Here is a 57,671-nt window from a genome sequence, read left to right as displayed (position 1 = left end):
TGGTGCGGTCATCGCCTCCTTGCCAGGCTTCCTGGTGCTGGCTGACTGGCTCAAAAGCATCCCCAATCCGCTGGTCAACGAAGCCGTGACCGTGACCTTGCTGGCCGGCATCACCGGTTCCGCATCGGGCGGCATGAGCATCGCGCTGGCGGCCATGGCCAATGACTTCATCGCCGCGGCCCACGCCGCCAACATCCCGCTGGAGGTGTTGCACCGGGTGGCCGCGATGGCCAGCGGCGGCATGGACACCTTGCCGCACAACGGCGCGGTGATCACCTTGCTGGCGGTCACCGGCCTGACCCACCGCGAGGCCTACAAAGACATTTTCTGTATTACGCTGATCAAGACCCTGGCGGTTTTTGTGGTGATCGGCACTTTCTACGCCACTGGCATTGTGTGAGGTATTCATGACGACTCTTTCGGGCAAGACCGCACTGGTTACCGGTTCCACCAGCGGCATCGGCTTGGGGATCGCCCTCAGCCTGGCCAAGGCTGGCGCCAACGTGGTCCTCAACGGTTTCGGCGATGCCTCTGCGGTTATCGCCGAAGTCCAGCAATACGGCGGCAAGGTCGGCCATCACCCGGCCGATGTCAGCGACCCGGCGCAGATTGCCGACATGGTCAGCTACGCCGAACGCGAGTTCGGCGGCATCGACATCCTGGTCAATAATGCCGGGATCCAGCACGTGGCCTCGGTGGAAGAATTTCCCGTGGAGCGCTGGGACTCGATCATCGCGATCAACCTGTCCTCGGTGTTTCACAGCACCCGCCTGTGCCTGCCGCGCATGCGAGCCAAGAACTGGGGGCGGATCATCAACATTGCCTCGGTGCATGGCCAGGTCGGCTCGGTCGGCAAGGCGGCGTACGTGGCCGCCAAGCATGGCGTGATCGGCTTGACCAAGGTGGTCGGGCTGGAAACGGCCACCACGCCTGTCACCTGCAATGCCATTTGCCCTGGCTGGGTGTTGACGCCATTGGTGCAGAAGCAGATTGATGATCGGATCGCCACGGGGATCGATCCGCAACAGGCGCAGCATGATTTACTGGCCGAGAAACAACCGTCACTGGAGTTCGTCACCCCGTCGCAACTGGGTGAACTGGTGCTGTTCCTGTGCAGCGAAGCGGGAAGCCAGGTGCGGGGCGCGGCGTGGAATATTGATGGTGGGTGGTTGGCGCAGTAAGCAACCGCTGGACCGCGTTATCGTTCATCGCGGGCAAGCCACGCTCCCACAGGTTTTGCGTCGAACCACACATTCGGCGACACCCACAAAACCTGTGGGAGCGTGGCTTGCCCGCGATCGAGTGCGAAGCACTCGTCAACAACAAGAGGCAAACCATGTCCGACATCCTCTGGCAACCCAGCGCCCAGCGCATCAGCAAGACCCGCATGGAAGCCTTTCGGCGCTTCGTCATCGCGCGCCACCACATTCACCTCGACGACTACGCCGCCCTGCACCAATGGTCCATCGACCAGCGCGAAGCGTTCTGGCAGGCGATCGTCGACTTCTTTGATATCCGCTTCCACGATCAGCCCGACGCAGTGCTGGTCGAGGGCGTGCAGATGCCCAGCGCCCAGTGGTTCCCCGGTGCGACCCTGAACTTCGCCGAGCACCTGTTGCGCCGTCGCGACGATGCCGTGGCCGTGATTGCCATTGGCGAGAACGGCCAGCGTGAACACCTGACCTGGGCCGAACTGGCTGAGCATGTCGCCGGTTTTCAACACAGTTTGATCGCCGCTGGCGTGGTCCTTGGCGACCGTGTCGCCGCGTGCATGCCCAACACCTGGCAAACCCTGGTGGCGATGCTTGCCACCACCAGCCTGGGGGCGATCTGGTCCTGCTCGTCACCGGACTTCGGCACTCAGGGCGTGATCGACCGCTTCGGCCAGATCGAGCCAAAGGTGCTGATCACCTGCGCCGGTTATCGCTACGCCGGAAAAGACATCGACCAGCGTGCCAAGGTCAATGAAATCCTCGAACGCCTGCCATCCTTGCAGCAGTTGATCGTGGTGCCTTACGCCCTCCCGCAAGCACGCATCGGACACTTCCACACCCGGGCGAATGTAACGTTGTGGGACGATTTCTACGACGTCGGCGGCGAGCCGGATTTCGTGCCCGTGCCCTTCTCGCACCCGCTGTACATCCTCTATTCCAGCGGCACCACCGGCGTGCCGAAATGCATCATCCACAGCACCGGCGGCGTGTTGCTGCAGCACGTCAAGGAGCATGGCCTGCATTGCGACCTCGGCCCCGGCGACCGCTTGTTCTACTACACCACCTGCGGCTGGATGATGTGGAACTGGCTGGTCTCGGCCCTGGCCGTGGGCAGCGCCGTGGTGCTGTACGACGGGTCGCCGTTTCATCCGAACCCGGAGCGTTTGATCGACCTGATCGACGATGAACGCATCAGCGTTTTTGGCACCAGCCCGAAATACCTGGCGACCCTGGAAAACAACGGCGTCAAGCCACGCGAAAGCCATGACCTGAGCAGCCTGAAAACCCTGCTCTGCACCGGTTCCGCGCTGTCACCGCAGAGCTACGATTACATCTACCGCGACTTCAAGACCGACCTGTGCCTGGCGTCGATGTCTGGCGGCACTGACATCGTTTCGTGCTTTGTGAACAGCAACCCGTTCGAGCCTGTGCGTCGCGGCGAAATTCAGGGCAAGAGCCTGGGCATGGCAGTCGAAGTCTGGAACGACGATGGTCGACCGGTCATTGGCAAAAAAGGTGAGCTGGTCTGCACCCGGCACTTCCCGGCCATGCCCATCGGCTTTTGGAATGATCCGCAGCAGGAAAAACTGCACGCGTCCTATTTCAGCCAGTTCCCCGGCGTCTGGGCTCAGGGCGACTACGCCGAGCAACTGCCCCACGGCGCAATGATGATCCACGGGCGTTCGGACGCCGTGCTCAACCCTGGTGGGGTGCGCATCGGCACCGCGGAAATCTACCGTCAGGTGGAGAAAGTCCCGCAGGTGCAAGACAGCGTGGCCATCGGTCAGCAATGGCAGGACGACGTGCGGGTGGTTCTGTTCGTGCGATTGCGCGACGGTGTCGAGCTCGACAACGCGCTGCAACAACAGATCCGCGACGTCATCCGCGCCAACACCACGCCACGGCATGTGCCGGCGAAGATTGTCGCGGTGACGGACATCCCGCGGACCATTAGCGGCAAGGTGGTCGAGTTGGCGGTGCGCAATGTCGTGCATGGGCAAAAGGTGAAGAATACCGACGCGCTGGCCAATCCCGAAGCGCTCGAACAATTCCGTAACCGCCCGGAACTCCAGGACTAGCTGTTCAGAAACAATGTAGGAGCTGTCGAGTGAAACGAGGCTGCGATCTTTTGACTTTGATTTTTTAAAACAAGATCAAAAGATCGCAGCCTCGTTTCACTCGACAGCTCCTACAGGGGATCCTGTCAGTCCATGAGGCCCCATTCCCCGGAGGCTGGCTGAGTGGATGGCGCCGCGTCGGCATGCAACTTCAGCCGCAGGCGCAGGTTGTTCACCGAATCCGCATGCTTGAGCGCTTCTTCCTCGCTGATTGCCCCTTCGACAACCAACCCGTATAGCGCTGCGTCAAATGTCTGCATGCCCAGTTCCACCGACTTCTCCATGATCCCCTTGAGATCGGCAAACTCGTTGCTGCGAATCAGGTCGGCAATGGTTGGTGTGCCCAGCATCACTTCCACCGCTGCCCGACGCTGACCGTCGCGGGTGCGCACCAGGCGTTGGGAGACAAACGCCTTGAGGTTGTTGCCCAGGTCATGCAGCAGTTGCGCGCGGCGTTCTTCGGGGAAAAAATTGATTATGCGGTCCAGCGCCTGATGGGCGTTGTGCGCATGCAAGGTAGAAATCACCAGATGGCCAGTGTCGGCGAATGCCAGTGCGTGCTCCATGGTTTCCCGGTCACGGATTTCGCCGATCAGCACCACATCCGGGGCCTGGCGCAGGGTGTTTTTCAAGGCAGCATGAAAACTGCGGGTATCGACCCCGACTTCACGCTGATTGATGATCGAACGCTTGTGGCGATGGATGTATTCGATCGGGTCTTCGATGGTAACGATATGGCCACTGCTGTGACGGTTGCGGTAATCGATCAGCGCCGCCAGAGACGTGGACTTGCCCGAAGCCGTAGCCCCGACGAACAGCATCAGTCCTTGCTTGAGCATCACGGTTTCGAGCAGCACCGCTGGCAGCTTGAGGTCTTCGAAGCGTGGAATGTCGAGCTTGATGTTGCGCGCAACAATTGACACATCGTTGCGCTGCTTGAAGATGTTGACCCGAAAGCGGCCGATGCCCGGCAGCGAAATGGCCAGGTTCATTTCCAGTTCACGATCGAACTCCAGACGCTGTTCGGCGTCCATGATGGACTCGGCAATGGCCGCGACTTCCCCCGGTTTGAACGGTTGATCGGCCAGCGGCTTGAGCACGCCGTCGAACCGTGCGCTGGGTGGCGCACCGGTGGACAGGTAAAGATCGGATCCGTCCTGATGGGCCAGTATCCGTAACAACACATCGATTTCCATGGCAAAAAGCACCCGCGAAGCATTCAATGAAAAAATAATGACCTGAAGCGGGTCATCCAGCGTCTATCGCCCTGCAAGGATAGTAGACGCCGCCACACCGACTTAAGTGCAGGACAATTTGATGAGCGCATCACCGAAGGGCAGCGATGCCCAGGCTTTGATTGCCAGACTGGACTGGGCAAGCACCCCGCTGGGGGCTGCCAGTACCTGGCCACAGAGCCTGCGCACCGCCGTGGACATCGTGATTCATTCGCCGATGCCGATGTTGTTGCTGTGGGGCCCGCAGCTCACGCAGATCTATAACGACGGCTTCGCCCTGCTCGCTGGCAGCAAGCATCCACACGCTTTCGGACAACCGACGCACCAGATCTGGCCAGAACTCAAAGACTTTACCGACCCTATTTACAGCGCGGTCCTACAAGGCCAGGTGCGAACCTACAGCGAACAACGCTTTACCCTGCAACGCAACGGACAGGATTCGGACTTCTGGCTCGACCTGACCTACAGCCCGATCCGCGATGAAAGCGCCGAGGTGGCCGGGATTCTGGTCACGGCCATCGAAACCAACGAACGCCGACGCATCGCCCTGGAGCTCGAACAACGCTCGGCCGCCAGCCTCAAGGCCCAGCAGGAAACCGAACAGCGTCTGCAACTGGCGTTGGCCGCGACCGACGCCGTGGGCACCTGGGATTGGGACATCGGTGAGGACCGCTTCATCGCCGACGCGCATTTTGCCCAGTTGCATGGCGTCGATCCGGCGCTGGCCGGTCAATTGCCGATCACTGAATACCTTCAGGGTGTGCACCCGGAGGACCGGGGGATGATTGCCCGCAGCATCAAGCACTGCATCGCCAATGGCAGCGAGTACGCCGAGGAGTATCGCTTGTTGCAGCCCGATGGGCAGCAACGCTGGGTGTTTGCCCGGGGTCGTTGCTACAAGGACCACCATGGTCGGCCGATCCGTTTCCTCGGCGCCGCACTGGACTTGACCGAGCGCAAACACACCGAACAGGCCTTGCGTCAGAGCCAGACCGAGCTGCAACTGATCATCAACGCCATGCCGATCCTGATCAGCTACGTGGACAGCGAGGAACGCTTTCGCCTGAACAACGCCGCCTACCTCGACTGGTACGGACTGACACCTCAGGAGCTGTATGGGAAAACCATCCGTGAAGTGCTGGGCGAAGAAGCCTATGCCTTGCGCGCCGACTACATTGCCCAGGCACTGTCCGGCATAACTTGCTGTTTCAGCATCAGTACGCCGCACCGCGACGGAAGTCTGCGCCACGCGCTGATGAATTACCTGCCGCGCCATGGTCCGGACGGCGCCGTGAACGGTTTCTACATTTTTGTGATCGATGAAACCGAGCGCAAACAAACCGAAGAAGCCCTGCGCAACCTCAACGAAACCCTTGAGGAGCGGGTCGCCGCGCGTACCCGACAACTGGCCGAGGCCAACCAGAAGCTGCAAAACGAAATGGTCGAACGCGAGCGCGCTGAAGAGGCGTTGCGCCACGCACAGAAGATGGAGGCGGTCGGCCAGCTCACGGGCGGCATCGCCCATGACTTCAACAACATGCTCACCGGGATCATCGGCAGCCTCGACCTGATGCAGCGCTACATCGCTGACGGGCGCGTCGCCGAAATCGGCCGTTTCACCGAAGCCGCGGTGTCTTCGGCCAATCGCGCGGCCGCATTGACCCATCGTCTGCTGGCGTTCTCCCGGCGCCAGTCGCTGGATCGCAAGCCGCTGAACGCCAACGAACTGGTGCACTCGCTGGAAGATCTGCTCAGCCGCACCAAAGGCGATCACATTGAACTCAAGCTGCAATTGGCCGACGAGGTGTGGCCGATCAGCACCGACGTCAGCCAACTGGAAAACGCCTTGCTCAACCTGGTGATCAACGCCCGGGACGCCATGCCCGATGGCGGTGAATTGCTGATTGAAACCGCCAACATTTACCTCGACGGCACTGACATCACCACCCTGGAACCGGTCAAGGCCGGGGATTACGTGATGATTGCCGTCAGCGATAACGGCACCGGCATGACGCCTTCGGTGCTGGCCAAGGCCTTCGACCCGTTCTTCACCACCAAACCCATCGGCCAGGGCACGGGCCTGGGGTTGTCGATGATCTATGGTTTCGTCCAGCAATCAGGCGGTCACGTCAGCCTGTTCAGCGTGCCGGGAGAGGGCACCAGCGTGCGGTTGTACTTGCCACGGTTGCACGTCCTGGAACCGCAAAACGTCCTGATGCCATCGCCTGGCGAGACGCCGCCAGCGATTGCCGGCGAAACCGTGTTGTTGGTGGAGGACGACCCGGCGGTGCGCATGCTGGTGCTCAATCTACTCAACGAGTTGGGTTATCACGCCCACGAAGCCGAAGATGCGAAGGCCGCCCTGCCCTTGCTTGAATCCGACCTGCGGGTCGATCTGCTGGTGACCGATGTCGGCCTGCCGGGAATGAACGGTCGACAACTGGCGGAAATCGCTCGCCAGCATCGGCCGGCCCTCAAAGTGCTGTTCATGACCGGTTATGCGCAGAAGGCGGCGGAACGCCAGGGGTTCCTGGAAGAAGGCATGGACATGGTCGCCAAGCCCTTTTCCATCGATCTGCTGGCCAACAAGATTCGCACGATGATCGGCCAACCGGAGTGAGTTGAGGCATAATCGCGCGCCCCACGCTGGCACCAACATAGCCATCACCGTTGCAAGGTACCGCCAATGAAAGCTCAAGCCCGCCATATTCTGGTGAAAACCTCGGAAGAAGCCGAGCAGCTCAAACAACGCATCGCCAAGGGCGAAGCCTTCGATGTGCTGGCCAAGAAGTACTCCACCTGCCCATCCGGCAAACGCGGCGGCGACCTGGGCGAAGTGCGCCCCGGGCAAATGGTCGGAGTGATCGATGCGGTGATCTTCAAGAAACCGCTGCGGGTGGTGCATGGGCCGATCAAGAGCAAGTTTGGGTATCACCTGGTGCAGGTGTTTTACCGGGATTGATCGATTGGCTATGGGTCCTCATCGCGGGCAAGCCCGCTCCCACACTGGTTCTGCGGTGTGCACAAATCACCTGTGGGAGCGGGCTTGCCCGCGATCCGATTGCGCAGCAATCGGCCATTCTCCATTTATCGGGGGATCAACGCCCCCGGCACCTGAATCACCCGGCTCGCCAAGCGATGCCCGGCCTCGGCCGCTTCCACCGGGCTCCCGCCCTTGAGCCGACTGGCCAGATACGCTGCACTGAACGAATCCCCCGCCGCCGTGGTGTCGACCACTCGCTCGACCTTCTGCGCCGGCACCTCGAACGACTCGCCATCACACCGAATCAAACAGGCCTCGGCGCCGCGTTTGAGCACCACTTCAGGCGTGCCGATCTGCTCGTAAGCGGCAAACACCGCCGCGCTATCGGAAAAGTGAAACAGCGCTTGCTCATCATCGACGGTCAACAATGCCAGGTCGATGTAAGGCAGGACGCTGCGATACGCCGCTCGCGCCTCTTCGACCGAGGCCCACAAACGTGGCCGGTAGTTGTTGTCGAACACAATCCGCGCATCGCGCTGTCGGGCTTCGATCAGGGTTTCCAGCAACCTCTCTCGGCCTTGCGCGCCGAGCACCGCCAGGGTGATGCCGCTGAAATACAGCACGTCGTAATCCGGCAATGCCGCCAGGATCGGTGCGGCGGCCGGGGTGGTGAAGCAATCGCGCACCGCCGCTTCATTGCGCCAATACAGGAAACGCCGTTCGCCAGCGGCATCGGTTTGAATGCAGTACAAACCGGGCAATCGCCCGGGCAGGCGCTGGACCATGCCCAGCCCGACGTTTTCGCTCGCCCAGCTCTGGCACATGGCATCGCTGAAACTGTCATCGCCCAGGGCGGTGACGTAATCGACGACACCGCTTGAGCCCAGTTCCCGGGACAAGTAGACCGCGGTGTTCAAGGTATCGCCGCCGAAGCTTTGTTGCAGGCTGCCGTCGGCGCGTTGTTGCAGTTCGATCATGCACTCGCCGATCAGGGCGATGCGCGGCGTGTGGGGGCCGAGGGTGCTGATGGTGGTCATTGTTATGGGGTCTCTGGTGTTGCGATGTTGTCTGGGCTGATGCCATCGCGAGCAAGCTCGCTCCCACAGGGATTGTGTGAGCACTGAAGATCCCATGTGGGAGCGAGCTTGCTCGCGATAGCCGCGCCTCGGTCTGAAGCCTTAGAAACAGGTTTCCATAGTTTCGATGACATTCAATTGCTCATCTACCAGACACCCGGTGCGCCATTTGTCGAACGTCAGGCACGGGTGGGAAGTGCCAAACGAAATAATGTCGCCCACGCGCAACTCAATTCCGGGAGTCACGGTCATGAACGCGTGCTGGTCCATTACCGCCGTCACCTTGCACGCGCTGACATCGTCGCCGCTCGCCGGCACGACACCCGCCTTGTAACGCAGCAGTGGCACCGGCAAACCCGCGTCGTAGGCGACGTCACGTTTGCCCAGGGCAATCACCGCAAACCCCGGCTCGGGCAACGACTGCACATGCGCCCAGACTTCCAGTGCCGGGCGCAGCCCCTCGTTCAGGTCACTGCGACGATCGAGCACGCAGCATTGTGCTTCTTTGTAGATGCCATGGTCGTGGGCGACATAGCTGCCAGGGCGCAACACGCTGAGGAAGCGTCCGCTGGCGTTTTGCGCTTCGAACTCTTCGGCAATCAAGTCATACCAGGCCGACCCCGAGGCCGTGATGATCGGTTTGGGAATCGCAAAAGCGCCGCTGTCCTGCAACTGCACCGCCAGGCGCACCAGCGACCCGGCGAAGGCGCGGATGCCCGAGACTGCATGATCACCGTGGATCACGCCTTCATAGCCTTCGATGCCGGTCAGTGCCAACGCTGGCTGGGCGCCGATGGCCTTGGCCAGCGCGACCACTTCCTCTTCGGTGCGGCAACCGCAACGCCCGCCGACCACGCCGTACTCGATCATCACGTTCAAGCGCACACCGCGAGACGCGAAATACGCCCCGAGGTCAGCGACGTTGTCCGGGTGATCGACCATGCAGTGGAACTCGAAGGTCGGGTCGGCCAGCAAGTCGGCGATCAGCGCCATGTTCGGCGTACCCACCAGTTGGTTGGCCATCAGCACCCGGCGCACGCCGTGGGCATACGCTGCACGGGTCTGCGTGGCGCTGGCCAGGGTGATGCCCCAGGCGCCGGCGTCCAGTTGGCGGCGGAACAATGCCGGCGTCATGCTGGTTTTGCCGTGAGGCGCGAGTTCGGCGCCGCTGTTGCTGACAAACGCCTGCATCCAGCGAATGTTGTGCTCCAGCGCATCGCGATGCAGCACCAAGGCAGGCAGGCTGACATCGCGTACCAGGTTGGCGCCGGTCTGGGCAAAGCCCTTTTCCACAGCGGCAGTATTTTGGGCAGTAGACATGGTCGAACTCCTCACATTCGCGGCCGCAGGCAGCCGCGGTTATTCGTTGATGCGCCGGGCGAGGCTATTGGCGCTGTCGATCAGCACCCGGCGATAGTCGTTGTAATTGTTTTTCGCATCGGCGCGCGGAGCGACAATGCACAGGGTCGCAATGGCCACGCCGCTCGGGTCTTTGACCGGGGCGGCGAAGCAATGGGTAAAGGTGTCGGCGACGCTATCGAAGGAGAAAAAGCCATCGATATGCGCCTGACGGATTTCACCGAGAAATTGCTCCAGTGGCAGGCGTTCGCCATTGGGCAGGATGAAGTCGTCGTGATCGATCAGGTCGATGATTTCCTGATCGCTCAAGTGCGCCAGTAACAGGCGCCCGGAAGCGGTCCAGGGAATCGGCGCGTTCTCGCCGATGTCAGAGGAAATGCGGAAATGCCGCTCGCCCTCCTTCATCAACGCCACCGTGTATTTACGCCCGTTGAGCAGGCACATCTGCGCGGTTTCATGGGTCTGGCTGACGATCTCCTGCAAGGCGTGATCGGCCTCGCGGGTCAAGTCGAAATGACGCAAGTGCGCCTGCCCGAGGAAGTACAGCTGGCGGCCGAGGTAAACATGACCGTCCTTGCCCACAGGTTCCAGAATTCGTCGTTCCAGCAGCGAAGCGACCAGTTCGTAGACCGTGGATTTCGGGCTGCCAATGCCGCTGGCGATTTCATTGGGGCGCAACGGCTTGCCGACTTCCTTGAGGAAATCGAGGATATCGAACGCCCGGTCCAGACCGCGTGCCCGGCGCTTGATGGTGTCTTCGGTCATTTCTGTGGTTCCCATACAAATTCGCCGGGGAGTTTACCTAGAGTGCTGTGTTAACCGTTAGGCCGCCATCGCGAGCAGGCTCACTCCCACATTTGGAATGCATTCCCCTGTAGGAGTGAGCCTGCTCGCGATGGCGTCACCGCAAATCTCAGGCCTTTTTCTTGTAAGCAATGCAGTCGATCTCGACCTTGCAATCAACCATCATGTTCGCCTGCACGCAGGCCCGGGCCGGGGCGTGTTCGGGTTTGAAATACTCGGAGAAGACCTTGTTGAAACTGGTGAAATCCCTTGGGTCTTCCAGCCACACGCCAGCACGCACCACGTCTTCCAGGCCATAACCGGCCTCTTCGAGAATCGCGATCAGGTTCTTCATGGTCTGGTGGGTCTGCTCGACGATGCCACCGATGATGATCTCGCCATCCAATGCCGGCACCTGCCCGGAAACGTGCAGCCAGCCATCGGCTTCAACGGCGCGGGCGAAAGGGCGAGGCTGACCGCCAGCGGCGGTGCTGCCGGTGCCGTAACGAGTAATGCTCATGAGTGTTTCTCCTGATTGAAACGTTAAAAAACTTTTGAAAAAAATCAGAACCGCGTGTTCTTGAGAAACTCAGCCAGACGCGGTGATTGCGGGCGCTCGAACAGTTCCTTGGGAGGCCCCTGCTCTTCGATTCGCCCCTGATTCATGAAAACGATCTTGTCCGAGACCTCGAAGGCAAAGCGCATTTCGTGGGTCACCAGCAGCATGGTCATGCCATCTTCGGCCAGTCCCTTGATCACGTTCAGCACTTCGCCGACCAGTTCCGGATCGAGGGCCGAGGTGACTTCGTCGAACAGCATCAGGCTGGGGTTCATCGCAATTGCCCGGGCAATCGCCACACGCTGTTGCTGGCCGCCGGACAACTGGCCCGGGTAGTGATCGCGCCGCTCCAGCAGGCCGACACGCTCCAGCCACTTTTCTGCCAGGGCAACGGCCTCGTCCTTGTGCAGTTTCTTGACCTTGAGCAAGCCCAGGGTGACGTTCTGCAGCGCCGTGAGGTGCGGGAACAGGTTGAATTGCTGAAACGCCATGCCGGTCATCGCGCGATGCCGGGCAATGACCTTTTCCGGGTGCCGCACGCGTTTGCCGTTGATCTCGTCATAGCCGATGGATTCGCCGTCGAGCATGATCTGCCCGCCTTGAAACTCTTCGAGCATGTTCACGCAGCGCAGCAGCGTGGTCTTGCCCGAGCCGCTGGAACCGATCAGCGTGACGACGTTGCCGCGCTGCATGGTCAGGTCGACGCCCTTGAGCACTTCGAGCTTGCCGTACTGTTTGTGCAGGCCGCGAATGTCCAGCAGGGCCTGGCCGTTTTGAGGATCTTTTGCGTTAGAGAGCGAAGATTGAGTCATGGCAAGGCCACCCGCTTTTCAATGTGCCGGCCGAGTAATTCGATGGCGTAGTTGATGACGAAAAACAGAAATCCGGCGAACAGGTAAAACTCCAGGGTCATGAAGGTCCGGGCAATGATCTGCTGTGTGCTGAGCAACAACTCGGCCACACCGATCACCGACAGCAAGGTCGAGGCCTTGACGATCTCGGTCGATGAGTTGACCCACGTCGGCAGGATCTGCCGCAGTGCCTGAGGCAACAGCACGTAACCGAGCGACTGATAAAACGTCAGGCCGATGGCCTTGCTCGCTTCCATCTGGCCGCTGGGCAAGGCCTGTAACGCGCCGCGCACGATTTCGGCGACGTGAGAGCCGCAAAACAATGTCAGTCCCAAGGCACCGGCCTGAAACGCACTGATCTGCCAGCCCAGCGCCGGCGCCATATAGAAGCAGGCCAGCACCAGCACAAACACCGGCGTGCCACGAATGATGTCGACGTAAAAGCGGAACGGTGCGCGCATCCAGACATTGCCGTAGGTCAGCACCAGACCGGCGACAATGCCGACCAGCGTGCCCAGCAAAATCGCCAGCGCCGAGACCTGCACACTGGTCAAGAAGCCTTGCCACAGCACTTCGCGGGCAACCCATAGTTCATGTAGCCAACTGGGTGATTCGTACATGAGGGCCTCCTATCGGCGGATCGCCAGACGCTGCTCGAGGTAACGCAGCATCATGGCAATGAGGTAACAGGCCGCAACATAGAGCGCTGTGGTCACCAGCCAGGTTTCAATCACCCGGTAGCTTTCGACATTGATCTTGCGCGCGTAATAGGTCAGCTCCGGCACGGCAATCGCCGCCGCCAGCGAGGTGTCCTTGAACAGTGAAATAAAGTTGTTCGACAAGGCTGGCAGCACGTTGCGCAGCATCACCGGGACGGTGACATACGCCTTGACCTGCCACTCGCCGAGCCCGATGGCGAGTCCGGCTTCACGCTGGCCCTTGGGAATACTCAACAAGCCACCCCGGAACACTTCGGTCAGGTACGCCCCGGCATACAGCGACAGGGTGATGATGAACGACGGGATCTTGTCCAGGCGGATGCCCAGGCTCGGCAAGGCAAAGTAGATCAACAGAATCAACACCAGAATCGGCGTATTACGGATCACCGTCACATACACCGACGCCAGCACCCGCAATGCGCGGTGCTTTGAAAGCAAAGCAAACGCCATCATCAGGCCGATCACGCAGCCGATGGCGATCGACACCAGTGCCAGTTCAAGGCCCAGACCGAGCCCCGCCAGCAAGGTGTCGAAATCGCGCCATACGGCGGCAAAGTTCAACTGATAGTTCATGGTCAGCAGTACCTTGAGCGGGGCGACTCGTCATCGCCCCGCTCTCACGGGATCATTTGAATTCGACAGGGAAACCAATAGCAGGGGTAGGCAGCTCTACGCCGAACCACTGCTTGAAGGACGCCGCGTAAGTCGGGAACTCAACGCCGGTCATGGCTTCATGCAGGGTGGTGTTGACGAAATTCAGCCAGTCCTGGTCGCCGCGTTTAACCGCGCAGGCGTAGGTTTGCGGGCTCCAGGCGTAGGCCGGGCTGCGATAGCGGCCAGGGTTCTGCACCATCAGGTATTTGACCGACGACTGATCGGTGGCTGCTGCGTCGGCACGGCCGGAGTTCACGGCCTGGTACATCAAATCGACGCTGTCGTACTGATCGACCTTGGCCTTGGGCAGCGCCTGATGCACCAGCTCCTCGGCGTACACGTTCTGCAACACCGCCACCGTCACGCTGTCGTTGGCGGCCTTGAGGTCTTCGATTTCCTTGTACTTGCTGTTGGCCGGCAGCAACAGGCCGACGCCTTCGCGGTAATACGGCAGCGTGAACGCCACTTGCTGCGCGCGACTGGCAGTCACGGTGATGAACTGGCAACTGATGTCGACCTTGTCGGTCAGCAGGTTGGGGATCCGCGCATCGGAAGACTGCACCACGAACTCGACCTTGGTCGGATCGTTGAACAACCCCTTGGCGATCATGCGCCCGATGTCGATATCAAACCCCTGCAACTTGCCATCCGCTCCCTGGAAATGCCACGGCGCATTGGTACTGCCCGTGCCCACAATCAATTTGCCGCGGGCCAGCACGCTATCGAGCTTGCTGTCCGCCGCCTGGGCCATACCCATGGCAGCGGCAGAAGCCGCGAGAACAAAAACACACGCTTTTAACAAGGAAGGTCGGCGATGCATGGCAAGCACTCCAGGGTGATGTGTATTCCGTTATACCGGACGTAGGTGTGTAACAACGGAATAGACAGCAGAAAGTGTGCCACAGGTTGCGGGGGGAATGTAGGGGGGATTGAAAAGTGTTTTGAATCAAAAGGATGGATTCGAGGATCGAATCGACGTTACCAATCGCAACCTACAAAAATCGCTACCGTTGGCCACAACGCACGGGTACTTGCACCCCAATCAGGGCATAGCGATTCAAAATGAAGCAGATCGCTACCTGTAATTTCTGACAGTAGACCCACCCCTGCGCGCTCCTTTACCGTCTACGAACGCTCGATGTCGTTGTCAAAAGGAGATTTTCAATGAGCTCGAATCCCAGCCAAACCACTCTCGCCCCGGTCTATCGCAAGGCCCTGAGCACCTGGCGCCCAGTGATTCTTTATTTCGGCAGTCAACACTGTCCCGCCTGCGAAATGGCCGGGCCGATTTTTCGCAGGATCGCTGAGGCTTATCGGCATTTCGCGCACATTTATATGCTGGTCATGGAGCAGTCGCCTCGGCACCCGAACGTCACCGGCTCACCGACCGTGCTGTTTTATAAGGACGGGAAGCTGCTGAAGAAGCTCAAAGGGATCGGCACCGAGGACACCTTGGCGCAAGATTTCGCCCGGCACATCGGCAAGGTGAGGCCGCCAGCGGTGAAGCACAAACCGCGGCATGACCTGGTGTGGTTGCGCCAGACATTACGCAGGTTGTGCACTGTGCCTCGCGCCACGTCGCGATTGAGCCGTGAGACCTGGCGGTAATCTGTGGCATTTTTTGTGATTGGAAAGATCGCTATCGCGAGCAGGCTCGCTCCCACACGTTCGCTATAGCTCTTGCTCTCAAGGCTTCCTGGACTGTTCGATGTACCTGAGCACCGCTGCCGACTTCTCGAACCGCCGATAAATCAACGACAACCACGACGTCGCCGCGCAGCCTTTGATGGTCCGGTACACCACGCCAGGCAATCCGACATGCCCGACCACCGACTCTGGCACCACCGCCACGCCCTGCCCCAACGAGACCAGGGCAATCACCGCCACCAGCCCGCCCGGCTGCGCCCCCAGTTTCGGCGCAAACCCGCCCTCGGCGGCGACTTGCAAGGTGCCGCTGATTTGTTCCGGCAGGATGAACGTCTCGCTCTGCAAATGCTCGGGAGCGATCTCCGGCAATCGACACAGCCAGGACTCGGTAGACAGCGCCAGCACAAAGCCTTCTGCGTCCAGGCGAATGGCTTCCAGGCCATCAGGCAGGGTCATGGGTGAGCGGACATACCCAATATCGAATCGTCCCTCCGCCACCATTGCTGGCAACGAGACCATGGGACTTTCCCGAACGTTCAGGCTTACGTCGGGACACTCGCGACTGAAGGCCTGCACCTGTTTTTGCAGCAACCCGGAGTACACCGCCGACGCCACGTAACCCAGTTCGATATGGCCAATATCCCCGCGTCCGGCCCGTTGGGCATTGTGCTGGGCGTATTCGAATTGCCGCACCGTCGCCTCGGCTTCGATCACCAAAGCCGCGCCGGCTTCGGTCAGGCTGACTTCACGGGTCTGGCGCACGAACAGCCGCGTGCCGAGCTCGCTCTCCATGTCCTGGATTTGCCGAGTCAAGGTGGGCGGCGCAATGCCCAGTTGTTCGGCAGCACGGGTGAAGTTGCCATGCCGGGCAACGGCCAAAAAATAGCGGAAATGCCGTATGTCCATGGGTGCATTAGCTCAAAGGTAATGAAGTCCCGATGCCAGGCTAATAATGCCGGCAATCGAGCGCGATAAGCTCGTTGGCAATCACAGTAGAGAGCCAACGCCATGCACGTCAAACCCCTTGCCGCGGTGACAGCCGACAGTCTTGCCCAACAGGCAATCTCACCATGAGCCGGGTCAATCCACGCCTGACGCTGCTGACGGCTTCCGGCGTCTGCTCATTGATCGTCCTCGACACCAACATCGTCGCCGTCACCCTGCCGACCATCGCGCGCGACCTGGGCGCCAACTTTGCCGACATTGAATGGGTGGTCAGCGCCTACATGCTGGCTTTCGCGGCGCTGCTGCTGCCGGCGGGCAGCCTGGCCGATCGTTTTGGTCGGCAGAAAACCCTGCTCTGTGGCCTGGGCATTTTCATCCTCGCCTCCATCGGCTGCGGTGCTGCGCCCACTGCGTTGTTCCTCGACATCGCGCGGGCGATCAAGGGCGTCGGCGCGGCATTGTTGCTGACCTCGGCCCTCGCTTCGATCGGCCACACCTTTCACGATGAAGTGGAACGGGCCAAGGCCTGGGCGTTCTGGGGCGCATGCATGGGCGTGGCGATGACCGCCGCGCCGACAATCGGCGGGCTGATCACCGAATACGTCGGTTGGCGCTGGATTTTCTACCTCAACCTGCCGGTGGGCGTGTTGTTGATGGTCATGGTCTGGCGCGCGGTGCCGGAGTCTCGTGATCCGCAGTCAGCGCGCCTCGATCCCTGGGGCAGCCTGGCGTTCAGCGCGAGCTTGTTGTGCCTGATCTGGGGCTTGATCGAGGCCAACCGGATCGGCTGGAGCAACCCGGTCACTTACGCCCGGCTCGCGGGCGGCGCTATGCTGATGGGGTTGTTTGTGCTGATCGAACGGATGCAGCGGCGGCCGATGGTCGACCTGCAATTGTTCAGGCATCCGCGCTTCATCGGCGCCCTGCTCGGCATGTTCGCCTATGCCGGTTGTGCCCAGGTGATGATGACGTTGCTACCGTTCTACCTGCAAAACGGACTGGGTTTCTCGGCCATCGCGTCGGGGTTGGGAATGTTGCCGTTTGCCGCGACGATGCTGTTGTGCCCGCGAATTGGCGCTCGACTCGCCCATCACTTTGCCCCCGCCACATTGATGGCGGCCGGTTTGACCCTGGTGGGCAGCGGCAACCTGCTCAGCGCCTGGGCCGTCAGCAGCGGCGGCTACGCGCCCTTCGCAATGGCGATTGCCGTGACAGGGGCCGGCGCCGGCCTTTTAAACGGCGACACGCAAAAAAACATCATGGCGTGCGTGCCCCGCGAACGCACAGGGATGGCGTCGGGCATGAGCACCACCATGCGATTCAGCGCAATCGTATTGGCCATCGGCGTGTTCGGCGCGTTGCTGTCCAGCCATACCGAAATGTTGCTGCGCACCAGCCTGTCGACGCAGGGCGCGCAATGGCTCAGTCAAACACAAGGCATTGCCTCACGGGTGGTCGCCGGGGACATGAGCGCCGCCATGAGCGTGCTGCCGCAAGCGGCACGCCCACTGGTCGAGCCATTGGCGCGCCAGGCGTTCGTCGGCGGTTTCAGCCTGCTGCTTCTGGTCGCCGGTTTGCTGGCATTACTGGGGGCGGTGGTGGTGGGCACGTTGATGCGCAACCCGATTCCGGCACAGAAAAATACTGCCCTGAGCCTGGAATAAACCAATACGGGACTCGTCGTACTGCCACTGAAATCGTTCAGTAGCCACCACGAGAGCCCCATCATGAAAAGCCTTCTGCCCGCCCTGCTCCTGATGACCCTGAGTGGCGTTGCGGCCGCTGCTTCCGTCGACAACGCCAGCACGCCAAACGTCGAGGACTACACGTATTCGACCCCTCTTAAGATTGCCAAAGTCGTCAACATGACCAACGGCGATTATTGCGGCATCGGCTCCCGGGAGATGACCTACATCGACACCAGTAACGTCACCCACACCTTGCGTTACCAAGCCTATGGCGACAGCTGCATCGACCAGAACTAATGCTTGAGCGACGCCAACACCCGCTCGGCATTCGCATCGCAGGCCATCCCTTCGGGTCGCGCCTGGATGTTTTCGATCAACCCCAGCAACTGCGCCTTGCTTTGGGCCAGGTGCAGTTGCATCGCTTCAATCTGTTCGACTTTGCGTCCCAGGCTCGCCACCAGTTCATCGTGATTGAACGCGCCCGTCACCGTGTCCGGCAACAGCAGTTTCAGCTCGTCAAGGCTGAACCCGGCCTGCTGCGCGCACTGAATGATCTTCAGGGTTTGCAACACTTGCGGCGGGTAACGCCGATAACCATTGGGCAGGCGCTCCACTTGTGGAATCAGGCCCTGAACCTCGTAGAACCGAATGCGCGATGCGTTCAACCCGCTCAACCGCGCCAATTCACCAATCTTCATCACGGCCTCATTTGACTGCTTGACATTAAAGTTAACTTTAAGCTTAGCCTCTACGCTTTACTGATGAGGAGTCAAGCATGTCGCCCTTCCAAGCGTTGAATCTGCCCAACGGCCAGACCCTCGGCAATCGCATCGCCAAAGCCGCGATGGAAGAAAATCTCGCGGATGCCAATCAAGCGCCGTCCAAGGCGCTTTTTCAGCTGTATCAGGCCTGGGCAGAGGGCGAAGCGGGTCTGCTGCTGACCGGCAACGTGATGATCGACCGTCGCGCCATGACCGGCCCTGGCGGTGTGGTGCTGGAGGACGAACGCGATTTGGGACGGTTCCGTGAGTGGGCAACCATTGGCCGCTCCGGTGGCGCGCAGTTCTGGATGCAGCTCAATCACCCCGGACGCCAGACCATGGCCAACCTTGGGCAACAAGCGTTGGCGCCATCGGCGGTGGCGCTCGACCTGGGTTCGTTTTCCAAGATGTTCGCCGAGCCCAGACCGATGTCTGAAAGTGACATTGCCGAGGTCATCCAACGCTTCGCCACCAGCGCGGCCCTGGCAGAAAAGGCAGGGTTTACCGGGGTGCAGATCCATGCGGCGCACGGTTACCTGATCAGCCAGTTCCTCTCACCCTTGACCAACCGCCGCAATGACCGCTGGGGTGGCACCCTGGAAAATCGTGCGCGCCTGTTGCTAGAGGTGGTCAGCGCCGTGCGCCAAGCCGTGTCGCCGTCGTTTTGTGTGGCGGTCAAACTCAACTCCGCGGACTTCCAGCGTGGCGGTTTCGATGCCGACGACGCCCGCCAAGTGATCCAGTGGCTCAACGATCAGCCCATCGACTTGCTGGAGCTTTCAGGCGGCAGCTACGAAGCCCCGGCCATGCAGGGCGAAGCCCGTGACGGCAGGACGTTGGCGCGGGAGGCGTACTTTCTGGAAATGGCCGGCGAACTGGCCAGCGTGGCGCGGATGCCGGTCATGGTCACCGGCGGCATCCGGCGCCTGGCTATCGTCGAACAAGTGCTCGACAGTGGCATCGCCATGGCCGGGATCGGCACCGCGCTGGCCCTCGAACCGCAGTTAGTCAAACACTGGCGCACAGGTCAAAACAGCCATCCGCAATTGCCGCCGATCCGCTGGAAACGCAAACCGCTGGCCGCACTGGCGAGCATGGCCGTGGTGAAGTTCCAGCTTCAACGCCTGAGCCGCGGACGCAAGCCTCGACCCGACGTTTCGGCAGTCTGGGCGCTGATCCTTGATCGCGTGTACATCGCCCGGCGTACGCGCCAGTACCGGCAGGCGATGAGTAAGTAAAAGCAAATCGGGGTTCGCGGAGGAATGCGTCGACCCCATCGCGAGCAGGCAAGCTCCCACACAGGATCTCTGGTGGTCACAAAATCCTGTGGGAGCGACGATACGACTTGCTCGCGAAGAGGGCCTTGCAAACCACCCGATCTCAGACTGAAACCAGCTCATCAATGTGCCGATAATCCGCTTCCAGCGCCGCCGCCAGCTGTTTCGCCCTACCAAGCCGAATCGGCCCTCGCTCAATATCAATCAGCAGCCCCGGACACTCCAGCACCGACAGCACGGGCCATTCTTTCACCCGTCCATCGGTCACCAGCACCAGCCTTTGCTGCTCTGCCGGGAAGCGCTTCTGGCGTGTCGCCAACCAACGCCCCGCCTCCCCCAGCGCCGCCAGCAACGGAGTACCGCCGCCTGCGCCCAAGCCATCCAGCCAGACGCGCAGCCCCGTCGATGCTTTCAAACCTTGCACCTGCCATGTTGGTACGTTGCCGCTGGCCGTCAGCAACGCCAGACGCACGCGCTGTCGGTAAGCGTCGTCGAACAATTGCGCGAGCAGCCCCTTGGCATCGCTCAACGCTTGATGGCGCCGGGTCGAGGCCGAGGCATCGACAATCACCAGCCACAGTTCGTGGGGGAACCGCGTGCGCTGGTGGAACAGCAGATCCTCATGCTGACGCGGACGGCCCTTGAGCAAGGTGCCAGGCCAATCGATCGTGCCGCTGCGCGCGGCGTGACGCTTGCCCTGTTTACCATTGGCCAGCCGTCCTGCGCGGGGTCTGGCATTCGCCCCCGCGTCAGATCGAGGGCGAATGCCTAGGGCTTTTTTGGCCAGCTCGGCACTTCACGTCGCGCGCCGACCGGCAACGCCTGGGCGGGCATTTCGCCCCATTGGCCCTGGCCTTCGCTGGGGCTGGGGTTGGACGGTTGTGTAGAGGGTGGCTGATTGTTTTGCGGTGCCGGAGCTGAATGCTCACGACGGCGATGCCGCAAGGCAAACTCGGCGACGGCGTCGATGTCTTCCTCGGCGATGGAGTTTGCCCCGCGCCATGCGGCATGGGCCCGGGCGGCGCGCAACCAGACCAGATCGGCGCGCAAACCATCTACACCGGCCGCAAAGCAGCGCTCGGTAATCTGCGCCAGCGCTTCATCGTCCAGCGGAATGCTCATCAGCGTGTCACGCGCCGTCTGGCAACGTTCGCGCAGCAATTGCTGCTGGCTTTCCCATTGAGCGCAGAACGTTTGCGGATCGCTGTCGAAATCCAGCCGTCGACGGATGATCTGGCCACGTTCCGCCGGTGCGGTGTGGCCGCTAAGGGCGACGTTCAAGCCGAAACGGTCGAGCAATTGCGGACGCAGTTCACCCTCTTCCGGGTTCATGGTGCCGATCAGGACGAACTTCGCCGAATGCCGATGGGAAATGCCATCGCGCTCGATCAGGTTAGTGCCGCTGGCGGCCACGTCGAGCAACAGGTCCACGAGGTGATCGGGCAGAAGGTTGACTTCATCGACGTACAACACGCCGCCATCGGCCTTGGCCAATACGCCGGGGGAAAATTGCGCCCGCCCTTCACTCAAGGCGGCGTCGAGGTCGAGGGTGCCGACCAGCCGTTCTTCGGTGGCGCCCAGGGGCAAGGTGACAAATTGACCGCTGGCGAGCAGGTCCGCGAGGCCGCGAGCCAGGGTCGATTTGGCCATGCCGCGCGGGCCCTCGATCAGCACGCCGCCGATTTTCGGGTCGATGGCGGTCAGGCACAAGGCGAGCTTCAAGTCATCGGCGCCGACCACGGCACAGAGCGGGAAATGCGGGGTGTCGGTCATCATCAATACTCGTTCATGGTCGATAAGCAAACTCAACCCTGTGGGAGTGAGCCTGCTCGCGATAGCGGCCTCTCAGACAACGTCTTTGTCGACTGAATGAATGCTATCGCGAGCAGGCTCACTCCCACAGGGCGATGGCATCAGCTGTCTTCTTCTATATCCAGCAATAAATTCTCCAGCGCCTCGCGGTACTCGCCCGGCGCCTTCCACATTCCCCGTTGCTGCGCCTCGAGCATGCGTTCGGTCATGTCGCGCAATGCAGACGGATTATGCTCACGCACAAAGTCCCGGGTCGCTGGATCGAGCAAATAGGCATCCGCCAGCAACGCATATTGATGATCGTCGATCAATTGTGTCGTCGCATCGAAGGCGAACAGGTTATCGACCGTCGCCGCCAGTTCAAAGGCACCTTTGTAGCCGTGACGCTTCACGCCGTCGATCCACTTGGGGTTCGCCGCACGGGAACGGATCACCCGGTTCAGCTCTTCTTTGAGCGTGCGAATCTTCGGCAAGTCCGGCTGGCTGTGATCGCCGTGGTAACTGGCTGCCGTTGCGCCGCTGAGGCTTTCCACGGCAGCGAGCATGCCGCCCTGGAACTGGTAATAGTCGTTGGAATCGAGCAAGTCGTGCTCTCGATTGTCCTGGTTCTGCAGCACGGCCTGAACCTGACTCAGGCGCTGGGCGAATTGCGCGCGAGCGGCGGTGCCTTCATCGGCGCCGCCGTAAGCGTAGCCGCCCCAATTGAGGTAAACCTCGGCCAGATCCTCGCGGCTTTGCCACAACCGACCGTCGATGGCACCCTGCACGCCGGCGCCATAAGCACCGGGCTTGGCGCCGAAGATGCGCCAACCGGCCTGCCGTTTGGCCGCCTCTTCATCCAGACCCGAGTGCATCAACGCTTCACGCTCGGCACGCACTTTGGCGGCCAGCGGGTTGAGGTCGTCCGGCTCGTCGAGGGCGGCGACCGCTTGCACCGCTGCGTCGAACAGACGAATCAGGTTGGCAAAGGCATCGCGAAAGAATCCCGAGACGCGCAACGTCACGTCCACGCGCGGGCGATCGAGCAAGCTCAATGGCAGGATTTCGAAATCATCGACCCGCTGACTGCCCGTGGCCCAGACTGGACGCACGCCCATCAGCGCCATCGCCTGCGCAATATCATCACCGCCGGTACGCATGGTCGCGGTGCCCCAAACCGACAGGCCGAGCTGGCGCAAGTGATCGCCGTGGTCTTGCAAATGCCGCTCGAGAATCAGGTTGGCGGACTGGAAACCGATGCGCCACGCCGTGGTGGTCGGCAGGTTGCGCACGTCCACCGAATAGAAATTGCGCCCGGTTGGCAGCACGTCCAGACGACCGCGACTCGGTGCACCACTGGGGCCGGCCGGGACGAAACGACCGCTCAGGGCATCGAGCAAGCCGCGCATTTCCGCCGGGCCGCAAGCGTCCAGGCGCGGGGCAACGACGTCGCGCAGGCTGTCGATGATGGCGCTGACGTCGGACCGGCCTGCCTCCTGTGGGAGCGAGCTTGCTCGCGATGGCATTGGGTCAGGCAACATTGATGTGACCGGCATACCGCTATCGCGAGCAAGCTCGCTCCCACAGGGTATGGGGTAGGCTTGAGGCTCGTTTAGTGTCTGCGAGATCAGTTGAGCGGCGAACAATTCCAGGCGTTCGCGGGTATCACCCGCTGTGCGCCAGGCTTCATCGCTGAGGGTTTGCAGTTCCGGTGGACGCGGCCCAGTCCAGGGCTCGGCCAGCGCACAATCCAGCGGATCGAAGCCCAGCGCGAAGTCCTTGGCCAGCGCCCGCAACAAACTCGATTGCGCGCCACGGCCATCGCCACGGGGAATGCGCAGCAACGCCAGCAACGTATCGATGCGCAACCGTCCGGTCGGCGATTCGCCAAAGATGTGCAGGCCATCGCGGATCTGCGACTCTTTCAAGTCACACAAGTACGTGTCCAGTCGCGGCAGCCAGATCGCCGCATCGGCATCGCTGTCGAGCTTCTCGTCCAGCTGCAGCTCGCGATCGATGTGGGTGTCGCGCACCAGTTGCAGGATGTCGCGCTGCAATTCCCGGGCACGGCGCGGATCGAGCAATTGTGCTTCGTAATACTCGTCGGCCAGCAGTTCGAGGTTGCGCAGCGGGCCGTAGGTTTCAGCGCGGGTCAGCGGCGGCATCAAGTGATCGATGATCACCGCTTGTGTTCGACGCTTGGCCTGGGCGCCCTCGCCCGGGTCGTTGACGATAAACGGATAGATATTCGGCAGTGGCCCGAGCAATGCGTCCGGCCAGCAGTTTTCCGACAGCCCGACGCCTTTGCCCGGCAGCCATTCGAGGTTGCCGTGCTTGCCGACGTGAATCACGCCATGGGCGCCGTAGGTATTGCGCAACCAGAAATAGAACGCCAGGTAGCCGTGGGGCGGCACCAGGTCCGGGTCGTGGTACACCGCGCTCGGATCAACCTGATAACCGCGCGCCGGCTGGATGCCGACGAAGGTCAGGCCCAAACGCAGCCCGGCGATCATCATCCGCCCGCCACGGAACATCGGGTCGCTGTCGGGCGAGCCCCAGCGTTCCAGCACCGCTTGCCGATTGGTCTCGGGCAAAGCGTTGAACATCCGGTTGTAATCGTCCAGCCCCAGGCTTTGATGACACGGACGCTGGTCGAGCGTATCGAGGTCGTTGCTGACGCCGCCGAGCAATTGCTGGATCAGCGCAGTGCCGCTGTCCGGCAACTCGGACGGCAGCGGGTAACCTTCTTGATGCAGCGCGCGCAGAATGTTCAGCGCGGCGGCCGGGGTGTCGAGACCGACGCCATTGCCGATGCGCCCATCGCGGGTCGGGTAGTTGGCGAGGATCAGCGCGACACGTTTTTCGCTGTTCGGCAGCCGTGCCAGATCAATCCAGCGCCGCGCCAGTTCAGCGACAAAATCCATGCGTTCTGGTTGCGCCCGATAGCAGACCACATCCGACTGACTGCGCTCACTGCGCCACGCCAGGTCCTTGAAGCTGATCGGCCGGCTGATGATCCGACCGTCCAGCTCCGGCAGTGCGATGTGCATGGCCAAGTCACGCGGGCCGAGGCCTTGTTCACTGGCACGCCAGCCCGGCTCGTTGTCCTGAGCGCAGATCGCCTGAATCACCGGGATGTTGCGGCGAAACGGTCGCAGGTGCGGAGCTTCGGGGCTGGACTGGGCGAAACCGGTGGTGTTGAGAATCACCGAGGCCGAGACGTGGTCCAGCAGGTCCTCGACCACTGCCAGGCAGCCGGGCTCTTTCAAACTGGCGACGGCGATGGGCAACGGGTTCAGCCCCGCTGCTTGCAAACGCTGGCAGAACACATCGATAAACGCGGTGTTCGCTGCCTGTAAATGCGAGCGGTAAAACAGCACCGCCGCCACCGGCTGATCGGCTCGCCAGTCGGCTTGCCAGTCTTCAAGGTCGGCGGGGCTTTTTTGCGGATGGTAAATCGCCGTGCGCGGCAGGGTTTGCGGCTCGGCCCAAAGGTAATCGCGGGCCAGCCAGCGATTGGCCAGGCAACAGAAAAAATCCAGGGCATTGTTCATGCCGCCCTGACGCAAAAACTGCCACAGACGATCGCGGTCTTCAGCGGGGACGGTGCTCAGGTCACTGAGTTCCGGGTCCGGGCGATCATCGCCGGGCACCAGAATCAGCTGCACACCTTGCTCCCCGAGTTGCACCAGCCGTTCGACGCCGTAGCGCCAATAGGCTATGCCACCGTGCAGCGAAATCAGAATCACCTTGGCGTGGCGCAGCACTTCGTCGACGTACAGATCGACCGACGCATGATTCTGCACTTGCATCGGGTTAGCCAGGCGCACGCTGGGGTAATCGTCCGGCAGTTGCTGCGCCGCTTCGGCGAGCAGCGCGAGGCTGGAGTCGCCGCTGCACAGGATCACCAGCTCGGCGGGGGTTTGTCCAAGGTCGGCGATGTTGTCATCCGACACGAAACCGCCGGGCTGGGTCCTGAGCAGATGCATGGCTTACACGCTGAGCGCGGCGCGCAATTGCGCTTCAAGCAGGACGGCGTCCAGTTCCTGGCCGATCAGCACCAGACGCGTGGTGCGCGCTTCAGCGGCGCCCCACTGACGGTCGAAATGCTTGTCGAAACGCGTGCCCACGCCCTGGATCAGCAGGCGCATCGGTTTGTTCGGAATAGCAGCGAAACCTTTAACCCGCAGAATGCCGTGCTGGACCACCAGTTGAGTCAGCGCGTCCAGCAGCAGGCTTTCGTCGGCTTGCGGCAGTTCAATGGAGATCGAATCGAACGCATCGTGGTCGTGATCGTCTTCGCCTTCATGGTGGTGATCGTGATGGCTGTGACGGCTGTCGATGTTTTCTTCGGAGCCGGCGCCAAGGCCGATCAGCACGTCCAGTGGTACGCGGCCGCTGCTGGCTTCGATGACTTTGACGGCCGGCGGCAGTTCTTCGGCGACTTCCAGGCGCACCCGGGCCAGGTCTTCAGGGCTGATCAGGTCGGCCTTGTTGAGGATCACCAGGTCGGCGCTGGCCAGTTGGTCGGCGAACAGCTCGTGCAATGGCGATTCGTGATCCAGGTTCGGGTCGAGTTTGCGTTGGGCGTCGACCTGGTCCGGGAAGGCGGCGAAAGTACCGGCAGCGACGGCCGGGCTATCGACCACGGTAATCACCGCATCAACGGTGCAGGCGCTGCGGATTTCCGGCCACTGGAAAGCTTGAACCAGAGGCTTTGGCAGGGCCAGGCCCGAGGTTTCGATGAGGATGTGGTCGAGGTCGCCGCGACGCGCCACCAGTTCGCGCATCACCGGGAAGAACTCTTCCTGGACGGTGCAGCACAGGCAGCCATTGGCCAGTTCGTAGACGCGGCCGTTGGCTTCTTCTTCAGTGCAGCCGATGGAGCACTGCTTGAGGATTTCGCCGTCGATGCCCAGCTCGCCGAATTCGTTGACGATCACCGCGATGCGGCGGCCCTGAGCGTTGTCGAGCATGTGCCGCAGCAAGGTGGTTTTGCCCGAGCCGAGGAAGCCGGTGACGATGGTGACGGGAAGTTTGGCCAGTGTTTTCATCGGATGCCCTTTGGCAAGGTGGCGGGCATACGGGACGACAATCGCTGCGACGGATGCGCGCGCGGAAGAGTTCGCCACCGGATCACCCCGCCCGGTTGTAGTGAGAATCTGTGTCGAGGCAGGTCTCCTGGCTGACGGTGTGCCAATGGCTGACTGGCGTTCGCTGCGCCTTCCCGCGAACCCGTTGTGCAGGGTTTGCAGTGGCGTGGCAGCGAACATCACCGTTCACAGTTGCGGGGGCAGCCGCGGCATCGACCGCGTTCCCTTCTTAGCTTCGGCAACCGCCGAAGAACCTCGAAAGCGCAAGGCTACGCATCGGGTGGGGGCGGGTCAATGTTCACTTGAGTTCGGCGGCGCGCCCATCGCGAGCAAGCTCGCTCCCACAGTTGACCGCATTCCCATGTGGGAGCGAGCTTGCTCGCGATAGTGGCACCTCGGTGTCGAGTTGAGAAACCATGCCAATTGACTACCCCGCCCCGCCCATGCTCTCCTACACGCCTTGTTACGGGTGCCCTTCACAGGGTGAAACGGGAAACCGGTGAATCATGTGCTTTACTCAAAGCCATGTCAGTCCGGTGCTGCCCCCGCAACGGTAAGCGAGCGAAGCGTCAGATCCACTGTGCCAGCAGTTTGGCATGGGAAGGTGATGCTTGCAGGTTCAGGCGCAAGCCTTGCCCCTCGTGAGCCCGGAGACCGGCCCGCAACACAAAGTGACCATTACGATCACTGAATAACAAACCCGCGGTGGGCGGGCGCTGTTTGAACCTTTGCGTGCCCGTTCGCAGGGGTCTTCCATGCGCTCTATTCACCCACTGACAGACCAGAGGGATGCGCCATGTCGATCATCAGCACCACCGGCAGCAACGCCGACAAGAGCACCGCCAGCACCACCACGACCCTGACTCAACGCCTGACCGCCGCCGTGTGTGCGTCGATCCTGGGTGCGAGCCTGGTGTATTTCGCCGGTTTCTCGCACATCGAAGCGGTGCACAACGCCGCGCACGATACCCGACACAGCTCCGCGTTCCCGTGCCATTGAGGCCAGCCGAAATGATCAAGCGTATTGCGCAAACCGCGGGGTTCACCGGACTGCTGGCCGCCTTGCTGCTGACCTTGCTGCAAAGCTTCTGGGTGGCTCCGCTGATTCTGCAGGCTGAAACTTACGAAAAATCCGAACCGGCTGTGGTTGAAGTCCACGAACATGCTGCCGGTGTCGCCGCTCACACCCACGATGCCGAAGCCTGGGAGCCGCAAGACGGCTGGCAGCGCGTACTGTCGACCACGGGCGGCAACCTGGTGGTGGCCGTCGGTTTCGCCCTGATGCTGGCGGGTCTCTACACCTTGCGTGCACCGACCAAAACTGCTCAGGGCCTGCTCTGGGGCCTGGCCGGTTACGCCACATTCGTGCTGGCGCCGACCCTCGGCCTGCCGCCTGAACTGCCGGGCACCGCTGCGGCCGATCTGGCGCAACGGCAAATCTGGTGGATCGGCACGGCCGCCTCTACCGCTGTCGGTATCGCATTGATCGTGTTCAGCCGCCACTGGCTGATGAAGATCCTCGGCGTGGCCATTCTGGTGGTTCCACACGTGATCGGCGCGCCCCAACCGGAAGTGCATTCGATGCTCGCCCCGGAAGCCCTGGAAGCCCAGTTCAAAATCGCTTCGCAGCTGACCAATCTTGGGTTCTGGCTGGCCTTGGGCCTCGTCAGCGCCTGGTTGTTCCGCCGTAAAAGCGATGGCCAATACCACGCATGACTGATACCAGCACAGCGCCGACGTTAGTGGTCGGCCTGGGCTGCCAACGCGGCTGCCCTGTCGGCACGCTGCGGGCGTTGCTCGATCAGGCATTACAGGCGCACAACATCGCACTTCACCAGATCAAGGCCCTGGCCAGCATCGACTTGAAGCGCGACGAACCTGGCCTGCTCGAACTCGCCGAACAACTCGCGTTGCCACTGATGTATTTCAGCAGTGAACAACTGGACGCTTATAAAGCGCAACTCAGCCATCATTCGGACATCGCGTTCGAACGCACCGGCTGTTATGGCGTAGCGGAAAGTGCCGCCCTTGCGTTGGCCGAACAACTGGCCCAGGCCCCGGCAACGTTGCTGATTTCGCGACAAAAATACGCCCAGGCAACCCTGGCATTAGCTTACGCTGCGTAAAATCCCCGATAATCCCCGCCCTCGATCATGAGCAATCTTCATCTGAAGCCTTGCCCAGCCCTTTTTTTGACAGGAACCGACGATGACCGTCTATTTCATTGGCGCAGGTCCCGGCGACCCGGAACTGATCACCGTCAAAGGCCAACGACTGATTCGCAGTTGCCCGGTGATCATCTACGCCGGCTCTCTGGTGCCCGCCGCCGTCCTCGAAGGCCATTGCGCCGAACAGGTGGTCAACAGCGCCGAACTGCACCTGGAACAGATCATCGAACTGATCAAGACCGCCCATGCCAACGGCCAGGACGTGGCGCGCGTGCATTCGGGTGATCCGAGTCTGTATGGCGCGATTGGCGAGCAGATCCGTTACCTGCGCGAACTCGGCATTGCCTTTGAAATCATTCCAGGCGTCACGGCGACGGCTGCCTGCGCGGCGCTGCTGGGGGCGGAGCTGACGTTACCGGATATCTCGCAAAGCGTGATCCTGACCCGCTACGCCGACAAGACGGCGATGCCGGCCGGTGAGGAACTGGGTAGCCTGGCGCAGCACGGGGCCACGATGGCGATTCACTTGGGGGTCAATCATCTGGAGAAAATCCTCGTCGAACTGCTGCCGCACTATGGCGCAGACTGCCCGATCGCGGTGATTCACCGGGCGACCTGGCCGGATCAGGATTGGGTGGTGGGAACGCTGGCGGACATTGCTGAGAAGGTCCACGCCAAGGGATTTCGCCGCACGGCATTGATTCTGGTGGGTCGGGTGTTGGGCAGTGATCAGTTCAGTGAGTCATCGCTGTACCGCGCCGGGCATGCGCATTTGTATCGCCCCTGAGATGATCGTTCCCACGCTCTGCGTGGGAATGCAGCCCGGGACGCTCCGCGTCCCAACTGCCGACGCAGAGCGTCAGTTGAGGCATTCCCACGCAGAGCGTGGGAACGATCAATTGAATTTCATCCATAAAAAAACGGCGCTCACGGGGCGCCGTTTTTCTTGTCTGCAGTGAACACCTTACTCAGTAGTAGGCGTTTTCTTTCTGCGTGTGGTCGGTCACGTCGCGAACACCCTTGAGCTCGGGAATGCGCTCGAGCAAGGTGCGCTCGATGCCTTCGCGAAGGGTGACGTCGGCCTGGCCGCAGCCTTGGCAACCGCCGCCGAACTTCAGAACGGCGATGCCGTCATCGACCACATCGATCAGGCTGACCTGACCGCCGTGGCTCGCGAGCCCCGGGTTGATCTCGGTTTGCAGGTAGTAATTGATGCGCTCGTTGACCGGGCTGTCGGCGTTGACCATCGGGACTTTGGCGTTTGGCGCCTTGATGGTCAGCTGGCCGCCCATGCGGTCCGTGGCGTAGTCGACTACCGCGTCGTCCAGGAAGGCTTCGCTGAACGAATCGATGTAGGCGGTGAAGCTTTTGAGCCCCAGCGCCGTGTCTTCAGGTTTTTCTTCGCCCGGCTTGCAATAGGCAATGCAGGTTTCGGCGTACTGGGTGCCAGGCTGGGTGATAAAGACGCGGATGCCAATGCCCGGGGTGTTCTGCTTGGAGAGCAGATCAGCCAGATAATCGTGGGCGGCGTCGGTAATGGTAATAGCGGTCATGGAAACTCCTCGCAGGCTTGGGCGCAGTTTACGCCAATCATCGCGCCGTACAAAGTCCTAGTATTTATGTCGGGAAAGAGCCGGCACCGCTTCCACAGCCGGTTCGCCGTCAATCAACTCTTTAAGCCACCGATAGCTGCGTTTTTCCACCCATTCGTAACTTGCCCAAGACGCTAGACCGATAGTCGCTGCGCAGACCACGAACATCACGTAGGGGTTTACACCATAACGCTGTGCGACAAATCCACCGGCAGACAGCACCAGCACGTGCATCAGGTACACCGAATAGGAACATTTGCCCAGCAACTCGAACACCCGGTTGTTCTCGACATAACGCTCCAGCGAGATGCATGCCATCACCAAAACCGCACTGGGCACGCCCCAGGCGAGGAAACGCGGCGCTGGCGCCCAGTGATAAATGGCCAGCAGCGCGCCACCAATTCCCAGCAGTGGCAGCCAAAAACCCGGCTTGATCCAGCCACGACGGTAAATCATGCCGATGGCGATCCCCAGCAAGAACTCATAAACGATGTCCGAACGGTAGAACTCGCTGACCCAGCCATAACCGGTCCAGGCCTGGCACACCGCAAACAGCAGTGCCGCGACAATCAATAGCCGTAACTGCAGACGGAACAGCAACGCCCAGCCGAACAGCAGATAAAAGAGCATTTCGTAGTTGAGGGTCCAACCGACGTTAAGGGTCGGATAAATCCCGTAGCCGCCGGGATTCTGCGTAGGAATGAACAACAACGAGAGCAGGAAATGCGACCAGTCGACGCTCTGATCCGGCAGTACCGGGCGGGCAAACACCACCACCAGCGCCATCAGCGCGGTGTACAGCCAATACGCCGGGACGATCCGAAACAGCCGATACAACAGAAATCGCGTCGGCGGCAGCGACTTGCCTTCGGTCGAGAGAAAGATCACCAGCCCACTGATGACAAAGAAAACGTCCACACCCGCCGCGCCCTTGTCGATGAACATCTGCCCGACCGGGCCACGGGCCTGGAAGTCGAAGAAAATCTGCATGAAATGGTGGCAGACCACCGCCCAGGCGGCGATGGCGCGCAGGGCTTGTACTGAAATCAACATGGATGGCCCTCTGATCGCAATCCGCAATCCACCGCAGATCCCACAGGGGTTGGGTGGCGCCTATGAAATCCGACACCAGCCCATCCTCAAAGGTCGATCAAAGATTCTCGTAGCGATTCATGTCGAGCACGCCCTCTTCCACCGGATCGGTCTCGTGGATGTAGAGACTCAGGTCATGGAAGTAAAACCAGAACTGCGGATGACTGCGGCGAATGCCCCAACGCTTGACGATGTTCTCGAAACTGCTCGCATCCCTGGCATTTTCCATCGCGTCCACGAACGCCGGCACCTGCTCCGCCGGGATATTGAACATGAAGTTCGGATAGCTGCTGAGCACGCCCGGGAAAATGGTCAAGGTGTCGAGGCCAGGCTGATAACGCAGCGATTCGCCGAGCAGGAACGCCACGTTGCTGTGGGCGCGGTTGCGCAGCAGGCTGTACATCTCACGTTTGCCGCTCGCGGTTTCAATTCGCAGCATCGTCGCTTCCGGCAACTGATCGATGACCTTCAAACCTGCCGCCGGGCGCGAAGTCAGGCGGCTCAAGGCTTGTTCGGCATTTTGCAGCGCCGGGTCGATGTTCGGCCGCGAACAGTAAGCGCCGTCGCACCGGTTGATCGGATCCGGCTTGGCATTGAGTTCGCCGTAACGGGCCAGCAGTTGCATGGCAAAGTCGCGTTTTGGGTCTTTCTTGTCGAGTTTGAGTGCCGTCGGCTTGTCATTGTCGATGGCTTCGTAATCGAGCCACATCTTGAATTTTCCGCTGGTCTGGTACCAATCGTCGAGATACCCGTTGCGCGAGTCAGCCGGCATCAGGCGCAGGAAATTCTGCTCGGCACCGTTGCGGATGAGGTCGAAATACAGCCGCGTTTGCGCCTGATGGGACACATTGCCGAACACATCGAAGTTGACCGCCAGTTGATAGTAGGTGCGTTCCAGCAGCGGAAAGTCGAATAGCCAGATGGTTTGGGGTACATCGCCGATCAGGCCTTTGTTCACCGACGCACTGTCGAAGTGCCGAAAGATGCTGAGCAGCGCATTGTCATTGCCAGCCCACAACGTCGACCAGCTCGGTGCCGGCGCATCGGCGTAGTTGTCCCGGCGCAGTGCCTCGTACTCGTTGCGCTTGTTGCGGTAGTCGTGCCACAGGCTCAGGACGCTGCCGACGTCGTCGTTTTGACCCGGCATCGCCAGCAAAGGCGTGGCCTGGCCTCGGTAGTTCGGGTCGGTGATGTACAGATCGTGCTCCGGCGCCTGGAACAGCGCCCAGAAGTTGTCGCGAATCACATCCGTGGCGATCTGCCCGCGGCAGACCGGGCCGCGGATGAAAGTGCGCACAAAGTATTCGGCGTTATCGAGCATGAACTGATAGCGCGCCTGCGCCGGGATCGCCTCAAAAGTGGTAAACGGATTGGCTCGACGCTCCGGGCCATAACCCGGCAAGGCGTTGACCTGCCAGTTGCCGTTGTAAAACAGGCTTTTGATCCGCGCCATCTTCGCCGCGCTCAGCGGATAGGTGATGTGGGTCTTGTGCACGATCACGCCCTGCACCGGCCACAAGCGGTAATACACTTGGGTGCCGGGGTCGTCGTTGGGACGACGGGTGTTGATCAGGTCGATGGGCTGGCCGGTCGGCGTGCGCGAACGCACCCACTGGAAGAAGTGCCCCGGTTCACCGTCCTTGAAGTAAAGGTGCGCGAGAAACCAATGTTCGAACAACCAGCGCCCCACCAGGCTTTGCCGGGCGCCCGGCGAATTGAGCAGGTTTTCCCACTGCACCACCTGCAAGGCCTCCTTCGCGCTCGGGACCAGACCCTGCTCATCGATTGGCGCACCGGAGGCCAACCAGCGTTGCAGCGTCTGGTACTGCTGATCGGTCAGGCCGGTCACCGCCAGCGGCATGCCTTCTTTAGGATGTGTACCGGCATAGCCGTCGAATTCAGCCGGCATGGCGCAGGTGTTTTCCCGGTTAAGGCCGAGGACGATCTCGTCCGGCAACCGGGCGTTGGGGAGCAGCGGGGTTTTATGGCCCAGCTCAAGCATCCGCGCCATCAACGCCGCCTGACTGCCTTGGGCGTCGAGCACCGAATAAAAGCCCTTTTGTTGCCAGGCGCGTTTGCCAAATGCGTCGTAAAACAGGCGGGTCGGCGCGGCAGCCTGACTGCGCTCGCCATCATAGACAGTGACCTTGGTCGCGCCACGCGCCGCCCCTTCGCCGCTGCCCAGATTGAGCTGACAGGCGGAGTCATAGCAGGCATGGCAGGCCACGCACTTTTCGGTGAAGATCGGCTGGATGTCGCGGGTATAGGAAAGAGCCGTAGAAATCGCCGGACCTTGCGCAGTGGCGTCCCAGCTAAAAAGCAGCACAAGAATGCTGGTGATGACGCGATACGGCATGTCCCTGGTCCTGATCGTGAAAAAACGCCGCGATTCTACCGGCCCGGCACCCGCACCAACATGAACGATATTCATGCAAAACCAGGGCATGCTCCAAAACCGCACAGGTTTGCTATCATCGCGCCCCTTCGTCATGGTCTTTCCGAGTAGTCCAAATGTCCGATCGCAGTGTTCGCCTTCAAGCTCTCAAGCACGCCCTCAAAGAGCGCATCCTGATTCTCGATGGCGGCATGGGCACGATGATCCAGAGCTATAAGCTCGAGGAGCAGGATTACCGCGGCAAACGCTTTGCCGACTGGCCGAGCGACGTCAAGGGCAACAACGACCTGTTGGTGCTGACCCGCCCGGACGTGATTGGCGGCATCGAGAAAGCCTACCTGGATGCCGGCGCCGACATTCTGGAAACCAACACCTTCAACGCCACCCAGATTTCCCTGGCCGACTACGGCATGCAGGGCCTGGCGTACGAGTTAAACGTAGAAGGCGCGCGTCTGGCACGCAAGGTGGCCGATGCCAAGACCCTGGAAACCCCGGACAAGCCGCGTTTCGTCGCTGGCGTGCTCGGGCCGACCAGTCGCACCTGCTCGCTGTCCCCGGACGTGAACAACCCCGGCTACCGCAACGTGACCTTCGATGAACTGGTGGAAAACTACACCGAGTCCACCAAGGGCCTGATCGAAGGCGGCGCGGACCTGATCCTGATTGAAACCATTTTCGACACCTTGAACGCCAAAGCCGCGATCTTCGCCGTACAAGGCGTGTTCGAAGAGCTGGGCGTTGAACTGCCGATCATGATTTCCGGCACCATCACCGATGCTTCCGGCCGTACGCTGTCGGGCCAGACCACCGAAGCCTTCTGGAACTCCGTGGCCCACGCCAAGCCGATTTCGGTCGGCCTGAACTGCGCCCTCGGCGCCAGCGAGTTGCGTCCGTACCTGGAAGAGCTGTCGAACAAGGCCGGCACCCACGTATCGGCCCACCCGAACGCCGGCCTGCCGAACGAATTCGGCGAGTACGACGAACTGCCGTCGCAAACCGCCAAGGTCATCGAAGAGTTCGCGCAAAGCGGTTTCCTGAACATCGTTGGCGGCTGCTGCGGCACCACCCCGGGCCACATCGAAGCCATTGCCAAAGCCGTGGCCGGTTACGCGCCGCGTCAAATCCCGGAGATCCCGAAGGCTTGCCGCCTGTCCGGCCTGGAACCGTTCACCATCGATCGCAGCTCGTTGTTCGTCAACGTCGGCGAGCGCACCAACATCACCGGTTCAGCCAAGTTTGCGCGCCTGATCCGTGAAGACAACTACACCGAAGCCCTGGAAGTCGCCCTGCAGCAGGTCGAAGCCGGCGCCCAGGTGATCGACATCAACATGGACGAAGGGATGCTCGATTCGAAGAAGGCCATGGTGACCTTCCTCAATCTGATTGCCGGTGAACCGGACATCTCCCGTGTACCGATCATGATCGACTCCTCCAAGTGGGAAGTGATCGAAGCCGGCCTCAAGTGCATCCAGGGCAAGGGCATCGTCAACTCGATCAGCATGAAAGAAGGCGTCGAGCAGTTCATCCATCACGCCAAACTGTGCAAACGCTATGGCGCCGCCGTGGTGGTGATGGCCTTCGACGAAGCCGGCCAAGCCGACACCGAAGCGCGCAAGAAAGAAATCTGCAAACGCTCCTACGACATTCTGGTCAACGAAGTCGGCTTCCCGCCGGAAGACATCATCTTCGACCCGAACATCTTCGCCGTCGCGACCGGCATTGAAGAACACAACAACTATGCCGTGGACTTCATCAATGCCTGCGCCTACATCCGCGACGAACTGCCGTACGCGCTGACCTCGGGCGGCGTGTCCAACGTGTCGTTCTCATTCCGTGGCAACAACCCGGTGCGCGAAGCGATTCACTCGGTGTTCCTGCTGTATGCGATCCGCAACGGCCTGACCATGGGCATCGTCAACGCCGGTCAGCTGGAGATCTACGATCAGATTCCGGCTGAACTGCGCGACGCGGTCGAAGACGTGGTGCTCAACCGCACTCCGCACGGCACCGACGCCCTCCTCGCCATTGCCGACAAGTACAAGGGCGACGGCAGCGTCAAGGAAGCCGAGACCGAAGAGTGGCGCAACTGGGACGTCAACAAGCGTCTGGAGCATGCGCTGGTCAAGGGCATCACCACGCACATCGTTGAAGACACCGAAGAATCCCGCCAGTCCTTCGCGCGCCCGATCGAAGTGATCGAAGGCCCGCTGATGTCCGGCATGAACATCGTTGGCGACCTGTTTGGCGCCGGCAAAATGTTCCTGCCGCAGGTGGTGAAATCCGCCCGCGTGATGAAACAGGCCGTGGCCCACTTGATCCCGTTCATCGAACTGGAAAAAGGCGACAAACCGGAAGCCAAGGGCAAGATCCTGATGGCGACGGTCAAAGGCGACGTGCACGACATCGGCAAGAACATCGTCGGCGTGGTGCTGGGTTGCAACGGCTACGACATCGTCGACCTTGGCGTGATGGTCCCGGCAGAAAAAATCCTGCAAGTGGCCAAGGAGCAGAAGTGCGACATCATCGGCCTGTCCGGTCTGATCACGCCTTCGCTGGATGAAATGGTCCACGTGGCCCGCGAGATGCAGCGCCAGGACTTCCACCTGCCGCTGATGATCGGTGGCGCGACCACCTCCAAGGCTCACACGGCAGTGAAGATCGAACCCAAGTACAGCAACGATGCGGTGATCTACGTGACGGACGCCTCCCGCGCCGTGGGCGTGGCGACGCAATTGCTGTCCAAGGAATTGAAGCCGGCGTTCGTCGAGAAGACCCGCCTTGAGTACATCGACGTTCGCGAGCGCACCGCCAACCGTAGCGCCCGCACCGAACGCCTGAGCTACCCGGCCGCCATCGCCAAGAAGCCGCAGTTCGACTGGAGCACCTACGCGCCGGTCAAACCGACCTTCACCGGTTCGAAGGTGCTGGACAACATTGACCTCAAGGTTCTGGCCGAATACATCGACTGGACGCCGTTCTTTATCTCCTGGGACCTGGCCGGCAAGTTCCCGCGCATCCTTCAGGACGAAGTGGTCGGTGAAGCCGCCACTGCGTTGTACGCCGATGCCCAGGAAATGCTCGCCAAACTGATCGACGAAAAACTCATCAGCGCCCGCGCGGTGTTCGGCTTCTGGCCGGCCAACCAGGTGCGCGACGACGACATTGAAGTCTACGGCGACGATGGCAAGCCGATTGCCAAACTGCATCACTTGCGCCAGCAGATCATCAAGACCGACGGCAAGCCGAACTTCTCCCTGGCGGACTTTGTCGCGCCCAAGGACAGCGAAATCACCGACTACGTGGGCGGCTTCATCACCACAGCCGGGATCGGCGCCGAAGAAGTGGCCAAGGCGTATCAGGACGCTGGCGACGATTACAACTCGATCATGGTCAAGGCCCTGGCCGACCGTTTGGCCGAAGCCTGCGCCGAGTGGCTGCACCAGCAAGTGCGTAAAGAGTACTGGGGTTACGCCAAGGACGAGACGCTGGACAACGAGGCGCTGATCAAAGAGCAATACACCGGCATCCGTCCGGCACCGGGCTACCCGGCCTGCCCTGATCACACCGAGAAAAGCACCCTGTTCACCTTGCTCGATCCGCAAGCCAGCGAAATGAAGGCCGGTCGCAGCGGCGTGTTCCTCACCGAACACTACGCGATGTTCCCGGCAGCGGCGGTCAGCGGCTGGTACTTCGCGCACCCGCAGGCGCAGTACTTCGCCGTGGGCAAGATCGACAAGGATCAAGTGCAGAGCTACACGTCGCGCAAAGGCCAGGAATTGAGCGTGACCGAGCGCTGGCTGGCGCCGAACCTCGGCTACGACAACTGATTGACCCGAGGCCCTGGGCTCTGGAGGCAGATGTGCTGACTCCAGAGCCTTGCCGGCTGACGATCAGGCCTGTGCGCCCAACACGGCTATCTCTCGCTCGCTGAGTGTGGCCAGCAATTGCAGGCGGCTGGCTTTATTCACGGTATCCAGGGCGTCCATCTCCTGTAGGTAGGCCGTATTGAGCTCCGGGTACTTGTCCTCCAGCTTACTGACCTTGTCCTGAAAACCCTGCTGCACCCTGGTAAATTCCCCAGGGTATTTCTCCTCCAGATAGTCTCGCCAGTATTTACGCGCGGTCAGCTGTTCGATGAACACGGGCGTCTTTTCCTTGGCGATGATCAATGCGTACGCTTCGTCCAGATCCGCTGGCGCCACCTGCGCCAGGTTCTCATACACCATGCCTTTGGGCTGACTGGGCAATTCAAGACGCTGAGCCAGACCGATTCGATAGGCCAGGCGAATCTCGGCAGGATCGATAGCGGGCCTGAGCTGGATACGCGTTTTGGCTACCTCTTCGACCTGCGCCAGGCGGAACAGGTTTCTAGACAGTTTCAGCAACTCGCGACCTTTGTGTTCCGGGGCAATGGCCTTCAAGGCATTGAACTCATAGACCTCGATTTCCAGCTCGTTGAACAACAGTATCCGACCGTCACCACAGGTCGCGCGATTCCTTAATGCCTTCGACAGAACCATCAACCGTTCGCTCAGCGCTTGTTCGCCATAAGCGGCTTCAAGGACACGCCAGACGCGCTGCGTGAGATCCAGGCGATCGGCGACAAAGTCCCGGGTGTGCTGAAGTTGCGAGAGAATGTATGAAAAGTCCTGGGTGGTGTCCTGCTCCATCAAGGCATTCCACATCTGGTGTTTTTCCGAGTCTGCCGCCACGCCGGAAAACCACCGCGCTTTTTCTACCTCCGGCGTCTCATGGTCGGGATGATCCTCCAAGTCAGAGCTCTCGGAACCGTCGACCGATTCAGGCCCGTAGCCCTCGAGCAGTCGTTCAATCTCTTGCGCGGTGAACCCCAAGCCACGGCCAGTTTCCTCCAGGTATTCCTGCAGTCGTAACATGTCCTCCAGTGCCAGATTGACGTTGTCGGTCAAGTTGGTCCCGGCCATCAAGGTTGCGTGCCCAGGCAAAAAGGCATTGGGAGGAATTATCTCTATCTGGTTGCCACTCAGGTTGAGGGATGTCAGCGTCGGCGCCTGCAACACGCCCTCCGGCCATTCCCAAAGATTGTTGTTGCTCAGATTCAGCCCCTGCAACTGGTCAAGATCGGTGACATCAAGGCTGGCCATGCGGTTCTCGCTCAAGTCCAGCCATTGCAAATGCCTCAGCGAGCGCAACTGGCGCGACACCTCATCACTGGCACGCAGATCGTTATACGTGGCGCTCAACCGGGTGAGGTGTTCACATTGCCCCACTGCCTCGGGCAAGGTGCCCAGACCGTTGCGATTGAGTGTCAGGCTACGCAACCGGGGAAACGAACGCAGGAACGCGTCCGAACTTTCCGTGAGCCCGACACCGCTAAGGTCCAACGCACCGACTTGCTCGAACTTGACCGGCAAGGCAGGCAAATCGCCGATGATCAGGCCGGTAAAATCAAGCACAGCGTCAGCCGGCGCCCCCTCGGCCGCAGGAACATCTCGCAAGGTCGCTCGCCAGCACTCCAGAAGCTGGTCAGCCGCCCGGCGGCGGTCTACCGCGCCCACCCAACCCTGGCGACTGCGAACGGCAGGGACATCGATCCAGTCATTCAAGTGCTTGATCAATTGCGTCTGCTGTTGCTGCCACTGGATCAGCCGGGCTTCAATTTCCAGAGCCGTCATGCCCTGGGCAAGCCATGCGTCGATCCGTTCAACGGCTTGCGCATCACCCAGCTGAGGATCAACACGCTGCAGCCTGGCGGCGGAGGTCTGGGGCAAATCACCTTCGCCAGGTTCCAGGTGCAAAGGCAATAAAAGGTCCGGGTGTTCCGATACTTCATCCGGAAAGAACTCCGGATCGCCGCCGGTTCGTCCGGCGGACAGGTGCGCTGATGCAATATCCATCGGGTTGCGGGAGGCCGTGCGTTGCGCGTATGCCCGCACCGCCGTCACCGCTTGCGGGCTCAGCCGGCAACCTTGCAGCGAGGTCCCCGCCAACAGTTGATCATGCCCGGTCAGGGCCGCTGCCGGGATGTCTGTAATGGTGCTGTGATTCAAGGCCAGACGGCGCAGGTTGGGCAACGACAACACGCCTTCGGGCCAACTGCTGATATGGGTATGACTCAAATCCAGGCTCTGCAGGCTGCTCATCGAACCGACCTCAAGAGCGTCGACGCGGTTGTACGCCAGGTTCAGTGTTTTCAGGTGGGTCAAACGGTTCAACCGTGCTTGCGCTGACGCCGTGATTCTCATCTGATTGAATGAGAGGTTCAATTCGCTGAGTTCCCCGAGCGAATCAATGGCCTGCGGCAGTCCGGTCAGTTGGTTGGAGCTGAGGTTGAGGGACCGCAGTTGGGGAAATCCTTTCAGAAACTCATTGACCTGCACGGTCGAAAGCCCGCTGCCAGTGAGGACCAGGCTGCGCACATGAGGAAAGACCGTATCGCCAAGTACGGGTAAATCACCCAGCGGCCCAAACCCCGTCAGGTCCAACAATTGGTTCACCGCATCATCTTGCGACCACGACGGGCCCGCCATAGGCTCCGCAGATAAATACCGGGAACGCATTCCCTTGCGAGCGCAGTTGCGGATTCTTTCAGCGATCAGCTCACGGTGCGAGATATCCATCTGCCTGCCACCGACCCGTACAACCCTGCCCTTCCAGGCGTCCAATGACTGATTGAATGCCAGATGCTGCTCGTGCAGTGCATCAACCTGTTCCAGTAATGCCCGCCCTGATAGCCCGTCACGACTGAAACGCGCCATCGCATCTGATGCAAAGGTGTAATCATTCGGTGCCAGCTTCCACAAACGCCCTCCACAGTACTGGGCAATCATTTGCGGTTCGTTGACCAAATGCGCCGGATTGTCATGCACATAATCATAGGCCTTCATGAAAGCTTGTGGTTCCAGGGCCGCCCAATCCAGCTGCAAGCAACGCCATATCGACTCCCGCCCGCTGAACAGTTCGTCAGGCAGCAATTTGATCGGCATTCGCTGTAAATCGAGGGTTTCAAGCCTGTTCAAGCCCGACACCCCGGTCGGCCACTCGGTCAGATTCCCCGCCAACCTCAAGGATCGCAGATTCGTGAGCGTGCCGAAGTCCATTACGCCCATATCGCCCCTGAGCGACAGCTGCTCCAGTTGAGTCATGCCCTGGAGCGCCTGCACCAACTGAGGTGCATAGGTCTCCAATGCGCCATCAAGCGTCAGCTCGGTAATCTCGGTCAATTCAGGCAGTTTTTCGGCCAGGGCTGCCATGTCCCGCACTTCCACGGAGAGATCCAGCTTTTTGATCTTTGGAAACCGCTGAAGCAGTTCATTGCCCGAGCTCCCTATAAGCTGGCCACTGTCCAGTTGCACATTACGCACATGGGTGAAGTCGGCATCCCACTCGGGCAACGTGTCAGTACCACTTAAATTCAGATCAAAAGCCGGCTCCAGTCCTCGGTGAAAACCATAACGCCAGCACTGGATCAACCGATCGGCGATCACTCGGCGAGACTGCCCACCAGCAGGGGCCGGCACAACGGCGTCGACCCAGTTGTTCAATGCGGTTTCCAATGCGTCGAATTCCCGTTGACGGTTGTTCAACAGATTGAACACTTGCTGATCGGTGTCTCCCGCGCTAAGGCGGTTTCTGACGAATTGACTGGCTTGCGCATCGGAGATGTTCGGGTAAAGGTCCCGTACCCTGGAGACCAATGCGCCATCGTGGAAGCCGACACCACGACCACTGGCCAGGTAACCCAGGCGGCCATTGGGCAGACGCAGCGATGGCCCGGGGGCATTTAACGGGCGCTGCTTCAAGATCAGCGCCATGTCGTTGCGATGAGTGCTGGCATGGTTCGCCAGTTTTTTTTGCAAGGCCTGGCCTTGATTGCCCTCCAGGGTTGCCCGTGTCGCTTGGGGCAAGAACTCCAGCAGCGATTCATACAGATTGCGGCCAGGCACGGGGATGTTGTTAAGAGGCCTGCCCTGGGCGTCATAGGCCCGAAAATATCCGTCGCCCTTGACCAGGTAATTACGAATCGTCGCACTGTCGTCGCCAACGCTGTCCAGTAATGGGCCCTTGATCGAGCCGGAACGCAGCTCCACGCGCATATCCATCGACCAACCGGGCAATTGCTCCAGGCTGTGCAACGCCAGGCGATCGCTGGCAACAGACGCCACGCTCTCCAGGTGCAAACCGCAGAGCGCCCGGTTTAGAGCGCCCTGCTGTAAATGGACACGAATTTCTTGCGCCTGGCGCAAGGGTATTTTTGTGCTGCTGCGCAATTGGGCCAGCTCGGCGGCACTGGCATTGCCCAGCACCTGTCGCGCCCCCTCCGGCGACAATGTAGGGAAACTGCGTTGCAGTCGTTGAATATCGGCATTCGTCGTCTGCTGGCCAGCGAGCAGTCGGTCGACCAGGGACTTTTTGCTATCCAGGGCGCGGTTGGCCAGGCTGTCCCTGAACATCTGCACGCGGTTCGCGTCTTGTTGCGCGCTGCGTGCGCCGAGTAACCGGGTGATTTGTGGCTCGTCAAGCGCCCCTAATATACGTTCCGGCAATTTTCCGGCCTGCACTTCGGATCGAGTGATCTTGATCGTGGGCTTTACATTGTTGCTTGCCGACACTGAACCGAAGCGCTGCGACGCCCCCCAGGGTTCCGGTCCCTCGAAGACTTCCAGGACCTCCTCGACGGGCCAGCCCGGCAGCCCAACAGTAAGCGGTACGACAGCCTCGCCAGCACCACCCAGGTCACCGCCGTTGCGGATCTGATCAATCAACTGCTGCACTTGTTGATCAGCCTTGAACGATCTGATGGTCTCGGCCAATTGCGGCGGCGGTGGCTGGAGATCGATGTGCATCTGGCGCAACGCATCATCGCTGACCCCGCTGGCCTCGGCAATTTGCTGTAGCTGCGCATCAGAAAAAACGTCCATCTGCGGCCCGATTCTGCGCAACAACGTTGGGCGATCCCACTCCAGCGGCCGTTCACGGGTGTGCTGCCAGGCGCCGAGCTGGTTATGCCGCAAGATCGGTTGATAGGCCTGGGGATCGCTGGGGTGCTGGATCCGCCATTTTTTCAGCGCCGGGTCGAAGCTCTTTTCGTAGACATTCCCCTCGTATCGAATACAGGTCTTGTCCCCGACCTTGTACTGCCCCAATGCATTCGGTTCGAGCCCCGCCACAGACACACTGCTCTTGTAGGGGGCAAGGTCGGGACTCCACAAACGCTGCTCACCAAAAGGCGTGGTGATCCTGGTCATCCTGCTGACAAACCGCGAGTTGATGATCGGCGGCGCCTTGCTGGCTACCGCGCCCAACACGGCCATGAAGGCTACGTTTTGGGCCACTGACGTGAGATGGCGCCAGGCCTCCTCGGCGTCACCCTCTTTCCACGCCTCCACCCCTTGGTAAACCTCGTAGGTCAGTTGCACGGCGGTGACGGCGAGCATGACCTCACCCAGTCCCGGCACGAAAAAGGCTGCCACGTTCAAGACGCTCAACCCCCCTTCGGCATAGTGCTGGAGTCGCGTCATCCAGGCTTCGTGGTCAACCTCGGCGGTGGGTATGGCCAACAACCTGGCATTGGACTTCATCCTGGCCAGATGAAACTCATAACGGGCTGCAAACACTTCGCCATCAATGAAGGTTTCATCCATGCCCAGGTCGACATTCTCGTTCCACACCTCGACATACATGCCATTGAGGAATGCGCCCGGCGCATAGGGTGGGCCGGGATAAACCGGAGCCGGGTCCCATTTATGGCTCTTGAGCTGGCGCTTGAGCCGGTGGAAAAAACGACCTGCCTCATCTTGCGCGACAAAGCCGGCAAAGAACCGCTGGTAACTGACGGAACGCAGCTTGATCGCCAGGTCACGGGCAAACTCGCGGCAGGAGGCATACGCCTTGAGGGGGCTGATGGGATCGCCTGGAATGTAGACGATGACTCGTGAATCAGGCACCAGCTTGGCCAGTTCGGGTGTGAACGGCAGAAGAAAGAGCCAGGGATTTTGCAGGGTCGCTCTGACTTTGCGCGATGCAGCGCCAATAATCATCACCTCATTCAATTTCGAGCCAAACACCTCCACCCGACTGTGGAGGACTGACTCGCCGTCGAGTCGTTCCGGCGAGGCACCGTCGAGGATTGCCAACACCGTGGCATGGTCTGCGGTGTCAATGTCCGACCTCATCAGAGCGATATGCGCCTGCACGCGCATCCGTTGCTTGTCCGCCGCAATCGTCTGCTGGCGTACCGTCGCAGCCTTGTCGGGCGCATCGAATACCGCACTCAGATGGTCCTGATACTGCTTGCCAACGTCCAGTTCCCGGCACAGGCTGGCGAACGCCGCGGGCTTGATCGACAACTTCTCACGGAGGCTGTAGCGCACCTTCGCAAACGGATACTGGGTGCGTTCGTCGTAAAGATGCTGCTCCAGTGCCCCCACCGGCGCCAGCGCGCTGGTCTCCTGTAGGGCAATGCCGTCGAAAGGCTCATTTTCTTCGAAGTTTCGCAGCGCCGCTTGCAACAATGACTGCTCTTCGGCCAGGTTGGGCGAACGCATATGAAACAGCGCCGTGTTGACGACATCTGGCGCCTGACCGAATTTTTTCTGCAACGCATCAGTCAGCAATGGCTTGGCGAATTCGGTGATGCCTTTGAAATCCTTGAGAGTCGTGGCCAGCGCCTGGTTGGAAGCGTTGCTCTGTGCCTGACTGTCGAGCAAGGCCTGGCGCAATGCCTGTGACGCCTTGGCATACAGCTCAGGGTAAGTGCCGATGAATCGCTGGGCGGGATTGCGCGCCTGCGTCATGGCCTGGAGATGGGAGGTGGTCAAGTGACGCGTCCAGTCGGGAAGGCGGCTCTTGATAAATGGGACGTGAATCCCGGGTTCTGTGGGCGTGGAAGGGTCCGGCATGATGTTGCTCCTGATGCTCGATTGAGAGTGCATCAGGACATCACAGCCATCCGGCGGTATGGCGGTACATATTTATAGGGGGGAAATGGGCAGGTTGTTTGGCTATGCTTATAGCTCACACAGGCATGACGAGGGATTTATGGACGACCCGGTCGACAACAAGCCACCAACGTTCTGGCAGATGCTGCACAGCGTCTTGGCCGCGGCGTTCGGGGTGCAGAGCGGAAAGAATAGGGCCCGGGACTTTACCCATGGCAAGCCCAGTCATTTCGTGATTTTGGGGATATTGTTCACGGCGGTGTTTGCGCTGACGCTGTACGGCATCGTGCAGCTGGTGTTGCACCTGGCCGGTGTTTAGCGCATCAGGGTTTGCAGGCTGAACGGGTATCGATAAGACGACGGTCGGCCTTTGGCGGACAATCGGCGGAAATCTACGCCGTAGGCTGGTGCTGCTCCCATGGCCAGCATTCGCCGGGCTTGGGCCTTGTCGATAATCTGCAGCAACGGGATTCGCCGGTCCCGGCCACCGTAGTGACTGAGATCCACGCCCTGATCTATATCGTGCAACTCCACCAGCGCCCAGCCGCCCAAGGTGAAGTGCCCGCCCAACAACACACTCAAGCGCCCGTCGACCTTCGCCTGCAATGCGGCCGGCGAGGTGTTGATCGCGCTGAACAATGCGTCCTTGCCGGGCACGCCGCCCGTTTCCGAATACGCCTGCATGGCGCCGAAAGCCATTTCATCGTTGGCTGCCCACACCAGCGACACTTTCGGATACCGTCGCAACAGCAACTTCGCCTGCTCATAGGCCCGTTCCCGGGTCCAGCCGCCGTACACCAGTTGACGCAAACGCACTTCAGGATGCTCGGCCAAGGCGCGCATCATGCCTTGCTCGCGCAGTTGCGATGACGGGGTGATTTTCAGGCCGGAGAACGCCAGCAACTCGATGACCTGCCCCGGTGCCACGGGCGGATGCTGGCGAATCAGCTCCTTGAGCATCAGGTAACCGCCCTCCTCGTCGTTCGGCACCAGGCTGCCCAGTCGATCAGCGCGCTCGCCCAGCAGGCTCATTTGATTGGCCGTCAACGACGCGTTGACCATAAACAGCTTCACGCCACTGCCTTCGGCCAGACGCAGGATTTGCGGGGCGACGTACTGTTCGTTGACGAAAACCAGATAGTCCGGGCGATCCGGGCCTTGCAGCGCCAGTCGAGCTTGCGCCACCGTGAGCTCCGGCATGCGCTGGGCATAGAGAATCCGCAGGTCAATGCCCAGGTCTTTGGCGGCCGCCTGCATGAATTGCGAATAGCTGATCCAGAAAGCTTCGTCAGTCGTTCCGGGGTTGAGGAACAACACTGATTCCCCACGGGCGACAGGGCCGTAAACCGCCCCCATCATCAGCAGGAAGGTGTAGAAAAACTTCAACATTGATCGCCCGAGCCCCCGGAAATTGCGCCGCGCATTATAGCCAGCGAAATCCCGGAAAACGGCGTTTATTGCGCTAATTGTCCGACAATCGTCGGAACAGGGCCCAGGCGGGGTCGATTATTGATGACTGACCCAGAATACCGCGGTGCCCACGACCAGAATGATCAAAAACAGAATCGCCCAAGCATCCACCGTGCTATCGGGTTTTGTCGCTTTCGTCGGGTTGCTCATTGCATCGCCTCTTGTCGGTTTTATCGGTGATTGCATAAAGACTCGATCACAGTAAAGACGACGATTGCCCGCACGACAAATACGGGTTTATCAATAACAGTTCTCGTTAGTCGTTTTGGTTCTTTACATATACTCAAACATCACTTTTGCGCATAACTCCAAACTGGTATCTTGCCCCGGCTCCGTAGGGAGTGCGCGGCCGTGCGCGCAGAATTGCCGAGGCACTATCGGATACTTCAGCAAGCGAAAAACGCAACTGGATCCGACCGGCCCAAGCCTGAGAACAGGACTTATATGTACGTATACGACGAGTACGATCAGCGGATCATCGAGGACCGCGTCAAGCAGTTCCGTGATCAGACCCGACGCTATCTGGCAGGCGAGCTGAGCGAAGAAGAATTCCGCCCTCTGCGCCTGCAAAACGGGCTTTATATCCAACGCTTCGCGCCGATGTTGCGAGTGGCGGTGCCTTACGGCCAACTGACTTCGCGCCAGACGCGAATGATGGCCAGGATTGCCCGCGACTACGACAAGGGCTACGCCCACATCAGTACCCGGCAGAACGTGCAGTTCAACTGGCCGGCGCTGGAAGACATTCCGGACATTCTCGCCGAGCTGGCCACCGTGCAGATGCACGCGATCCAGACCAGCGGCAACTGCCTGCGCAACGTCACCACCGACCAGTTCGCCGGTGTCGCTGCCGATGAGCTGATCGATCCGCGCCCATGGTGCGAGATCGTGCGTCAGTGGACAACGTTCCACCCGGAATTCGCCTACCTGCCGCGCAAGTTCAAGATCGCCATCAACGGTTCGACCTCCGACCGTGCCGCCATCGAAGTCCATGACATCGGCCTTGAGCCGGTGAACAACGCCGCTGGCGAGCTGGGCTTCCGGGTGCTGGTCGGTGGCGGCCTGGGCCGTACGCCGGTGGTGGGCGCGTTCATCAATGAATTCCTGCCGTGGCAAGACCTGTTGAGCTACCTCGACGCCATCCTGCGTGTCTACAACCGCTATGGCCGTCGCGACAACAAGTACAAGGCGCGGATCAAGATTCTGGTCAAGGCCCTGACGCCTGAAGTCTTCGCGCAAAAAGTCGATGCGGAAATGGAGCACCTTCGCGGTGGCCAGACCACGTTGACCGAGGCCGAAGTGCATCGCGTCGCCAAACACTTTGTCGACCCGGACTATAAGGCGCTGGATAACCAGAGCGCCGAGCTGGCCGAGCTCGACAAGCAACACCCGGGCTTCGCGCGCTGGCGCACCCGCAACACCCTGGCCCACAAAAAGCCGGGTTACGTGGCGGTGACCCTGTCCCTGAAGCCGACCGGTGTTGCACCGGGCGACATCACCGACAAGCAGCTCGACGCGGTAGCCGACCTGGCCGACCGTTACAGCTTCGGTCAACTGCGGACCTCCCACGAGCAGAACATCATTCTGGCCGACGTCGAGCAGTCCCAACTGTTCGCGATGTGGGGCGAGTTGCGCGAGCAAGGTTTCGCGACGCCGAACATCGGCTTGCTGACCGACATTATCTGCTGCCCTGGCGGTGATTTCTGCTCGCTGGCCAACGCCAAATCGATCCCGATTGCCGAATCGATCCAGCGTCGTTTCGAAGACCTGGACTACCTGTTCGACATCGGCGAGCTGGACCTGAACATCTCCGGTTGCATGAACGCTTGCGGTCACCACCACGTGGGCCACATCGGCATCCTCGGGGTGGACAAGAAAGGCGAAGAGTTCTACCAGGTTTCCCTGGGCGGCAGCGCAAGTCGCGACGCCAGCCTGGGCAAGATCCTCGGCCCGTCTTTCGCCCAGGAAGCCATGCCTGACGTGATCGAGAAACTGATCGACGTGTACATCGAACAACGTACCGAAGACGAGCGTTTCATCGACACCTATCAGCGTATTGGCATCGACCTCTTCAAGGAGCGCGTCTATGCAGCGAATAATTAAGAACAACGAGGTCGTCGACGAAACCTGGCACTTGTTGCCCAAGGACTTCAACATCGACGAGATCAGCAACTGCGACGACCTGATCGTCCCGTTGAGCTTGTGGCGCGAACACGGCCGTATGCTCAAGGCTCGCGATGGCGGCCTGGGTGTGTGGCTGGATGCCGACGAAGAAGCGGAAGAAATCGGTGAGGACGTGGCGAATTTCCAGGTCATCGCCCTGAACTTCCCGGCCTTCACCGACGGCCGCAACTACTCCAACGCCCGCCTGCTGCGTGACCGTTATGGTTTCAAAGGCGAACTGCGGGCGATTGGCGACGTGCTGCGTGACCAGCTGTTCTACATGCACCGCTGCGGCTTCGATGCATTCGCCATCCGCGCAGACAAAGACCCGTACGAAGCACTTGAAGGCCTCAAGGACTTCTCCGTGACCTATCAGGCCGCCACTGACGAACCGCTGCCGCTGTTCCGTCGCCGCTGATCGTCAAACCTTGAACCCCTTTCGGGGTTCAAGGCTCCCCCCTTACTGTGAGCCGATCGGAAACGGTCGCCCCATCGCCTCCCAATTCCGATAAAAGAGAGCCTGTGCCTCAAGCTCTGTAAACAGCGTGAAAGGGTTGTCATCATCGACCTGCGCCGCTTCCACATCCTCCACCAGCCGAGCCCACAGAACCTCTGAGGCGTCGGCATCGCCAAGCAGCCGCCACACCCTCGCCTGCAAGGTCAGGTAGTCGACCTGAAAGTCGGCCGTCAGGGACATGCCATCCATGACCCTCAAGAACCGAACTCCAAATGGCCTGACTGCCAGCCGCTGCCAGATCAATCGTCGCGCCTCCCGCAGCGCCTCATCGCCTTCACGCAACCACTCGATACCATTGCCATCGTCGACGTGAGCCTCGCTCAACCACAGGTTGATGCCCGTTCGGCGGCGATGCTCCACGATGCGCAACAGCGTGTCCTCATCCGTCAACGGATTGCCCTGCAGCCTGACACGGTCCCTGGCGATGGCCTGGTTGAGCACCGTCTGTGGGACGCGGGTTATTCGATTGTTACGCAAATCCAGGGACGTCAGGTATGGGTGTTCCATGATCCCGACCGGGCATGTGGTGATCCGCGTACTACTCAAATTGAGCTGCCGCAAGTCGTTCATTCCCAGCAGCAGCGGTGGGACTTCCAGCGGATTGTTGCTCAGGTCCAGCGTGTGCAGGCGCGTCAGCTCCGTGAGCTGCGAAGCACCGCGTTGACTGAACGTCAGGTTGGTCGACCGCAGGTTCAGCGTCGTCAGTTGGCGCATCTGGCTGATCGCATGAGGCAGTGCGCGCCCAGCCTCGTCACCTTCGTTGATGTGACTCAGATCGACACTTTCCAGGTCCAGGGTTTCAAGGTTGGGAAAGCTCTCAAGAAAGCCGTTCAGGCTGTCCTCTTCGGTCACATGGAATCCGCGCATCGATAATTCCAGAACCGTGTCGAGCCGCACATTCAACGCGGGGAGCCGGTGGTAATCCTCGAAGTCGAGATCAAGCCTGACGCCGCGTACGTTTTCGCCGGCCAGGAGAAGGTCCTGCCTGGGCTCACGCTTTTGCCAGATAGCAACCAGCTCCTCGGCCAGCTCCTGCCGGGTGACTCGTTCATAGTGCATTTCTGTCAGCATCAGTTGCACGTTATGGGCCTGGATCTGCGCAGCGCTCAGCCCTGCCGCCTCGGGATCGCCAGCGGTCAACTGGGGAACCCCCATGTCACGGATGTCGTCTGTCACCTGATCAATCCAGCCGAAGAGGTCAGTGTTGAGTTGCTGCAATTGTTGCTTGAGCCCATCGATGTGCGCCTGTGCCACTGCGCCTTCGCGCCGCAGTAATGCATCAGCCTGGGCATTGGTGAAGTCCGGATAGATGTCTTTGAGCTGCAACCTCATCATCTGATGCGTCAGTACCTCGGCCTGCGGCGTCCCCGGAAAGCCGCCGCCTCTGAGTCCCGAGGCCTCGAAAGGCAATCCGGCATCCATTCGCTGAAGCCCGTGCATGAACTCGGGGCGAGGTAACGCCTGACGGCCGATGTTCAGCCGAAACTGACCTGGCGGATCAACCGAATCGAGGTGCATCGCCAAACGCTCGTCGTCTGACAGCAGGCCCACAAGCGCTGTATGGAAATCCGTTTGTCGGTCCTGATGCCGGTAGCCTTGCTCCTCCTTGATCAGGCGCCGGACATCGCTCGTATCGAGTGGACCGCTGCGGTCCAGGACCCGACCGACAACGGTCTGATCCAGCACGTCGATGCGAATATGCCTGGGCCAGCCTGACTGCAGGGAGAGCGAGTGCAAGGCCAGCGCTTCCGATTCGGGGTTCGCCACCGAGCGCAGGTAAAGGCCTTCATAGGCTCGATTGAGCCTTACATGTTGCTGGTATTGGCGCGCCTTGCTGTCCAGGCGCGCAAACACCTGGCTGGCCTCGGTAGCGTCGGGCAACGCCTGGAGGTCAACGCCATAGCGCTCGAGCATTTGCTCGATAGCGCTTTTGGGCAAGTCAGGGTACTGGCGTTGAAAAAGTTGCACCCATTCATGCTCCGAGTGCTGAAGCGCCTGGTAACGCTGGTTGAAGAGCGCAAGGTCCACTGCCGAACCGAGGTCCTGATCGATCTTGAAGCGACTGATCGTGTCCGCCAGCAACGGCGTCGGCGCTCGGCCCGCCTGCATCAACCGCAGCATGTCGTCGTCCACTGCGCTGACGGTGCCGATCTGCGCCAGCACTTCATCGCTGAAGGAAGCCACGGAGGGACCGACTCCGCGCAAGAGCCCAATCCGGTTGAGCGCTGGGCCGGGCATCGGCGCAAAGGTCGGTGCCGTTCGCACCTCCATCGCTTGCGGATTAACGTCGGGCTCTGGAGCTCGTTCCGCAAGGTGCTCGGCTTGGGCAGCTTCGCCCTTGAGCACCGACGCGCCACCGATCATCGGCAACGCGTTAAGCAAGCCAAACACCGTGCGCGTCAGCCCTTCGGAGCGTTGATCGGGCGCTTTGCCGTTGACCGCCTGATTCAGGCCATAACCGGCGTCAATCAGCCCGGCCAGCGCCAGCAGTCCCTCGCCTCCTGGGACGAACACGGCGAGCGGGCCAAACCGGTTGATCCATTGCACCACTGGTTCAACGACGGCACTCAACTGATCCCGATTGACCTGCGCATCGTCGCGAATGGTCTTGATGCCTGCCATTGCAGCTTGCTTCATCGTCAACACCAGCCGGGCAAACGGATCGGTGGCGAGCACCGGATCTTCGAAGCCAATGTACTCGTCAGGGTCCCAGTAGCCGTCATCGTTGAAGAAACCGGCGCTGACAGTCAGCTTGTGCCTGGCAGGATAAAGCGCCATGCCGTCCAACGCCGTCAGGACGCCGGCGTGAAACGTACCGTCCTCGCGATCGTCTTCGGCAAAATGCGCGGCCAACGCCTCTTTTGTCGCTGTGGACCGGCCCTGCGCGACCACCCATTGCCGCAATTGTTTAGCGTCGGCGAATTCGTGCAGCGGCGAAGAATTACCCGGGATGTACAGCAGCACGCGAGGACTGGAGGTCTCACGCCAGGCCCAGATATCCGTCGCGGTGTAGCGGTACAGTTTCAGCAAGCCGCACCTGACCGTTGAAGGCATGCGAGCGGGTGTTTGCAGTTGCTCGATGGTCAAGGTTTCCCAGGATTGATCGGCTGGCAGGCCAGCGGCCTGCATCGCAAGTTCCAGGCCCTTCTGAGTCAGGCGCTGCTCCTGCAACTGCAAACAGGCCGCCATGACAAACGCTGCTTTGACCGACGTTCTCAAGGCGTAAGGCTTGGGTGCAAGAAGCACGTCATCGGACGGCCACGCCTGATCGAGATACGCCTGGTACAAGCCCTTCAGATCCAGTTCCCAGACCCATTTCTTGAAATCGGCGGGTCTCAGGGCGATCTGCGTCAGCGGTCCATACGTTTGCGGCGAGGTTTGCCGATAAATGCCTTCATAGGTGTGGTGGTTGCCGCTGCCGTGATCGGCGAATTCGTCGACGTTATCGATTATCCGCACCGTTGGCCCGATATCCGGCGGCGTGTACAGTCCGAACGCGGTTTCAGCAAAGCGCCCGTCGCCAACTGTCTGGTAGTTGGACAGCAGCGTTTGAAGCAACGAACGAGCACTCGCCACTTGCCCCTGCTCGACACCGTCCTGTGCAGGATGGCGTTTGAAGTTGTAGTCCAGCGTGACCAGAATGGTGGTCTGTGGGTCAATGCCCTGCCCCCATTTTTCCTTGATCAAATGCTCGCCAAACTGGCCCGGCGATTGTGGCAAGGCGAGATCCACGGCGGCCTGCAGTTTTTTGCGCATCCGCAGAGACGCCACGGGATGGGCCCCGGCGACGTGTTCCAAAGGTTCATTCATGGTGCATTCCATTGCGGTGATTTCGAAACATCACCCTACCCCGCCTGAGTCCATCAAGAAGCGGGAGCGATCCACAAACGTGTTAGGAAATGTCGTTACCTGGCGAAGAAATGGCGCACTTTTTTGAAGGCAAAAAAAATGAAACCGTGGGATCTCCACGGTTTCGTCGGTTTGCTGGAACGTGTTGTGACAATTACCAGAAGCGTTGCTGGGTCAACCGGCTCCACCAGCTCAACAATACCCGATCAACCGAACTACTGGCCGCCATGCCGATGCGCTCTTGCAGGCTTTTGCGTTCGGCGTAATGCAAGTGGTACAGCTCGGACTTCTTCGCCCGTTCAGCGAGGTATTCGTCACTGGTCTTGAGTTCGTCAACCAGCTGTTTGTCCAGCGCTGCGACGCCTAGCCAGATTTCGCCAGTGGCAACCTCGTCGATGGCCAGTTGCGGGCGATATCGCGAGACGAAGTTCTTGAACAATTGATGGGTGATGTCGAGGTCTTCCTGAAACTTCTCGCGGCCTTTCTCGGTGTTTTCGCCAAACACGGTCAGGGTGCGTTTGTATTCGCCGGCAGTCAGGACTTCAAAATCGATGTCGTGCTTTTTCAGCAGGCGGTTGACGTTCGGCAACTGGGCCACCACCCCGATCGAACCGAGGATCGCGAATGGCGCACTGATGATCTTCTCACCGATGCAGGCCATCATGTAGCCGCCACTGGCCGCAACCTTGTCGATACAAACGGTCAACGGAACGCCGGCATCGCGAATGCGCGCCAGCTGCGAGGACGCCAGGCCGTAGCTGTGAACCATGCCGCCACCGCTTTCGAGGCGCAGCACGACTTCATCTTTAGGCGTGGCCAGTGTCAGCAACGCGGTGATCTCGTGACGCAGGCTTTCAGTGGCCGATGCCTTGATGTCACCATCGAAATCCAGCACGAACACCCGGGGTTTGGCCTCGGACGCCTTCTTTTGCTTTTTCTCGGATTTAGCCTGGGACTTGCGCAGGGCCTTGAGCTGATCCTTGTCGAGCAAGGTTTGCTCCAGGCGTTCGCGCAGGCCTTTGTAGAAATCATTCAGTTTGCTGACTTGCAACTGGCCGGCCGCCTTGCGCCGACCTTTACTGCGCAACGCCGCGAAACTGGCCAGGACCACCAGAATGGCGATCACCAGTGTCACGGTCTTGGCCAGGAAACTGGCGTACTCGGACAAAAACTCCACAGTGACTCCTTCAATACGAAGCGCGGCTTGAAACACGCGCGGGATGCCTCCAGCATACCCATGCGCTGCGCCGACGACCAGTCGGGAAACCTCTGGCAACAGGCCTGTAACGGGCATTTCAAACAAGCGTATGTTTTTTCATTGACAGCTCACCGCCATCCTCATAACCTCGCCAAACCTTCAACGTACCGGGATGACGCGGACGTGGGCAGTATCTATTTGATTCGACATGGCCAGGCCTCCTTTGGTGCAGACGACTATGACGTCCTGTCGCCGACCGGTATCCGTCAGGCAGAAGTCCTCGGCCAGCACCTCGCTGAACTGGGTATCAGCTTCGACCGCTGCCTGTCCGGCGACCTGCGCCGTCAACAGCACACGGCCAACAGCGCGCTGGAGCAGTTCGCTGCCGTAGGCCTGCCGGTTCCGACCCTGGAAATCGATAGCGCTTTCAACGAATTCGATGCCGACGCGGTGATCCGCGCGTTGCTGCCGGCCATGCTGCAGGATGAGCCGCATGCACTGGACATCCTGCGCAACGCCGCGCAAAACCGTAGCGAATTCCAGCGCATCTTTGCCCTGATCATCGAACGCTGGCTCGCCGGCACCTATGACACACCAGGCCTTGAAAGCTGGCTGGGTTTCGTCGAGCGCGTGCAGGCCGGTCTTCACCGCCTCCTCGAAAACGCCGACCCCACCCAGAAAATCGCCGTGTTCACCTCCGGCGGCACCATCACTGCCCTGCTCCATCTGATTACCCAAATGCCTGCAAGGCAGGCGTTTGAGCTGAACTGGCAAATCGTCAACACCTCGCTCAACCTCCTGAAGTTTAGAGGTCGCGAGGTCGCTCTGGCTTCCTTCAACAGTCATGCGCACTTGCAACTGCTGAAGGCCCCGGAACTCATTACGTTTCGCTGAGTCCGGACTTTTGTGACCCTGGCTGTAATCACCAGCTGTAATTACTCTGCTCTTAATTACCCAAGAAAGGATCAAACCATGACCTCCGTAGCTGATGCCGTACAAGCAATGAAAGCCAAGTTCAACCCAGCCGCTGCTGCCGGTCTGGACCTGGTATTCGGTTTCCGCATCGACGACACCAAGAACTTCTCGCTGATCGTCAAAAACAGCACCTGCGAGCTGCAAGAAGGCGAAAACCCTGACGCCCAGGTCACTCTGGTGATGGACGGCGAAACCCTGGAAGGCATCGTTGACGGTTCGACCGACGGCATGCAGGCGTTCATGGGCGGCAAACTGCGCGCTGAAGGCGACATGATGCTGGCCATGAAACTGTCCGAGCTGTTCCCAAGCTAAGACGGCGGCTCCCGACCTTTCGGGAGCACCTCTGGTTGCAAACGAATCCCGCCCCTTGAGGCGGGATTCGTCGTTTTTGCCCTCAGGAAACGGCCGTCCATGGATTTGCGGTCTATATTCCTTCTGGTCGCTTGCGCCAGGCATCGGCCGATTGCCCCCGATCAATTGACGGAGCGCGCCGCCATGAGCCCACCTCACGTCCACAACGGTTTCAATCACCGACGTGTATTGCAGGGCCTTTCGGCAGCGACCATCGAGACCTGGATCAGTCCGCTAATCGCAGGGAGTAAAACCATGCCCGACACCCCCGCCGACCTCATTCTGTACAACGGACGCCTACACACCGTCGACCGCAAGAAACCCCAGGCCAGTGCTGTTGCCATCAAGGACGGCCGCTTCGTGGTGGTCGGCAGCGACGCTCAAGCCATGGCCCTGCAAGGCCCCGGTACAAAAATCATCGACCTGCACGGCCGCACGGTGATTCCCGGTCTCAACGACTCGCACCTGCACTTGATCCGCGGCGGCCTCAATTACAACCTCGAACTGCGCTGGGAAGGCGTGCCGTCACTGGTCGACGCCCTGCGCATGCTCAAGGACCAGGCCGATCGCACGCCAACGCCGCAATGGGTGCGCGTGGTGGGTGGCTGGAGCGAATTCCAGTTCGCCGAAAAACGCCTGCCAACGCTTGATGAACTGAACAAGGCCGCCCCCGACACGCCGGTGTTCGTGCTGCACCTCTACGACCGCGCCCTGCTCAACCGCGCGGCGCTGAAAGTGGTCGGTTACACCCGCGACACGCCAAACCCGCCCGGCGGAGAAATCCAGCGGGATGCCAACGGCGACCCCACGGGCATGCTGATCGCCCGCCCGAACGCGATGATCCTGTACTCGACGCTGGCCAAGGGACCGAAGCTGCCACTTGAGTATCAGGTCAATTCCACTCGCCAGTTCATGCGTGAACTCAATCGCCTGGGCGTCACCAGCGCCATCGACGCCGGCGGTGGTTACCAGAATTACCCGGACGATTACCAAGTCATCCAGCAACTGGCCAAAGACCAACAACTGACCGTGCGCATCGCCTATAACCTCTTCACCCAGAAACCCAAAGAAGAGCTGACTGACTTCAAGAACTGGACCAGCACCTCTCATTACGGTCAGGGCGACGACTTCCTGCGGCACAACGGCGCCGGGGAAATGCTGGTGTTTTCGGCGGCCGATTTCGAAGATTTCCTCGAACCGCGCCCGGACCTGCCACAAACCATGGAGCAGGAACTGGAGCCGGTGGTCCGCCATCTAGTGGAACAGCGCTGGCCGTTCCGCCTGCATGCCACCTACAACCAATCCATCAGCCGCATGCTTGACGTGTTCGAGAAGGTCAATCGCGATATTCCATTCGATGGTTTGCCGTGGTTTTTCGATCATGCCGAAACCATCACACCGCAGAACATCGAACGGGTGAAAGCCCTGGGTGGCGGCATTGCGATCCAGGACCGCATGGCGTTCCAGGGTGAATACTTTGTCGACCGCTATGGCGCCAAAGCCGCCGAACACACGCCACCGATCGCACGGATGCTGGCCGAAGGGATTCCGGTAGGCGCAGGCACCGACGCCACGCGCGTGTCCAGCTATAACCCCTGGACTTCGTTGTACTGGCTGGTCAGCGGTCGAACCGTCGGTGGTCTGGAGCTGTATCCGCAAGGCTTGAGCCGCGACACGGCACTGGAGCTCTATACCCACGGCAGTGCCTGGTTTTCTTCCGAACAAGGCAAGAAAGGCCAGATCAAGGTCGGGCAACTGGCTGACTTGATTGCGCTGTCGGCGGACTACTTCCACATCGAGGATGAAGCGATCAAATGGATCGAGTCGGTGTTGACCATTGTCGACGGCAAGATTGTCTATGGCAGCCATGAGTTCGAAAAACTCGGGCCGCCGACGATTCCGGTGGTGCCGGAGTGGTCGCCCGTGGCCACAGTGCCGGGGCACTGGAAACCCTCGGCGCCGTTGACCGCGCAGGCTCATCATTGTGCGGGAGCTTGTGCGGTTCATGCGCACAGTCATGAGCGGGCGCGGTTGTCTTCGGCACCGGTCAGTGACTTTCAAGGGTTCTGGGGGGCGTTTGGTTGTTCGTGTTTTGCGTTTTGAATAGGGACTTTGCTGACACCGTAATTCTGTTTACTTCAGAAAGTTTTTTTGTTTGGTTTGGTTTGGGTTGGTTTTGGGTACATATCCGTTGCTGCGGTAACGGCGGCTTAGGGTTCCGCCCTGACGG

42 protein-coding genes and 2 riboswitches (1 of these 44 running past the window's edge) are annotated in these 57,671 nt (G+C 60.4%); of the genes, 20 read left to right on the top strand and 22 right to left on the bottom strand.

The annotated features are described in order from the left end of the window. The 3 genes from QRN31_RS19945 to QRN31_RS19935 form a co-directional block, all read left to right on the top strand. Window positions 1-400 carry the final stretch of a GntP family permease gene (locus QRN31_RS19945; RefSeq protein WP_285434007.1) on the top strand. The gene continues 992 nt to the left of window position 1, outside the view, so 400 of the gene's 1,392 nt are visible here — the last part of the coding sequence; its start codon lies beyond the left edge, outside the window; it ends in the stop codon at window positions 398-400. A 7-nt stretch (window positions 401-407) separates the two neighbouring features. Next, on the top strand, window positions 408-1,181 hold the full coding sequence (hbdH, locus tag QRN31_RS19940) for a 3-hydroxybutyrate dehydrogenase (protein ID WP_285434005.1): 774 nt from the start codon (window positions 408-410) through the stop codon (window positions 1,179-1,181). 155 nt (window positions 1,182-1,336) lie between these two features. Next, window positions 1,337-3,292 carry an acetoacetate--CoA ligase gene (locus QRN31_RS19935; RefSeq protein WP_285434003.1) on the top strand — a complete coding sequence of 652 codons (1,956 nt, stop codon included), beginning with the start codon at window positions 1,337-1,339 and terminating at the stop codon, window positions 3,290-3,292. Window positions 3,293-3,417: 125 nt separating this feature from the next. Here QRN31_RS19935 and QRN31_RS19930 read toward each other — a convergent pair whose 3' ends face one another. Continuing rightward, entirely contained in the window at window positions 3,418-4,527 is a 1,110-nt protein-coding gene (locus QRN31_RS19930; protein ID WP_285434001.1) for a PilT/PilU family type 4a pilus ATPase, read from the bottom strand. A gap of 121 nt (window positions 4,528-4,648) precedes the next feature. On the opposite strand from QRN31_RS19930, the gene QRN31_RS19925 reads away from it, so the two are divergent. Beyond that, window positions 4,649-7,186 (top strand): PAS domain-containing hybrid sensor histidine kinase/response regulator, encoded by a 2,538-nt coding sequence (locus QRN31_RS19925; RefSeq protein WP_285433999.1) that lies wholly within the window; start codon window positions 4,649-4,651, stop codon window positions 7,184-7,186. A gap of 66 nt (window positions 7,187-7,252) precedes the next feature. Then, window positions 7,253-7,528: a peptidylprolyl isomerase gene (locus tag QRN31_RS19920; protein ID WP_007898282.1), complete on the top strand. Its 276-nt coding sequence runs from the start codon at window positions 7,253-7,255 to the stop codon at window positions 7,526-7,528. Between the two features lie 125 nt (window positions 7,529-7,653). On the opposite strand, the gene QRN31_RS19915 is transcribed toward QRN31_RS19920, so the two are convergent. From QRN31_RS19915 to QRN31_RS19880, 8 genes are all read right to left on the bottom strand, one after another. Beyond that, complete coding sequence (locus tag QRN31_RS19915) at window positions 7,654-8,586, bottom strand: sugar kinase (RefSeq protein WP_285433992.1); 933 nt, start codon at window positions 8,584-8,586, stop codon at window positions 7,654-7,656. A 141-nt stretch (window positions 8,587-8,727) separates the two neighbouring features. Next, complete coding sequence (locus QRN31_RS19910) at window positions 8,728-9,945, bottom strand: amino acid deaminase (RefSeq protein ID WP_285433991.1); 1,218 nt, start codon at window positions 9,943-9,945, stop codon at window positions 8,728-8,730. 39 nt (window positions 9,946-9,984) lie between these two features. After that, window positions 9,985-10,749, bottom strand: coding sequence for an IclR family transcriptional regulator (locus QRN31_RS19905; protein ID WP_090183462.1), 765 nt, complete (start codon window positions 10,747-10,749; stop codon window positions 9,985-9,987). A 148-nt stretch (window positions 10,750-10,897) separates the two neighbouring features. Beyond that, complete coding sequence (locus tag QRN31_RS19900) at window positions 10,898-11,287, bottom strand: RidA family protein (RefSeq protein WP_222586440.1); 390 nt, start codon at window positions 11,285-11,287, stop codon at window positions 10,898-10,900. A gap of 44 nt (window positions 11,288-11,331) precedes the next feature. Continuing rightward, window positions 11,332-12,138 (bottom strand): amino acid ABC transporter ATP-binding protein, encoded by an 807-nt coding sequence (locus QRN31_RS19895; RefSeq protein WP_285433988.1) that lies wholly within the window; start codon window positions 12,136-12,138, stop codon window positions 11,332-11,334. Continuing rightward, a complete protein-coding gene (locus QRN31_RS19890; RefSeq protein WP_208668001.1) occupies window positions 12,135-12,797 on the bottom strand; it encodes an amino acid ABC transporter permease in 663 nt (220 codons plus the stop codon). The genes QRN31_RS19895 and QRN31_RS19890 overlap by 4 nt, the downstream gene beginning before the upstream one ends. A 9-nt stretch (window positions 12,798-12,806) precedes the next feature. After that, window positions 12,807-13,469, bottom strand: a complete 663-nt coding sequence (locus QRN31_RS19885; protein ID WP_008015908.1) for an amino acid ABC transporter permease — start codon at window positions 13,467-13,469, stop codon at window positions 12,807-12,809. Between the two features lie 52 nt (window positions 13,470-13,521). Continuing rightward, on the bottom strand, window positions 13,522-14,370 hold the full coding sequence (locus tag QRN31_RS19880; RefSeq protein WP_222586439.1) for a transporter substrate-binding protein: 849 nt from the start codon (window positions 14,368-14,370) through the stop codon (window positions 13,522-13,524). A 344-nt stretch (window positions 14,371-14,714) separates the two neighbouring features. Between QRN31_RS19880 and QRN31_RS19875 the strand changes: the two genes are divergently transcribed. Continuing rightward, window positions 14,715-15,158 carry a thioredoxin family protein gene (locus tag QRN31_RS19875; RefSeq protein ID WP_285433979.1) on the top strand — a complete coding sequence of 148 codons (444 nt, stop codon included), beginning with the start codon at window positions 14,715-14,717 and terminating at the stop codon, window positions 15,156-15,158. Window positions 15,159-15,236: 78 nt separating this feature from the next. On the opposite strand, the gene QRN31_RS19870 is transcribed toward QRN31_RS19875, so the two are convergent. Further along, window positions 15,237-16,103 (bottom strand): LysR family transcriptional regulator, encoded by an 867-nt coding sequence (locus QRN31_RS19870; RefSeq protein WP_285433977.1) that lies wholly within the window; start codon window positions 16,101-16,103, stop codon window positions 15,237-15,239. 164 nt (window positions 16,104-16,267) lie between these two features. Here QRN31_RS19870 and QRN31_RS19865 point away from each other — a divergent pair, with 164 nt between their 5' ends. Both QRN31_RS19865 and QRN31_RS19860 read left to right on the top strand, forming a co-directional pair. Next, on the top strand, window positions 16,268-17,806 hold the full coding sequence (locus tag QRN31_RS19865) for an MFS transporter (protein ID WP_285433975.1): 1,539 nt from the start codon (window positions 16,268-16,270) through the stop codon (window positions 17,804-17,806). Window positions 17,807-17,869: 63 nt separating this feature from the next. Further along, a complete protein-coding gene (locus QRN31_RS19860) occupies window positions 17,870-18,127 on the top strand; it encodes a DUF2790 domain-containing protein (RefSeq protein WP_285433974.1) in 258 nt (85 codons plus the stop codon). Here QRN31_RS19860 and QRN31_RS19855 read toward each other — a convergent pair. Beyond that, window positions 18,124-18,528 carry a MerR family transcriptional regulator gene (locus QRN31_RS19855; protein ID WP_285433972.1) on the bottom strand — a complete coding sequence of 135 codons (405 nt, stop codon included), beginning with the start codon at window positions 18,526-18,528 and terminating at the stop codon, window positions 18,124-18,126. The two genes, QRN31_RS19860 and QRN31_RS19855, sit on opposite strands and share 4 nt — an antisense overlap. A 77-nt stretch (window positions 18,529-18,605) precedes the next feature. On the opposite strand from QRN31_RS19855, the gene QRN31_RS19850 reads away from it, so the two are divergent. After that, window positions 18,606-19,829, top strand: a complete 1,224-nt coding sequence (locus QRN31_RS19850) for an NADH:flavin oxidoreductase/NADH oxidase family protein (RefSeq protein ID WP_285433970.1) — start codon at window positions 18,606-18,608, stop codon at window positions 19,827-19,829. Between the two features lie 142 nt (window positions 19,830-19,971). Here the strand turns inward: QRN31_RS19850 and QRN31_RS19845 are convergent, their stop codons facing one another. The 4 genes from QRN31_RS19845 to cobW all read right to left on the bottom strand — a co-directional run bounded on the left by QRN31_RS19845 (window position 19,972) and on the right by cobW (window position 26,713). After that, window positions 19,972-20,517, bottom strand: a complete 546-nt coding sequence (locus QRN31_RS19845; RefSeq protein WP_350310390.1) for a vWA domain-containing protein — start codon at window positions 20,515-20,517, stop codon at window positions 19,972-19,974. A gap of 119 nt (window positions 20,518-20,636) precedes the next feature. Beyond that, window positions 20,637-21,641 carry a magnesium chelatase ATPase subunit I gene (locus tag QRN31_RS19840; RefSeq protein WP_285434185.1) on the bottom strand — a complete coding sequence of 335 codons (1,005 nt, stop codon included), beginning with the start codon at window positions 21,639-21,641 and terminating at the stop codon, window positions 20,637-20,639. A 140-nt stretch (window positions 21,642-21,781) separates the two neighbouring features. After that, on the bottom strand, window positions 21,782-25,648 hold the full coding sequence (cobN, locus tag QRN31_RS19835) for a cobaltochelatase subunit CobN (RefSeq protein WP_285433969.1): 3,867 nt from the start codon (window positions 25,646-25,648) through the stop codon (window positions 21,782-21,784). Window positions 25,649-25,651: 3 nt separating this feature from the next. Beyond that, window positions 25,652-26,713, bottom strand: coding sequence for a cobalamin biosynthesis protein CobW (gene cobW / locus QRN31_RS19830; protein WP_285433967.1), 1,062 nt, complete (start codon window positions 26,711-26,713; stop codon window positions 25,652-25,654). 100 nt (window positions 26,714-26,813) lie between these two features. Beyond that, a riboswitch (cobalamin riboswitch) is annotated at window positions 26,814-27,025 on the bottom strand. 177 nt (window positions 27,026-27,202) lie between these two features. Then, window positions 27,203-27,429: riboswitch (cobalamin riboswitch) on the top strand. 119 nt (window positions 27,430-27,548) lie between these two features. Between cobW and QRN31_RS19825 the strand changes: the two genes are divergently transcribed. The 4 genes from QRN31_RS19825 to cobM all read left to right on the top strand — a co-directional run bounded on the left by QRN31_RS19825 (window position 27,549) and on the right by cobM (window position 29,707). Further along, a complete protein-coding gene (locus QRN31_RS19825) occupies window positions 27,549-27,752 on the top strand; it encodes a CbtB domain-containing protein (RefSeq protein ID WP_285433966.1) in 204 nt (67 codons plus the stop codon). 11 nt (window positions 27,753-27,763) lie between these two features. Next, complete coding sequence (locus tag QRN31_RS19820) at window positions 27,764-28,468, top strand: CbtA family protein (protein WP_285433964.1); 705 nt, start codon at window positions 27,764-27,766, stop codon at window positions 28,466-28,468. Next, a complete protein-coding gene (locus QRN31_RS19815) occupies window positions 28,465-28,878 on the top strand; it encodes a cobalamin biosynthesis protein (protein WP_285433963.1) in 414 nt (137 codons plus the stop codon). Before QRN31_RS19820 ends, QRN31_RS19815 begins: the two co-directional genes overlap by 4 nt. Before the next feature lie 82 nt (window positions 28,879-28,960). After that, window positions 28,961-29,707, top strand: a complete 747-nt coding sequence (cobM, locus tag QRN31_RS19810; protein ID WP_285433961.1) for a precorrin-4 C(11)-methyltransferase — start codon at window positions 28,961-28,963, stop codon at window positions 29,705-29,707. A gap of 181 nt (window positions 29,708-29,888) precedes the next feature. Here the strand turns inward: cobM and nfuA are convergent, their stop codons facing one another. The 3 genes from nfuA to QRN31_RS19795 form a co-directional block, all read right to left on the bottom strand. Continuing rightward, window positions 29,889-30,473, bottom strand: a complete 585-nt coding sequence (gene nfuA, locus QRN31_RS19805; protein ID WP_028621370.1) for a Fe-S biogenesis protein NfuA — start codon at window positions 30,471-30,473, stop codon at window positions 29,889-29,891. 57 nt (window positions 30,474-30,530) lie between these two features. Further along, complete coding sequence (locus QRN31_RS19800; protein ID WP_285433956.1) at window positions 30,531-31,565, bottom strand: acyltransferase family protein; 1,035 nt, start codon at window positions 31,563-31,565, stop codon at window positions 30,531-30,533. Between the two features lie 97 nt (window positions 31,566-31,662). Then, the gene (locus QRN31_RS19795; RefSeq protein WP_285433955.1) at window positions 31,663-33,960 is read right to left on the bottom strand and encodes a fatty acid cis/trans isomerase; all 2,298 of its coding nucleotides are present in this window, start codon (window positions 33,958-33,960) and stop codon (window positions 31,663-31,665) included. A 155-nt stretch (window positions 33,961-34,115) separates the two neighbouring features. Here QRN31_RS19795 and metH point away from each other — a divergent pair, with 155 nt between their 5' ends. Beyond that, entirely contained in the window at window positions 34,116-37,826 is a 3,711-nt protein-coding gene (gene metH / locus QRN31_RS19790) for a methionine synthase (RefSeq protein WP_285433954.1), read from the top strand. A gap of 63 nt (window positions 37,827-37,889) precedes the next feature. Here the strand turns inward: metH and QRN31_RS19785 are convergent, their stop codons facing one another. Beyond that, window positions 37,890-44,879, bottom strand: coding sequence for an NEL-type E3 ubiquitin ligase domain-containing protein (locus tag QRN31_RS19785; protein WP_285433952.1), 6,990 nt, complete (start codon window positions 44,877-44,879; stop codon window positions 37,890-37,892). A 139-nt stretch (window positions 44,880-45,018) separates the two neighbouring features. Here QRN31_RS19785 and QRN31_RS19780 point away from each other — a divergent pair, with 139 nt between their 5' ends. Beyond that, window positions 45,019-45,237, top strand: a complete 219-nt coding sequence (locus QRN31_RS19780; RefSeq protein WP_285433950.1) for a DUF2970 domain-containing protein — start codon at window positions 45,019-45,021, stop codon at window positions 45,235-45,237. On the opposite strand, the gene QRN31_RS19775 is transcribed toward QRN31_RS19780, so the two are convergent. Then, complete coding sequence (locus QRN31_RS19775) at window positions 45,234-46,307, bottom strand: ABC transporter substrate-binding protein (RefSeq protein WP_285433948.1); 1,074 nt, start codon at window positions 46,305-46,307, stop codon at window positions 45,234-45,236. The genes QRN31_RS19780 and QRN31_RS19775 overlap by 4 nt on opposite strands. A gap of 525 nt (window positions 46,308-46,832) precedes the next feature. On the opposite strand from QRN31_RS19775, the gene QRN31_RS19770 reads away from it, so the two are divergent. Together QRN31_RS19770 and QRN31_RS19765 are read left to right on the top strand one after the other, a co-directional pair. Next, the gene (locus QRN31_RS19770) at window positions 46,833-48,491 is read left to right on the top strand and encodes a nitrite/sulfite reductase (RefSeq protein WP_285433946.1); all 1,659 of its coding nucleotides are present in this window, start codon (window positions 46,833-46,835) and stop codon (window positions 48,489-48,491) included. Next, window positions 48,475-48,969 (top strand): DUF934 domain-containing protein, encoded by a 495-nt coding sequence (locus QRN31_RS19765; protein ID WP_090183422.1) that lies wholly within the window; start codon window positions 48,475-48,477, stop codon window positions 48,967-48,969. The genes QRN31_RS19770 and QRN31_RS19765 overlap by 17 nt, the downstream gene beginning before the upstream one ends. 42 nt (window positions 48,970-49,011) lie before the next feature. Here QRN31_RS19765 and QRN31_RS19760 read toward each other — a convergent pair whose 3' ends face one another. Continuing rightward, a complete protein-coding gene (locus tag QRN31_RS19760) occupies window positions 49,012-52,878 on the bottom strand; it encodes a dermonecrotic toxin domain-containing protein (protein ID WP_285433945.1) in 3,867 nt (1,288 codons plus the stop codon). A gap of 193 nt (window positions 52,879-53,071) precedes the next feature. Next, window positions 53,072-54,094 carry a protease SohB gene (sohB, locus tag QRN31_RS19755; RefSeq protein ID WP_285433944.1) on the bottom strand — a complete coding sequence of 341 codons (1,023 nt, stop codon included), beginning with the start codon at window positions 54,092-54,094 and terminating at the stop codon, window positions 53,072-53,074. Between the two features lie 204 nt (window positions 54,095-54,298). On the opposite strand from sohB, the gene QRN31_RS19750 reads away from it, so the two are divergent. The 3 genes from QRN31_RS19750 to QRN31_RS19740 all read left to right on the top strand — a co-directional run bounded on the left by QRN31_RS19750 (window position 54,299) and on the right by QRN31_RS19740 (window position 57,544). Further along, entirely contained in the window at window positions 54,299-55,009 is a 711-nt protein-coding gene (locus QRN31_RS19750; protein ID WP_285433943.1) for a histidine phosphatase family protein, read from the top strand. Between the two features lie 78 nt (window positions 55,010-55,087). Continuing rightward, the gene (locus QRN31_RS19745) at window positions 55,088-55,402 is read left to right on the top strand and encodes an SCP2 sterol-binding domain-containing protein (RefSeq protein WP_007976511.1); all 315 of its coding nucleotides are present in this window, start codon (window positions 55,088-55,090) and stop codon (window positions 55,400-55,402) included. A 294-nt stretch (window positions 55,403-55,696) separates the two neighbouring features. Further along, window positions 55,697-57,544 (top strand): amidohydrolase, encoded by a 1,848-nt coding sequence (locus tag QRN31_RS19740; protein WP_285434184.1) that lies wholly within the window; start codon window positions 55,697-55,699, stop codon window positions 57,542-57,544. Window positions 57,545-57,671 lie beyond the last annotated feature (127 nt).

Origin of the sequence: Pseudomonas sp. fls2-241-R2A-110, assembly GCF_030209165.1 — a bacterium.
In the GTDB taxonomy this organism is placed as follows: Bacteria; Pseudomonadota; Gammaproteobacteria; order Pseudomonadales; family Pseudomonadaceae; genus Aquipseudomonas.
This window is presented reverse-complemented; position numbering and strand designations above follow the sequence as displayed.

Bases quoted from the DNA above. Each gene is read 5' to 3' on its own strand.
- QRN31_RS19935 (WP_285434003.1), top strand. From the start codon at position 1,337: ATGTCCGACATCCTCTGGCAACCCAGCGCCCAGCGCATCAGCAAGACC.
- QRN31_RS19765 (WP_090183422.1), top strand. From the start codon at position 48,475: ATGCAGCGAATAATTAAGAACAACGAGGTCGTCGACGAAACCTGGCAC.
- QRN31_RS19795 (WP_285433955.1), bottom strand. From the start codon at position 33,960: ATGCCGTATCGCGTCATCACCAGCATTCTTGTGCTGCTTTTTAGCTGG.
- QRN31_RS19745 (WP_007976511.1), top strand. From the start codon at position 55,088: ATGACCTCCGTAGCTGATGCCGTACAAGCAATGAAAGCCAAGTTCAAC.
- QRN31_RS19800 (WP_285433956.1), bottom strand. From the start codon at position 31,565: ATGTTGATTTCAGTACAAGCCCTGCGCGCCATCGCCGCCTGGGCGGTG.
- hbdH (WP_285434005.1), top strand. From the start codon at position 408: ATGACGACTCTTTCGGGCAAGACCGCACTGGTTACCGGTTCCACCAGC.
- QRN31_RS19875 (WP_285433979.1), top strand. From the start codon at position 14,715: ATGAGCTCGAATCCCAGCCAAACCACTCTCGCCCCGGTCTATCGCAAG.
- QRN31_RS19820 (WP_285433964.1), top strand. From the start codon at position 27,764: ATGATCAAGCGTATTGCGCAAACCGCGGGGTTCACCGGACTGCTGGCC.
- QRN31_RS19855 (WP_285433972.1), bottom strand. From the start codon at position 18,528: ATGAAGATTGGTGAATTGGCGCGGTTGAGCGGGTTGAACGCATCGCGC.
- QRN31_RS19890 (WP_208668001.1), bottom strand. From the start codon at position 12,797: ATGTACGAATCACCCAGTTGGCTACATGAACTATGGGTTGCCCGCGAA.
- QRN31_RS19770 (WP_285433946.1), top strand. From the start codon at position 46,833: ATGTACGTATACGACGAGTACGATCAGCGGATCATCGAGGACCGCGTC.
- QRN31_RS19850 (WP_285433970.1), top strand. From the start codon at position 18,606: ATGTCGCCCTTCCAAGCGTTGAATCTGCCCAACGGCCAGACCCTCGGC.
- QRN31_RS19930 (WP_285434001.1), bottom strand. From the start codon at position 4,527: ATGGAAATCGATGTGTTGTTACGGATACTGGCCCATCAGGACGGATCC.
- QRN31_RS19785 (WP_285433952.1), bottom strand. From the start codon at position 44,879: ATGCCGGACCCTTCCACGCCCACAGAACCCGGGATTCACGTCCCATTT.
- QRN31_RS19925 (WP_285433999.1), top strand. From the start codon at position 4,649: ATGAGCGCATCACCGAAGGGCAGCGATGCCCAGGCTTTGATTGCCAGA.
- cobM (WP_285433961.1), top strand. From the start codon at position 28,961: ATGACCGTCTATTTCATTGGCGCAGGTCCCGGCGACCCGGAACTGATC.
- QRN31_RS19900 (WP_222586440.1), bottom strand. From the start codon at position 11,287: ATGAGCATTACTCGTTACGGCACCGGCAGCACCGCCGCTGGCGGTCAG.
- nfuA (WP_028621370.1), bottom strand. From the start codon at position 30,473: ATGACCGCTATTACCATTACCGACGCCGCCCACGATTATCTGGCTGAT.
- cobW (WP_285433967.1), bottom strand. From the start codon at position 26,713: ATGAAAACACTGGCCAAACTTCCCGTCACCATCGTCACCGGCTTCCTC.
- QRN31_RS19920 (WP_007898282.1), top strand. From the start codon at position 7,253: ATGAAAGCTCAAGCCCGCCATATTCTGGTGAAAACCTCGGAAGAAGCC.
- QRN31_RS19895 (WP_285433988.1), bottom strand. From the start codon at position 12,138: ATGACTCAATCTTCGCTCTCTAACGCAAAAGATCCTCAAAACGGCCAG.
- QRN31_RS19840 (WP_285434185.1), bottom strand. From the start codon at position 21,641: ATGACCGACACCCCGCATTTCCCGCTCTGTGCCGTGGTCGGCGCCGAT.
- metH (WP_285433954.1), top strand. From the start codon at position 34,116: ATGTCCGATCGCAGTGTTCGCCTTCAAGCTCTCAAGCACGCCCTCAAA.
- QRN31_RS19910 (WP_285433991.1), bottom strand. From the start codon at position 9,945: ATGTCTACTGCCCAAAATACTGCCGCTGTGGAAAAGGGCTTTGCCCAG.
- cobN (WP_285433969.1), bottom strand. From the start codon at position 25,648: ATGCATCTGCTCAGGACCCAGCCCGGCGGTTTCGTGTCGGATGACAAC.
- QRN31_RS19880 (WP_222586439.1), bottom strand. From the start codon at position 14,370: ATGCATCGCCGACCTTCCTTGTTAAAAGCGTGTGTTTTTGTTCTCGCG.
- QRN31_RS19870 (WP_285433977.1), bottom strand. From the start codon at position 16,103: ATGGACATACGGCATTTCCGCTATTTTTTGGCCGTTGCCCGGCATGGC.
- QRN31_RS19885 (WP_008015908.1), bottom strand. From the start codon at position 13,469: ATGAACTATCAGTTGAACTTTGCCGCCGTATGGCGCGATTTCGACACC.
- QRN31_RS19865 (WP_285433975.1), top strand. From the start codon at position 16,268: ATGAGCCGGGTCAATCCACGCCTGACGCTGCTGACGGCTTCCGGCGTC.
- QRN31_RS19815 (WP_285433963.1), top strand. From the start codon at position 28,465: ATGACTGATACCAGCACAGCGCCGACGTTAGTGGTCGGCCTGGGCTGC.
- QRN31_RS19760 (WP_285433945.1), bottom strand. From the start codon at position 52,878: ATGAATGAACCTTTGGAACACGTCGCCGGGGCCCATCCCGTGGCGTCT.
- QRN31_RS19780 (WP_285433950.1), top strand. From the start codon at position 45,019: ATGGACGACCCGGTCGACAACAAGCCACCAACGTTCTGGCAGATGCTG.
- QRN31_RS19740 (WP_285434184.1), top strand. From the start codon at position 55,697: ATGCCCGACACCCCCGCCGACCTCATTCTGTACAACGGACGCCTACAC.
- QRN31_RS19860 (WP_285433974.1), top strand. From the start codon at position 17,870: ATGAAAAGCCTTCTGCCCGCCCTGCTCCTGATGACCCTGAGTGGCGTT.
- QRN31_RS19915 (WP_285433992.1), bottom strand. From the start codon at position 8,586: ATGACCACCATCAGCACCCTCGGCCCCCACACGCCGCGCATCGCCCTG.
- QRN31_RS19825 (WP_285433966.1), top strand. From the start codon at position 27,549: ATGTCGATCATCAGCACCACCGGCAGCAACGCCGACAAGAGCACCGCC.
- QRN31_RS19775 (WP_285433948.1), bottom strand. From the start codon at position 46,307: ATGTTGAAGTTTTTCTACACCTTCCTGCTGATGATGGGGGCGGTTTAC.
- QRN31_RS19905 (WP_090183462.1), bottom strand. From the start codon at position 10,749: ATGACCGAAGACACCATCAAGCGCCGGGCACGCGGTCTGGACCGGGCG.